Raw genomic sequence first — 57,671 nt, 5'->3', positions numbered from 1 at the left:
CCAACCCGACCGTCCCCGGGTCACTCGACCGGCCCAACGAGGGCGACGGCAGCAACTTCGACTCGCTCGGCATCTTCCAGCAGCGGCCCAGTCAGGGCTGGGGCTCGGTGGCGCAGCTGATGACGCCGCGCTACGCGACGAAGGCGTTCTACCAGAAGCTGCTCACCATCGCCGACTGGGAGGAGAAGAGCCTCGGCGACGCGGCCCAGGCCGTACAGCGGTCGGCGCTGCCCGACGCGTACGCCGACCACGAGGACCGGGCGGTCAAGGTCGTCGATGCCCTGCTGTGAGCGGTAGCCGTACCGTGAACGGGTGTTCGGGAATCTGCTGGCCGGGCATCGGCGGCGCGTCAATCTGACCCAGGAGGCGCTGGCCGAACGGGCCGGGCTGAGCGTGCGCAGCCTTCGCGACCTGGAGAGCGGCCGGGTCGCGCGGCCCCGGCCGTCCACCCTCGACCTGCTCGCCGGCGCGCTCGGGCTGTCCGCCGGAGAGCGCGAGCGGTTCGTGGAGGCCGCCCGCCCACCGGCCGGGAGCCCACGGCAGCTGCCGCTCGGGGTGCCCGGGTTCTCCGGCCGCGACGCCGAGCTCGCGACCCTCGACGCGCTGCCGGACGGGCCGTCGACGGTGACCATCGTCGGGCCGGCCGGCGTCGGCAAGACGGCGCTGGCCGTGCACTGGGCGCACCGGGTCGCCGGACGGTTCCCGGACGGTCAGCTCTACGCCGACCTGCGCGGATTCGGCCCGGCCCCGGCGGTCAGCGACCCGGCCGACGTGCTGCGCGGCTTCCTGGAGGCGCTCGGGGTGCCGCCGGCCCGGGTCCCGGACGGCGTCGACACCCGGTCCGGGCTGCTGCGCGGGCTGCTCAGCGACCGGCGGATGCTCGTGGTGCTCGACAACGCCCGCGACGACGAGCAGGTCCGGCCGCTGCTGCCCGGCGCGGGCGCCAGCGTCGTCGTGGTGACCAGCCGGGACCGGCTCGCCGGGTTGTTCGCCTCGGCCGGCGCCCGGCCGCTGCGGCTCGACGTGCTCACCGACGGCGAGGCGCGGGCGCTGCTCGCCGCCCGGGTCGGCGCGGACCGGCTGGCCGGCGATCCGGCGGCGGCCACCGCGATCGTCACGGCCACCGCCGGGCTGCCACTGGCGCTGACCATGGTCGCCGCCCGGGTCGCGTTCCACCCCGGCTTCCCCCTCGCGACGTTCGCTGACGACCTGGGCGTGACGAGCGACCTGCGGCGGGTCCTCTCCTGGTCGTACGGCGCGCTGGCCCCACCCGCGGCCGAGCTGTTCGGCCTGCTCGGACTGCATCCGGGGCCGGAGGTGACAGTCCCGGCGGCGGCCGCCCTCACCGGCCGGCCGGTCCAGGACACCGCGCACGGCCTGGCCGAACTGGCCCGGCTGCACCTGCTGATCGAACAACGGCCGGGCCGGTTCCTGCTGCACGATCTGGTGCACGACTACGCCGCCGCGGTCGCCCGGCCGGACCGGGCGGCCCAGCACCGCCTCTACACACACCTGCTGGCCGAGGCGGGTGGCGCCGCCTCGGCCGTACAGCCGCAATGGTTGTCGCCTCTGCCGGAGACCCCCGTCGTGCCGTCCCCGGAAGTGGCTCGCGAGTTCTTCGCGGCCGAGCAGGAGGTGCTCGCCGCCGCGGTCCGCCAGGCCGCCGCCGACGGCTTCGACGCCTACGCCTGGCGGCTGGCCTGGTGTCTGGCCGCCTGGTTCGCGCCGAGCGGCCGGTGGCCGGACAACGAGGCCGTGCAGCGGATCGCCCTCGACGCGGCCCGCCGCTGCGACGACCCCCTCGCCGTCGCGACGGCCTGCCGGATGCTGGGCCGCGCCGAGACCCGGCTCGGCCGCCTGGCGGCAGCCGAGGAGCACCTGACCGAGGCCCACGACGTCTACCGTGACCTCACCGACCCGGCGGGTCAGGCTCAAACCCTGCACAACCTGGCTGAGGTACGGCAGATGGCCGGCCGTTTCGACGAAGCGGTGGCCGCCACCGCCGACGCCGTCCGCCTGTACCGTGACGCCGGGCACCGGGACGGCGAAGCCCGTTCCCTGAACGCGCAGGGGTGGCTGCTCGCGCAGGCCGGCCGGAACCTGGAGGCGATCGACTGCTGCACGGTCGCGCTGGCGATCCAGCGGGAACGCGGCGATCTCAACGGTCAGGCGGCCACCCTGGACAGCCTCGCCTACGCGTACCACCGGGAGGGCCGTCCGCAGCCGGCGATCGCCGCGGCTTCGGAGGCGATCCGGCTGTTCCGGGAGTCCGGCGACCGTTTCCACGAGGCGGAGACGTGGGGGCGGCTCGGCGACACCCACCAGGCGGCAGGTGACGACCAGGCGGCGGTACGGGCGTGGCGCACCGCGATCCGGATCTTCGACGACCTGAACCAGAGCGGTCACGCCGACGAACTGCGGCTCAGGACGGATACGCGTAGCCCTTGATCCACTGGGCGTCCCAGCGCCCGTTGTCGTAGCGTTCGCGGTGGTACCAGGCGTTGTCGGTGCCCTTGCAGTTGATCGTGAGGCCCCAGTCGTTCACCCAGAACCTGATCTCGATGCCCGGGTCGGGTTTGCAGGTGCCGCCCATGTTCTGCCACCCGGAGACCGTCGTCGCGCTCGACCACCTGGTGTACACGTTCCGGTCCGGGCCGACGACGAACACCTGCGGATACGTGTCGGGCTTGGGCCAGTAGGCGTCGGAGTCGCAGAAGAACACGCCGTCCCAGTTCGAGTAGGAGCAGTAGCCGGACGCCCCGGACTGGATCGTGCCCGGGAAGCGCGACACGGCGGCGGCGGGCCCGGCCGCGGTGGCGACCACCGCGGCCGACGCCGTGACCACGACCGCGGCCCGGCGGAGAAGACGCTGCATGTCAGTCATGCCGTCCATCCTCGACAGACGCGCCTCCGCCCACCAGGCAGTTGAGCGGCAGTTTGCCCACCCGGCCCGGCCCACCCGGACCCGGCCAAGCCGGGGCCGGCCGGCCCGGCCGAGACCGCCAGCCGTCGCTCACCACTGGAAAACCAGCCGCAATACCGCGCTCAGCGACGGCCGGGACCGCGAGCCGTCGCTGAACACCGGAATGCGCACGCCAATACCGCGCTCAGCGACGGCCGGCGGTGTGGGTTTTCAGGCGGTCGGGTGCCAGTTGCCGGGCTCGTGCGGCCGGTGGAACCCGAAGCGGCGAAAGGTCCCCGGAGGAACGAGGCGGCGGGGCCGGAGGTTTGCCCGGCGCCGCCGATTGACTGTGGATGGTGCCCGACTCTCGAAAGACCACTGACTGGTGGTAGTCGCGATGTGACCGAACGGGCCAACCATTCTGAGCTGCTGTTTCGTTTAAATGATCTTGAAGTTCAGCAACCTGGATCCGTTTTGACGCGAAGGAGAATGATGTCCCACCCCGGCCAGCCGTTCGACCCCAACGGTTCCGTCCCGCAGCCGCCGCCGGGCTGGTCACCGCCACCGCCCGGATATCAGCCGCCACCGCCCGGCTACCAGCCTCCGCCGCCTGGGTACCAGCCCCCACCGGACGGCTACCAGCCGCCGGCCGGCTACCCGCCGCCCGGGGTGCCCGGCCAGCCGATCGCCCCCGCCTACGGGGGCTACCCGCCGCCGGTGCTGACGCCACCGAAAAAGAAGAAGGGCGGAAAGATCCTGCTCGCGGTCGTGGGCGGGTTCGCCGGCCTCTGCGTGATCGGCGCGCTGGCCTCGGCCGGCGACGACGACACCACAAAGGACACCGCAGCCGCAGCCGTGACGACCACGGTGACCACCGAGCCCGCCAAGGCCGAGGCGACCACCGAGCCCACCAAGACCGAGCCGGCAGCTGAGCCCACCACGACGCAGCCTGCCAAGAAGCTGACCGTCTCGCAGGAGAACGCCGTCGAGAAGGCGGAGAGCTACCTGGCGTTCTCCGCGTTCTCCCGGACCGGGCTGATCAAGCAGCTCAAGTTCGAGGGCTTCAACACCGCGGACGCCACCTTCGGGGTCGACGCGCAGAAGGCGAACTGGAACGAACAGGCCGCCAAGAAGGCCGCCGAGTACCTGGAGTTCACCTCGTTCTCCCGGTCCGGCCTGATCAAGCAGCTCAAGTTCGAGGGTTTCACCACCGCGCAGGCCACCTACGGCGTCAAGAAGGCCGGCCTGTAACCCGCGGTCGGTTCACCGGACGACGGGCAGCGGTGGCAGGGCCGCACGGTCCAGCCACACCGTGAACAGGTCGTCGAGCGACTCGTTCGAATACCGGGCGGCGTGCTCGCGGAACTCGGCGGTCGTCACCGTCCGGTGCCGGTGTTCGGCCACCCACGAGCGCAGCAGGGCGAAGAACGGCTGCTCACCGATCTTCGCCCGCAGCGCGTGCAGAACCAGCGCGCCCCGCTTGTAGACCAGCGGGTCGAACATCCGCGCCACCCCGGGGTCGCCGATGATCACGTCGGCCGGGCGGGCCGCGAGCCAGGCGTGCCACTGCGCCGAGTGGGCGTTCGTCGACGGGCCGCCGGACGCGCCCGACCACAGCCATTCGGCGTACGTGGCGAAGCCCTCGTTGAGCCAGATGTGCCGCCAGTCGGCGACGGTGAGACTGTTGCCGAACCACTGATGGGCCAGCTCGTGCACGACCAGCCGCTCGTGGGTGCGCCGCCCGTCGAGGTGGTTGCGCCCGAAGACGGCCATCCCCTGCGCCTCGATCGGGTCGTCCAGCTCGTCGTCGGTGATCACCACGACGTACTCCTTGAACGGGTACGGCCCGAACAGCCGCTGCAACGCCGTCATGATCTCGCCGTGCCGGCCGAAGTCGCGCTGGAAGTCACTGCGCATCCGCGGGGCGATCGCGGCCCGCTGCGGCACTCCCCCGGACGCCAGCTCGACCATCTCGTAGCGGCCGATCTGAATGCTCATCAGGTACGGGGCGGTCGGCTCCTCCCGCTCATAGACCCAGGTGGTGGTGCCCGATCCACGACGGCGGGCCACCAGGTCACCGGTGACCAGCACGGTGTACGCCGACGCCGCGGTGAACGTGATCAGGAACGGCGCCTTGTCGTCGGGCCGGTCGTTGCACGGGAACCAGGACGGCGCCCCGTTCGGCTGGCTCGCTACCAGAACCCCGTCGCTCAACTCGTCCCAGCCGATGTCACCCCACCGTCCGGCGATCGGGGCCGGGCGTCCCGCGTACCGGATCTCGGTCTTGAACGTCGCCCCGTACCCGATCGGCCGCTCGGGTTTGATCCGCAGTTTGCCGCCGCGGTGCTCGAACTTGGCCGGCCGCCCGTCCACCCGCACGTCGCGGACCTGGAGGCGGGCCAGGTCGAGACTGAACCGGGACAGCGGCTGCACGGCACGCGCGGTGACGATCGCCCGGCCGGTGAGCCGGTTCTGCACCACCTTGTAATCGAGGTCGAGGTGGTAGTGCAGCACCCGGAACCCGCCGTTGCCGCTCTCCGGCAGGTACGGGTCGGTGGACCGTTCGGCGCCCGGTGACGGGCTGAGCGGGATGCCGGGTGGGGTCATACCCGGCGAGCGGCCGGCGCCGGCCAGGTCGCGACCGGGTTGCCGAGCCAGCGGCTGTCGTCGGGCACGGCGTCACCGCGGGTGACGAGCGAGCCGGGACCGACGGTGGTCCGGGCGCCGATGCTCGCGCCGGGCAGCACGATCCCGTGCGGGCCGAGGGTGGCGCCCGCGCCCAGGGTGACCTCATCCATGCTCATGATCCGATCATGGAACAGGTGGGTCTGTACAACACACCCCCGGTTGACGGTTGCCCCATCACCGAGACGGACGAGATCGAACTCGGGCAGCCAGAGGGTTTCCAGCCACACCCCACGTCCGATCTTCACACCGAGCGTGCGCAGCCACACGTTCAGCAACGGAGTCCCGGCGGCCAGGCGGAACAGCCACGGCCCGGCCAGCACCTCGACGAACGTGTCGGCCAGCTCGTTGCGCCACACGAACGACGTCCACAGCGCCCGCTCGCTCACCCGGAACCGGCCGACCAGCAGCCATTTCGCGGCGGTCGCGAGCAGCGCGCCGGTGACCGCGGCGGCGAACAGCACCGGCCCGGCGGCGGCCAGGGCGGCCCACCCACCGAAGGTCTGCCAGATCAGGGTCAGCGCGGTCAGCACCAGCACCGCCAGCGCACCGGCCAGGACGACCGGGACGACCCGGCACAATTCGACCAGAGCCCGGGCCACCTTGAGGCGCGCCGGCGGGTCGAAGGTGCGGCCGGTGTCGGCGGACTCCACGATCCGGCGCAGCGGCATCGGCGGCGCGCCCAGCCAGGACGAGCCCTTCTTGGCCTTGTGCGGCGCCGACGACAGCACCCCGACCAGGCCGCGTTTCGGCACCGACCGGCCGGGCGCGGCCATCCCCGAATTACCGAGGAAGGCCTGCTTGCCGATCCGGGCCGGGGCCACCCGCAGCCAGCCCTGGTCGAGCTCGTAGGTGGCGACCATGGTGTCGTCGGCCAGGAACGCGTGATCGTCGACGGTCGTCATCGCCGGGACCGCGAGCACCGTGGAGATCTCCGTGCCGCGGCCGACCTTCGCGCCGAGCATCCGCAGCCACACCGGCGTGAACAGGCTGGAGTAGATCGGGAACAGCGCGACCCGGGCCATCGCCATCAGATGCTCGGTCGTCCACACCTGCCACGCCACCCGCCCGCGGACGGGGTGGAAACCGGTCCGCAGACCGACACCGAGCAGCCTGACGAAGATCAACACCAGCAGGGCATAACCGATCTGGTACGCGACAGCCGCCGCCGGAACCGCAAGCAGCACGGCCGGCAGTGTCAGTCCGCCGGCGAGCGCCCAGCCGAGGATCGCCAGGGCCGGCAGCGCGGCGGCCACCGGGAGCAGGGCCAGCAGTTGCGCGGTCAGGCTGTAGGCGACCACCCACGAGCGGCCACTGAGCCGGGACCGGGCCGGGCGGCGCTCGGGCCACGTGGTGGCGCCCTTGCCGGTGACCGGAACAGCGGGTGAGCCGGCCCAGCGCTGGTTGGCCGGAACCGTGCCGGTGACCGTCGACCCGGCCGAGATCTTGGCGCCCTTGCCGATCCGGGCGCCGGGCATCAGGGTGCTGCGCGCGCCGACCCGGCCACCGGCCCCGACACGTACCGAACCGACCCGGACCACGTCACCGTCGACCCAGTAGCCGGACAGGTCGACCTCCGGCTCGATCGCCGCGCCACGGCCGAGTTTGAGCAGGCCGGTGACCGGCGGAGCGGAGTGCAGGTCGACGTCACGGCCGAGCCGGGCGCCGAGCAGTTTCGCGTAGGTGGTCATCCAGCCCGCCCCGCCGATGCCGGTCGCCCCGGTCAGCTCGGCGAACCGCTCGGCCGCCCACAACCGCAGGTGCACACCACCGCCACGCGGATAGCGGCCGGGGCCGACGCCACGCAGCAGCAGCCGGGCCGCGCCAGCCGCCAGCACGATCCGGCCGGGTGGGCTGAACAGGGCGAGCCAGGACGCGCCGATCCACCACCAGGAGACCGTCGGCGCCAGCGCCACCACCTTGCCCAGGGCGGCCAGGACGGTCAGCCAGCGCAGCCCGACCAGCGCCAGCATCGGCAGCATCAGCAGGAACTGGAGAAACCCGGCGCGGCGCGGCGTGGGCCGTACCTCCCGCCGGGTCGTCGTCTCGGTGGTGAGGCCGCCGAGCACCGTCGCCATGTCGGACAGCCGCGGGTTCTGATAGACGTCGGCCACCGACACCTGCGGATGCGCCTGACGGATCCAGGCCACCAGCTGCGCCGCGTTCAGGCTGCTGCCGCCGCTGCTGAAGAAGTCGGCGCCCGGATCGGACGGACGGACGCCGAGGATCTGCTCCCAGCCGCCGGCCAGCCAGTCCTCGGCCGCGGTGAGCTCACCGGCGCCGGGCGCGACGATCGCGAGCGGCCAGGGCAGGGCGGCCCGGTCGACCTTGCCGGACGTACGGGTCGGCAGCGCGTCGACGACCGCAAGCAGCGGGACGAGCGCGGCCGGCAACTGCTCACGGATCCGCGCGGTGGCCGCCGCCATGTCGAAGTCCTCGGCGTCATGCGGCACCAGATAGCCGACCAGCAGCTGATTGCCGGCGGTGGTGCGCTTGATCGCGGCGGCCGCGCCGGCCACTCCGGGCAGCGCCTGGAGGGCGGCGTCGACCTCGCCCAGCTCGATCCGGCGGCCACCGAGTTTGACCTGCTCGTCGCCGCGCCCGAGGAACAGCAGCCCCTCCGGTTCGGCGCGGACGATGTCGCCGCTGCGGTAGGCGCGCGCCCAGTCGAGGGCGGGCAGCGGCGCGAACTTCTCGGCGTCCTTGGCCGCGTCCAGGTAGCGGGCCAGGCCGACACCGCCGATGACCAGCTCACCCGTCTCGCCCATGGCGACCGGCTCGCCGGTGGCGTCGACCACGGCGAGTTCCCAGCCGGCCAGCGGCAGGCCGATCCGCACCGGGCCCTCGCCGGTCATCCGGGCGGCGCAGGCCACCACGGTCGCCTCGGTCGGGCCGTACGTGTTCCACACCTCACGGCCCTCGACGGCCAGACGCTCGGCCAGCTCGGGCGGGCACGCCTCGCCACCGAAGATCAGCAGCCGGACGTTCTCGAGGGCCTCGGCCGGCCACAGCGCGGCCAGCGTCGGCACGGTCGAGACCACGGTGATACGCCGGTCGGCCAGCCACGGACCCAGGTCGACACCCGAGCGGACCAGTGACCGGGCCGCCGGGACCAGGCAGGCGCCGTGCCGCCAGGCGAGCCACATCTCCTCGCAGGACGCGTCGAAAGCCACCGACAGGCCGGCCAGCACCCGGTCGGCCGGGCCGAGCGGTTCGACGTCGTCGGCGAGGAACAGCTGCGCCTCGGCGTCCACGAACGCGGCGGCGGCGCCGTGCGGCACCGCCACCCCCTTCGGGGTGCCGGTCGACCCCGACGTGAAGATGATCCAGGCATCGTCGGCCGGTCCCGGTTGTCCGGTTTTTCCTTCGGGGGTACGGCGTACGCCTTCCGGGGCGCCGTTTTCGCCGTCCGGGGCATTGCTTTCGCCGTCCGGTGCATTACGTACCGAAACGCTCAATCCATCCCCGAGGACGGCGGTCACGCCCGCCTCGGCGAAGACCAGCTCGGCCCGCTCGTCAGGGTCGTCGGCGTCGACCGGCACATAGGCCGCACCGGCGGCCAGCACGCCGAGGATCGCCAGGTACAGCTCGGCCGTGCCGGACGAGATCCGGATGCCCACCCGGTCGCCGACGCCGATCCCGTACCCGCTCAGGGTCTGCCGCAGGATGTCGACCTCGGCGGCGAGCTGCCGGTAGGTCAGGGTGGTGTCGCCGGTGTCGAGCGCCGGAGCGTCCGGATGGGCCGCGACTGTCGCGTCGAGGACGTCGATCAGGGTGCGGCGGATCGGCACCGAGTGGGACCGGAACACCGCCGGCGCCTCGGCCGTGAACTCCAGGTCGGGCAGCTCGATCAGTCGCAGATCGGTCGTCACGGTCACCTAGCGCGCTCCATTCCCCACCCTGGTTCTCCGTCGCATCGTGCGCCGGTTCGCCGTCGTGAACGGCTTCGGTCCGCCGTCACGGTCCGCCGGTTCGCTCTCGCGTTCCGCGGCAACATTCGAAACTACGGGTGGCGAACGGGAAATAACGGCCGAATGACCCGGACGTGTTGACTGACACACCGAATACCATCCGAACGGTCAGTCGGCCTGCACCCGGTTGCGGCCCCCGCGCTTGGCCTCGTAGAGGCGCTGGTCGGCCCGGCTCAACGCGTCCGAAAGCGCCCCCGGGCCGGCGACCTCGGCCAGCCCGAAGCTGATCGTCACCGACAAACCGGGCTCGATCGACTCCCACGGATACGCCGCCACACTCGCCCGCAGCAGCTCGCACTGGGCCCGGCCGTCCTCGGCGCCGGAACCGTGCAGAGCGATCAGGAACTCCTCACCACCGAACCGGGCCACCATGTCGGCATCCCCGATCCCGTCGAGCAGGATCGACGCGATCCGCCGCAACACCTCGTCACCGACGAAATGCCCGAACCTGTCGTTCACCTGCTTGAACAGGTCGACATCGGCCACCGCCACACAGACCGGGCCACCCGCCGCGACGATCTTCGGCAGCCGCTCGTCGGCCGACCGCCGGTTCGGCAGCCCGGTCAGCGAGTCCTCGGTCGCCTGCCGCCTGTGCAGTTCCGCCTCCAGGCGGGCGTTCTCCGCCTCCAGACGCACGTTGTCCAACTCGAAGTGGTGCGCCGCCATCCGGGCCCGGGCCGCGGCCACCTGGTTGTGCAGCTCCCGTTCGAGGTCGTGGAACTCGCGGTAGTAGGTCAGCGCCGCCAGATAGTCGCCGATCAGCTCATGGGCCCCGGACAACTCCCGGAAGATCTCCATCGCCATCGGTTTCTCGCCCGCCTGATTGGCCCGCTCCAGAGCCAGCAGCAACCCTTCGATGGCCTCGGCGTGGTCACCGCGCATCAGCCGCACCCGGGCCTGATGCTGCAACGCCCCCGACTCCACCGTGTGATAGCCGGCCCGGACCGCGATCAGCCGGGACTCCTCGATCAGGCCGGCCGCGGCATCCAGATCGCCGGCCAGCGCCAGCAGCATCCCGTAGTTGTCGAGGCTGATCGCCTCCCGGAACGGGTGCCGGGCCTCCCGGGCCAGCCGCAGCGCCTCGGCCACGTGACCCAGCGCCTCGGCCAGCATGCGTTCGGCAGCCTCCGCCTGGCCGCGGCCACGGAGCCGGGCCACCTCGTACACCGCGTTGTCGCTGACGTTGTTGAGAATGCAGAACCTGGCCTCGGCGTCCATCCCGTCGACCATGCTCAGCGCCAGCGTCAGATACTCGGTGCTCAGCTCGTGGTCGCCCATGGCGCCGTGCACCACACCGGTCCGGTTGTGCACCCAATAGAGCAGGTCACGGTCGCCCAGCTCCTGCGCGATGTCGCGGGCCGACGCCAGCACACCGAGTGCCTCGTCGTGCATGCCGAGCTCCAGCAACGGAATGGCCTGGAGGGTGAGCACCTCGCAGAGCCCGACGGTGTCGCCGAGGCCCTCCAGCAGCATGACCGCGCGCCGGCAGGCGGCGATCGCCTCCTCCTGACCGCCGATCCGCATGAGCTGGTTGGCCAGCGAACGCAGGGCGGCGGCCTCACCAGCGTCGTCCTCGGTCGTGGCGGCCAGGTCGGCGGCCGCGCGGGCCAGCTCGCACCCGGCCCGGTAGTCACCGGACAGACGCTTCTGTTCGGCCTGCTCCAGCAGGGCGTCAACCGTCATGGCGCCGCTGTCGGCTGCGTACACGGTGGTCAAGCCGTCCTCCCTCAGCGCCGGGACCGAGCGGCCACCGATCAGGCACGAGAAATGCATCGACCCGACCGCCCCGATCATGAGGAGTTGAGGCCGTTCAGGATATGTCATGGACGTCGATCCGGCCGCCACGCCATCATCAGGCGGTGACCGGCACCGATCGTGACCTGTTCGCCTCGTTCGCGCCGTTCTCGCCGGACGAACGCTCGCTGCTGCGCTGGGTGGCCCCGCAACTGGACGCCGCCCTGATCGAGGAGATCGCCGCGGCCGACTACGGCTTCGACATCCCCGGTTACCGGGAGGGTCTGCTCGAACTGGTGCACAGCCCATGGCTGCCCGACGTGCTGATCCAGGACACCGCCGAGGTGCTGGCCCTGACCAGGTGGACCGACCCGGACTCGCCCCGCGACCACCTGAAGCGGCTGTTCGCGTGCACGCTGCTGGTCCGCGCGACGACCGCCGGCGCCAACCCGGTCGATTCACTGGCCCGGTTGGTCGACTCGGCCTGGGCACTGGGCGAACCGGCCCGGTCGGCCGCGGTCCCGTTCCTGGCGTGGTGCCGGCTGAACCTGCCCGGCGACTGGCCCGGCGACCCGACCGCCCCGATGTTCCTGACCCTGGCGGTGCTGCTGCTCGCCCCGGAGTCACCGGCTGCTCCGGCCCTGGCGGCGCTGCTGACCCGGGAGCTGGAGGCGGTGCTGGCCGATCCCGCCCTGCCGTGGCGACGCCGGCCCCGTTCGCCGCTCTACGTCCGGCGTGACAGCGACTCGTCGGAGACCCGGCGGCTGTGGCCCGCCCTGGTGACCCGCTGTCTCCTCGACAATCCGGCGATCACCGACCCCCGGCTGACCACCCTGGCCGTGACGCTCACCGGTCCCTGATCGGTTCGATCATCAGGCCATCCCGCTCGTCGTCCCAGGCCACCGCACTGATCCGCCAGCCGGCCGACGTCCGGACGAATTGCAGGGTCTTCATGCCCCGCCCGGTGAAGCTCGCCTCGTCCTGCACGCCGGCCTTGGCATAGACACTGAACCGCTGCGCGATGTCACCGAAGATCTCGGTGCGCCCCGACTCCTCCCATTCACGGAAGTCGGTCAGCGTCCCGTTGGTGAGCAACTCCCGCCGGGGTGCGATGAAACCGTCCACCCCGTAGACGACCGGCTCACCACCACACGTGCGGACGATCACCGCCTCGGGCAGAAACAGCTGCCGGAGTCCGTCGAGCCGAGCGGCGCACTCCGTACCCGAGGTGAAGGCGGCGAAGAACGTCCGCACGATGTCCGCGATCGCGGCCTCGTCCTCCTCGATCGTCACGACGCCACCGTAGCCCGCACCGATCAGCCCGGACTCGAGTACCAGATGCCTATCGACTTTTCGCTGGTAGTGGCGAACCTCTTGCCGTCCGGGTTGAACGCCACCGCGTTCACCGGGCCCTCGGGGCCTCCGAAGAAGGTACGGGAAGCACCGCTGGCCACATCCCAGACGCGTACCGTCCCGTCTTCGCTGCCGGTGACGAGGTATCGCCCGTCCGGGCTGTACGCCACCGCCGTCACCGGGCCTTCGTGGCCGGAGAGGACGCGGGCCTCTGCGGTGGCCAGGTCCCAGACTCGAATCGTTTTGTCACCGCTGCCGGTGGCGAGGTACCGCCCGTCCGGGCTGTACGCCACCGCTCGCACCGAACCCGTGTGGCCGGAGAAGGTACGGAACTCACCGCCGGTCATATCCCAGACCCGTGACGTCCCGTCGTCGCTGGCAGTGGCGAGGTACCGCCCGTCCGGGCTGTACGCCACCGCTCGCACCGAACCCGTGTGGCCGGTGAGGGTGCGGGACTCGCCGCCGGCCAGGTCCCAGACGCGGACCGTGTTGTCGGCGTTGCCGGTGGCAAGGTTCCGCCCGTCCGGGCTGAACGTCACCGCGTTCACTGAACCCGTGTAGCCGGTGAGAGTGCGTGGCTCTCCGCTGGCCAGATCCCAGACGCGTACCGCATCGTCACCGTGACTGCCGGTGGCGAGGTGTTTGCCGTCGGGGCTGTACGCCACCGCGAGGATGCGGGTGTCGGCTCCTTCGAGGTAGCGGAACTCCCTGCTCTCCGAGTCGTGGACGCTCAGCGTCCCGTCGCCGGCGCTGAAGGCGAGGTACTTTCCTTCCGGGCTCCACGCCAGCGCACAGATCTCGGCATTGTCCGAATCGATGCCCCGGAAGCTCGTCCAGTCCGGTATACCGGCGACGCCGGCACTGGGACTCGCTCCGGCGCTGGGGGTGTTCTCCCGGTTCGCCTGCTGTGCCGCGATCCCGCCGGCGATCACGACGGCGATGACCAGTATCGCCGCGATGGCAAGACGCCGCCGGGTCCGCGGCGCCTCCTCCACTGGTGACGGCGCCTCCGTGGCCGAGGTAACCGGAGCAGCACCGGTGTCGATAGTGTCCGCGGAGGCATGCTCCTGCTTTTGCACGACCTGTTCGGGAATCTCCGGCAGGGTGCTCTCCGGGGGTTCCGTCACAGTGTCAGCGGGCGCCGGTTCGGGTTCAGTAGGTGTGAGCGGCGGCTGCGCCGAGGGCTCGTCCTCGGCCGGGGCGGCCCGAGTGGGCGGCGGCTGCACCGGGAGCTGGAATTCGGTCGGGGCGGCCAGTGTGGGCGGCGGTGCGATGACGGTTGCGGGTAGACCGTCGGGGCTGTCGGCTTCGTCGCGGCGTGATGCCGCCGGCCTCCGGCGCTGGGCACGGCCGGTCGTCGGCCCGGCCGAACCGGCGCCCTGGCCACCGTCGGTCCCGGCGACCTTCGCCAGTAGCGGGGTGGCCTGTTCGGCGGTCAGCCGCAACTCGGGATCCTTGAGCAGCAGTCCTTTGAGCACCGGCCAGAGCAGGCCGGCGTGCGCGGGTGTCGCCGGCTCGACGGCCAGCACGGCAGCGACGGTGGCCTGGGTGTCCTCTCGTTGGAACGGTGACTGGCCGGTGACCGCCGTGTAGAGGGTGACGCCCAATGCCCACAGGTCACTGGCCGCGCCCGCCGGACGGCCGTTGATGCGTTCCGGGGCCAGGTAGGCCGGTGAGCCGAGGAGTTGCCCGGTCGCGGTGAGCGCAGTCCGGTCGTCGATCACCGCGATCCCGAAGTCGGTCAGCACGACCCGGCCGCTGTCCTCCAGCATGATGTTCGCCGGTTTCACATCCCGATGGATGATCCCGGCCCGGTGCGCGGCCTGCAGCGCCTCGACCACCGGAAGGCCGATCTGCGCGGTCCGCTGTTCGGTCAACAGACCGTGCTCAGCGATCGCCTGGGCCATTGACCGGCCGCTGACCAGCTCCATCACCAGCCACGGACGGCCCCGATCGGTGACCACGTCATGCACCGTGACCACACCTGGATGCCGCAACCGGGCAGCGGCCTGCGCCTCCCGCAACGCCCGGCGCACCATCGGATCGTCCAGGTCGTCCAGCTCGTCGGCGCCGGCGATCCAGATCTGCTTGACCGCCACCTCCCGATCGAGCAGCTCGTCGTACGCCTGCCAGACCGCGCCCATCCCGCCCCGGCCGACCGCCCGCACCAGCCGATAACGACCCGCGACCACCCTCGCCGCACCCGCAGTCATAGCCGCAGACATTACTGTGGCTGCGCTTTCGGCGAATCCCGCTTCCGCTGGACCCACTAGCCCGGTCGGGTGATCTCTGACTGGTTCGTACGGCTGCCTGCGCCGGATCGTCGAATCGGTCTCGCCGAACACCTGGGTATCGACAGAAGTCAGCACACAACGTATCGTGCACGCTCGATGGGAGCGCTCCCATTAGCCACCGCTCCTACGTCCCCGGGGGTGCTTCATGCGCCGTGCCTTCTACGCCCTGCTCACCGGCGGAATCCTGCTCGCCGCCTCGGCCTGCGGCACCGCCCCGGGCAGCCCCGGCGCCAACACGACGGCAGGTGCGGCGCCCTCCATCCCGCCGGCCGGTCCGGCCTGCGAGGCGCTGGCCAAGGTCTACGACCAGAACATGGGGCCGTACGCCCAGGCGCTCACCACCCTGGCCACCGACCCCAAGACGATCGCCCAGGCGCAGCAGTCGCTCGCCGCGTTCGCCACCGCCGTGCAGGAGGCGACCAAGGGCAGCGCCGACACCGAACTTGAGGCCGCCGGCAAACAGGCCGCCAAGCAGATGCACGCCAAGTCGACCGACGCCAAGTTCTTCGCCACGATCAAGTCAACCGACGACGTGACCAAGGCGATCGGCCCGACCCTGACCGAGTGGCTCGGCCCGGTCCAGCGCCGCTGCGCCTGAACCCGCCCACCGCGTCTCCCCAAAGCGCCGGCAACACCCGCCCAGCCGTCGCCCAGCACGGCAAAGCCGCCCACATTCCAGCGCTCAGCGACGGCTGGCGGCCCCAGCCGTCGCTGAGCGCGGTAAAACCGCCCACATTCCAGCGCTGAGCGACGGCTGGGATGGTCGGCCGTAGCTCAGCACGGCAAAACCGCCCACAATCCAACGCTCAACGACAGCTGGCGGCCCCAGCCGTCGCTGAGCGCGGTAAAACCGCCCACATTCCAGCGCTCAGCGACGGCTGGCGGTATGGGGGCTGTCCAGGCTGCGGAGGATCACGCGTGGCTGGGCGTGACCGCTGCCTCGGGGCGCGCGAGACAGCGGTGGGAGCCAGCCGGGCATGATCGGCGACGGCGCTGGGGGCGGGCGGTCACGGTGGTCCGGCCGTCAGCGCAGGTGCGGGTGGGTGGCGGTTATCGGGCGGCGGCGCCTCGGAGGACCGCGTCGACCAGGTTCTCGGCGAACTGGTCCTCCGGGACTGTGGTCAGGCGCAGCATCGACTGCATCATGCCGGGGGCGGACAGCATCAGCTGGGTCAGCTCCACGTCGAGGTCGGGGCGCAGCTCGCCGGTGGCGATGCCGCGCCGGAGCACCTGCCGGGTCACCTCGCGGCGGGGCTCGACGAAAGCGTGGTACATCCGGGCGAGTTCGGTGTCCCGGTACAGGTCGGGGAGCAGGCAGGCGGTGACCTTGCTGTAGCGCTGGGCGCGCGGGGTCCGGTTCGCCTTGATCAGGGCGATCAGGTCGTCGCGGACCGAGATGCCGGCCGGCTCGGGCAGGGGGCCCTTCATCGACCGGACCGCGTCGATCAGCAGGGCGTCCTTGTTGGGCCACCGGCGGTAGATGGTCGCCTTGCCGACGCCGGCTTTGGCGGCCACCGCCTCGATCGAGATCGCCGCCGCGCTCTGCCCGTCGCTCAGCAACCCCAGCACCGCGTCGAGGATGGTCTCGTCGGCCTGGGCGTTGCGCGGCCGGCCAGGAGCCTTACGCTCCTGGCCGGCTGCCGTGCTGCTGCTCATGTGGTTCATTGTTACCGCTGGGTTTACGCGCCGGCCAGTTCCAGGCCCGGTTCCTGCGTGGCAACCGGGGCCGGGCCCGCGGAAGGCCGCTTGCCGGGCAGCCAGAGCACCGCCACCAGGACGCCGAGCAGGGCGAATACGGTCGAGCCGACCGAGGCGTAGTGCATCGCCGTGACGAACGCCGCATTGGCGCCGTCGAGCAGTGCGGGCGCGGCCGGGCCGGCCTGACCGGCGACCGCGTAGGCGCCAGCGATGGATTCGTGGGCCAGGTCGGAGGCGGCTTCCGGGAGTCCGGCTGGTGCGTTCAGGTGACTGCGGTAGACCGAGGAGACGACCGCGCCGAGGACCGCGACACCGAGTGCCCCGCCCAGCTGGCGGATGGTGTTGCTGACGGCCGAGCCGACGCCGGCCTTCTCCCGGGGCAGGCTGGCCATGATCGCCTCGGTGGCCGGCGGCATCACGTTGGCCATGCCGACGCCCTGGACGAAGAACGCCAGCGCGACCAGCGCGATCGGGGTGTCCACGTCGATGAACAGCCAGAGCGCGAGGGCGGCCGAGACCAGCAGCAGGCCGACGGTGCTGACCGCCTTGGGGCCGAACCGCTTGACCATCGAGGAGCTGGCCGGGGCGAAGATGATCTGGCCGATCGCGAACGGGACGAACAGCGCGCCCGAGGCGAGCGGACCGTACCCGCGGACCATCTGCAGGTAGAACGCGCCGAAGAACATCGAGCCCATGGCCGCGAAGAAGACCAGGCCGATGATGCCGGTGGAGGCGGAGAACTGCCGGTTGGTGAACAGGCGCACGTCCAGCGACGGGAATGTGATCCGGCGCTCGTAGAGCACGAACCCGATCATGACGAGCACGCCGACGGTGAGGGTGGACCAGGCCTCGGTCGCGCCGAAGCCGTCCTCGCCGCCCTTGATCACGCCGTAGGTGATCAGGGTCAGGCCGATGATCGAGAGGAGCACGCCGAGCACGTCGATGCGGCCCGGCTTCGGGTCACGCGACTCCGGCACGAGGATGGCCACCAGGGCCACGCCGATGATCACGATCGGCACGTTGATCAGGAAGACCGAACCCCACCAGAAGTGCTCCAGCAGCACGCCGCCGAGCACCGGCCCGACCGCGACGGCCAGGCCGACCGCGCCGGCCCAGACACCGATGGCGCGCGGGCGCTCCCGCGGGTCGAAGACGTTGGCGATGATCGACAGGGTGGCCGGCATGACGGCGGCGGCGCCGAGACCCATCAGGGCGCGGGCCGCGATCAGCTGGTCCGGCGACGATGCGTAGGCGGAGATCAGCGAGGCGATTCCGAAGACGATCAGGCCGACGGTCAGACTGAGGCGCCGACCGAGACGATCGGCCAGGATGCCGGCGGTGAAGAGCAGACCGGCGAAGACGAGGGTGTACGAGTTGATCGCCCACTCAAGCTCACTCTGGGTGGCGCCGAGTCCGCGGTCCGGGTCGGCGATCGTGCGCATCGCCACGTTGAGCACCGTGTTGTCGAGCACGACCACCAGCAGGCTGATGACGAGCACGCCGAGGATCGCCCAGCGCCGGGGGTGCCCGGTCTGGGGTTGAACTTGGGTATCCATGTGCGGGTGCCCCCGAAACCTTTTCGAAACGGAACCGTTCCGTTTCATAAGGGAACCTAGCCCTCCTCCGGCAATAACGGAACGCCCTCGTATCGAAAGTGTCCCCGGTCACGTCCGGGAATACCGGCCACCGCGCGCGACGTCGAGCAGGTCATGACGGCGGTGGTGGTCATCGGGGCGGGACAGTCGGGTCTCTCGGCGGGATATCACCTGCAAAGACGTGGTTACACCAGTGCGCTCGACGACCCGGACGACCCGCGTGGCTTCGTCGTCCTGGACGCCGGACAGGCCCCCGGCGGCGCGTGGCGCCACCGCTGGGAGTCGCTGCGGATGGCCACCGTCAACGGGATCTTCGACCTGCCCCGCTTCCCGAAACCACCGCTCGACCCGGCCGAACCCAGCCGGACAGCGGTGCCACGCTACTTCGCCGACTTCGAACACGCGACCGGATTACCCATTCTGCGACCGGTGCGCGCTCTGGCCGTACGACGAAAGGGTCTTGATCTGTCGGTCGAGACCGACCGTGGGACCTGGACCACGCAGGCGGTCATCAATGCGACCGGGACCTGGGACAACCCGGTGCGGCCGCGCTATCCGGGCCAGGAGACGTTCGCCGGCATCCAGATGCACACGCGCGACTACGTGTCGGCGCAGCAGTTCGCCGGCCGCCGGGTCGCGGTGGTCGGCGGCGGGATCTCCGCGCTGCAGCAGCTGGAGGAGATCTCCCGGGTCGCGACCGTGCACTGGTACACCCGGCGGGAACCGGTCTTCCGGACCGACGGGTTCGAACCCGAGGTCGCCGGGCGGGAGACGATCGCCAAGGTCGTCGCCGACGTCGAGGCGGGGCGGCCGACCGGCAGCGTGGTCTCCTACACCGGGCTGGCCTGGACGCCCTACGCGCTGGCCGCGAAACAGCGCGGCGCCCTCGAACGGCGGCCGATGTTCACCACCATCGAGCCGTACGGGGTACGCGAGGCCGACGGCTCGTTCACCTCGGTCGACGCGATCCTCTGGGCCACCGGCTTCAAAGCGGCGCTGAGCCATCTCGACCCACTCGGGCTCCGCAACGAGCACGGCGGCATCCGGATGATCGGGACACAGGTGGCCGGCGAGCCCCGCGTACATCTGATCGGTTTCGGACCCTCGCAGTCGACGGTCGGCGCCAACCGCGCCGGGCGCGAGGCCGTCAACGCGATCGCCGCCCGGCAGGCGGCCGCCGATCCCGCGGTGGTCCGATCCGGCAGCCGGTGATCCCTCAAGCCGGACCGCTGACTGCCGATGGCCGGACATGAGTGATGCCGGGGCCTTGGGACTGCTGTCGCCGTTCGTCGGCGGGACCTACTACGGCAGTCTGGTCGGTGGCGTCGCCGCCGGGGCCGAACTCTACGGCCGGCCGCTCGTCGCGATCCAGACCCTGGACGCGGCGGCCGACCTGGCGGTGACCGGCGGTGACCAGGCGTTCGACACGGCGGTCGCCTGGGATCACGTGAGTGGTTTCGTCGTCCTCGCCGACGCCGTCCACCCGGACTATCTGGCCCGGCTGGCACAGGCCGGCAAGCCGGTGGTGCTGGTCGGCCACACCGTCGCCGGCCTCGACCGGCCGGCCGTGCTGCCCGACAACGGCGCCGGCATCCGGGCCGTGGTCACCCACCTGGTCCGGGAACACGGGTGCCGGCGCATCGCCTTCACCGGGCACCTCGCCGCGAGCGACATCCGGGAACGCTACGAGGCGTATCTGGAGGCGCTGGCCGAGCACGGCCTGAAGCCGGGAATCCTGCTGCCGGCCGAGAACAACGTGGAGAGCGGCATCGTCTGGGACGCCGACGACCTGCTGCGGCACGGCCGGCCCGACGCTCTCATCGCGGCGACCGACCGCAACGCCATCGCCGCCCTGGAGGTGCTCGCCGCCGCCGGCCTGAACTGCCCGGACGACATCCTGGTGACCGGCTTCGACGACATCGACGAGGCGAGCCTGCTGAGCGCCGAACTGGCGAGTGTCAGCCAGCCGCTGGACGCGATGGGGCGGCGTGCGGTCGATCTGCTGATCCGGCAGATCGACGGCGCGGACGAGCCGCCGGTCGCGCACCTGCTGCCCACCCGGTTCGTCGCGCGCAGCTCCTGCGGGTGCACGACGTTCGCCGAGCAGCTTCCGGAGCTCGGCGTGGACGACGGGCTCAAGCGCCTGGCGATCCGCCTGGCCGGGGTCCTGCCGGCGGTCAAGCCCGGGCGGACCGTCCAGGTGGCCGACCGGGCCGCCCGGGTGACCGCCGACGCGCTGCTCGCCGCGACGGCCGGGGACACCTCCCGGATCGGGGACGCGGTGGAGGAACTGCATCCGCTGCTGGCCGGCAGCCCGGATCCGGACGCGCTGCGGGTGATCTGCCGGGCGGTCCAGGAGTACGCGGCCGCGGTGCCCACCGCCGACGTGCCCGCGGCGAACCGGGTCGGGTACGGCGTACAGGCGGTGATGTTGTCCCTCGGGCGGGCCCGCCGGCGCGCCCAGCTCGGCGACAAGCTGCACCTGCGTTCGCTGATCAGCGTCAACTACACCCTCAACCGGGCCCTGCTGCACCGCCGTGACGTCGAGCCGCAGGACCCGTCGTGGCTGCGGATGACGCCCGCGACGGCGGGTTCGATCGCGCTGCGCCGGCCCAACGGCACCCTGGTCCGGACGCCGGGCTGGCGCCGCCGCCCCGGCCCGGCGATCCCGGCCGGGATGACCACCGTCGCGTCGTTCCCGCCGGCCGAACTGCTGGACGCCGCCGGCCCCGGGGAGACGGTGTTCGTGGTGAAGGCGAAGGTCGGCGAAAGCGATCACGGCTGGCTGGCCCTGGTCGACACGGTGGAGAACCGGGTCGACGACGGCCGGGAGATGGTCAACCAGTGCGCAGCGCTGCTGACCATCGCCCTGGATCTGCGCACCCAGGAGCAGGAGCTGATGCGGGAGGCCAAGTCGGACCGGCTCACCGGCCTTCCCAATCGGTCCTCGTTCACGGCGTCGCTGGACGCCGCGATCACCCGCCGCCGGGTGGAGAAACGGCCGTCGGTCGTGCTCTTCCTCGACCTCGACGGGTTCAAACAGGTCAACGACTCGTTCGGGCACCACATCGGTGACCATCTGCTGGTCTGCGTGGCCGAACGGCTGCGGCACTGCCTGCGCCGCGAGGACGTGGTCGGGCGGTTCGGTGGCGACGAGTTCCTGGTCCTGCTCGACGACGTCGGGCCGGGCGAGGAACTGGACCGGCTGCTCGAACGCATCACCCAGGCGATCTGCGACCCGTACCGGCTCGGCGAGCACACCGTCCACGTCGGGGTGAGCGTCGGAACCGCCGAATGCGTCGGCGGCACGACCGCGGATCAGCTGCTCCAGGACGCCGACCGCTCGATGTACCGGGCCAAGGCGGCCCGCCGGGTCATCGCCTCGGCAGCCTGACCGCCCGCACGGTGACCGCGCCGGCGCCGAGCAGGAGCAGCCCGAGCCAGGCGGTGCCCGGGCCGGTGACCGGCAGGTCCTGACGCTTGCCGGTGACCCGGACCGTGCTGACGCCGACGATCGGGTCCAGGCCGTCGGCGGAGACGGTGATCGTCACCTTTCCGGTGGCGCCCGGCTCGGCTGTCCGGGCCGCCGACACGTCCACCGGCAGGTACAGCTCGACGGTCTCGCCCTCGAACGTCAGGCCGCGCGGGTCGGTGCACGTCACCCGGGTCGACGACGGTGTGGCGCAGTCGCCGCCGCCCTGCTCGGCCGGGGTGATCCGGACTCCGGCCAGCCCGGTCAGCTGGTAGGCGACCTCGACTCCGGTCAGGGTCGACTCGGTGGTGGACCACAGGCTGGGCCCGAGCGGATCGATCGAGCTGCCGCCGACGGGCACCTCGATGTCCGGGAAGGCGGCCGACACCGGGCCGGCCCCGGCATGAACCGGCCCGGCCCCGGTGACCAGAAGGACTCCCGCCGCCACCAGAACGCATCCAAACCGCATCTGCGCAGCTTAACCAGGGTTCGGCGGCCTCCTGAAGGGACACGCTGGCACTTCATCGGCTCAGAGCAGGCAGGCGACCGTACGATGGCCGTCCGGCTCTTCGACCACACCGTGGGTGATGCCGGTGAAGCCCGGCCACCGGTGGGCCAGGACCTGCTCGTGGCGCAGGAACCGCACGATCGACGAGCTGATCCGCTCCCCCGGGACAAGCAAGGGAATGCCCGGCGGGTACGGCGTGAGCAGCACCGCCGTGGTCCGCCCGGCCAGTTTCTCGACCGGCACGTGCTCCACCCGCCCGGCCGCCATGGCGGTCCACGCCTCCCCCGGCAGCGTCACCTGCTCGACCGGTTCGGTGTAGACCGCCGTGGTGAGCTCGGCCAGATCAGCGTCGCGGTACGTGCCGTGCAGGGCCTCGCAGAGCTCACGCAGCCCGCGGCCCGCGTACTCCGGGAAGGCGGCCGCGAGCTCGGGCATCAGCCTGTCGATCGCCGCGTTGCCGTCGTAGGCGCTCTTGAACCGGTGCAGCTCGGCGACCAGCGAGTTCCACCGGCCCTTGGTGATCCCGATGGTGAACAGCACGAACAGCGAGTAGAGCCCGGTCTTCTCCACCACCACCCCGTGCTCGGCCAGGTAGCGGGCCAGCACCACCCCGGGCACGGTCGGCGCGCCCGGCCCGCTGAACTCCCCGTCCACCGAGAGGCCGGGCGTGGTCAGGGTGACCTTGATCGGGTCGAGCATGGTGAACCCGTCGTCGACCCGGTCGAAGCCGTGCCACCCGGCATCCGCGGTCAGCTCCCACTCGGCTCGCTCGGCCAGCCCGGTCCGCGGCGGGGTGTCCGGCCCCCACACCCCGAACCACCAGTCGTTCGTCTTCGCGCACTCCGCGCCGACCCGGATCACGGTGCGCCGGAACTCCATCGCCTCGGTGATCGTCTCCTCGACCAGGGCCGGCCCACGCTTGCCGGCCATCATCTCGGCCGACACGTCACAGCTGGCGATGATCGCGTACTGCGGGCTGGTCGAGGTGTGCATCCGGTACGCCTGCGCGAACACCCGCTCGTCGAAGTGCCCGCCGGTGGTGTCCTGGACCAGGATCTGCGACGCCTGGGACAGCCCGGCCAGCAGCTTGTGGGTGGACTGGGTGGCGTAGACGACGGTCCGGCCGGTGCGCTCCCGGTTGTTGGCGACCCCGTGCATGCCCTCGTACAGCTGGTGGAACGACGCGTGCGGCAGCCACGCCTCGTCGAAGTGCAGCGCGTCGACCACCCCATCCAGCGTCCGTTTCAGCTCGTCGGCGCGGTAGATGATGCCGTCGTAGGTGGACTGGGTCAGCGTCAGCAGCCGGATCGGCCGGCTCTTGTCGGTGATCAGCGGGCTGGCCTCGATCTTCTCCTGCAACGACGCCGCGGTGAACTCGCTGCGCGGGATCGGCCCGATGATCCCGGCCTTGTTGCGGGTCGGCATCAGGTAGATCGGGACCGCCCCGGTCAGGATGATCGCGTGCAGCACCGACTTGTGGCAGTTGCGGTCCACCGCCACGATGTCGCCCGGCCCGACCAGCGAGTTCCACACGATCTTGTTGGACGTCGAGGTGCCGTTCGTGACGAAGAACAGGTGATCGGCACGGAACGTCTTGGCGGCCAAGCGCTCACTGTCGGCGATCGGCCCGCTGTGGTCGAGCAGCTGGCCCAGGTCCTCGACCGCGTTGCAGACGTCGGCGCGCAGCAGGTTCTCGCCGAAGAACTCGTGGAACAGGGTGCCGACCGGGCTCTTCAGGAACGCCGTCCCACCGGAGTGGCCGGGGCAGTGCCAGGAATACGCGCCGTCGTTCGCGTACCGCATCAGGGCTTCGAAAAACGGCGGCGCCAGCCGCCCCAGATAGTGGGTCACCTCCCGGTGGATCTTGCGGGCCAGAAAATCAGGCGTGTCCTCGTACGCGTTGACGACCCCGTCGATCCTGGACAGCACCGCCGACGGGATCATCCGGGCCGTCAGCTGCTCGCCGAAGAGCAGGATCGGCACCCGGTCGTTGTGCGCCCGCAGCGCCTGCACGAACCCGTCCAGCGCCGGATCGCCCGCGTGCGGCGTGTAGAGGACCGCCGAACTCGACCGGGCCACGTTCGCCAGCATCCCGTGCCGGTCGGTGTCGTGGTCGTCGCCCAGCCGCCTGATCTCCAGCCCGGCCCGCACCAGGGCGGCCTCCAGCATCTCCAGCGGCCGCCGCAGACCGGCCACCCCCTGTTCCGACGTGACGATCGTGACCGGAAACGACACCGTGCAACGCCCTCTCGCCGCGGGAACTCGCCCCGACCGTAACCAGCCGGACCGGCCGCAAGCCGGCGAAACCCGGAACCGGATCGCACTCCGCAACGGCCTCGCAGCGGCAACCGGCCCGAACCCCGCCGCCCGCACGCTGAGGGCATGACAGCGAAGGTGGGACGACCACGGGCGGCCTGGCCACTGCTCTGCGTGCTCCTGATCGTCGCCTACCTGGCCGCCGTCCTGCTCCTGCCGGACGACGGCGCCTGGACCGTCCTCGCCCGCGGCAGCGTCGTCACCCTCGCCTCGCTGGTCGCCGGCGCCGCCTGCCTGGTGGCCGCCCGCCAGGCGCGGGGCACCGACCGGTGGGGCTGGAACCTGCTCGGCGCGGGCCTGTTCTCGACGACCGCGGGCAACGCCCTCTGGCTCTGGCACGCGTCGACCTCCCCGGCCGGACCGCCGTTCCCCGCACTGTCGGACGTCCTGGTCATCGCCATGGTGCCGCTGTCACTGGCCGGCGCGGCGGCGCTCGGCGGGCTGGGCACCGCCGGGATCCGCGTCGTCCTGGACGGGCTGATGGTCAGCGGGTCGCTGCTCTTTCTCAGCTGGTGCACCCTGCTCGGCCGGCTCGTGCAGGACAGCACCCCGTCCCTGCTCCAGACGATCTTCATCTTCGCCTCGCCGATCGGTGACGTCGCCCTGGCGAGCATGGCGTTCATCCTGCTCGCCCGCACCGAGCGGCAGCGCCGGTCGGTCTTCGCGCTGGTCGGCTCGGGCATGCTGGCCGTGGCGGTCGCCGAGAGCGGCTTCGCGTACATGATGCAGATCGGCGCCTACAGTGCCGGCAACCTGGCGATGAACGGCTGGATCGTCGGGTTCCTGCTGATCGGCACCGGCGCGCTGCGCTCCCGCCGGGCCGGCGGCGCCCGGTCGCACGGTGACAGCGCCGCCTCCCGCGCCCTCTACGCCCTGCCCTATCTGCCACTGCTCGTCGCCCTGGTCGCGGGCGTGTTCGTCGACCTGTCCGAGGGCGGGATCGGCACGTTCGCCTACCTGCTGACGCTGGTCATCGTGGTGCTGGTGGTGGCACGGCAGCTCGTGGCCCTGCGCGACATCGTGTCGCTGACCCGCGAACTGCGGGCGGCGCTCGGCAAGGTGCGGCACCTGGCCACGCACGATCCGCTGACCGGGCTGCCGAACCGGGCCCTGCTGCACAGCCGTATCGAGGAGACACCGGCGCCGGCGCTGCTCTACATCGACCTGGACGGGTTCAAGCAGGTCAACGACACCCTCGGCCACGCGGCAGGCGACAAGCTCCTGGTCGCGGTGGCCGACCGGCTGCGCACCTGCGTCCGCTCGACCGACACGGTCGCACGTCTGGGCGGTGACGAGTTCGCCATCCTGACCGGCGGCGCCGAACCGGTCCTCACCGGCCTCGCGGACCGGGTGGTTCGGGTCCTCGGCGAGCCGTTCGACATCGACGGTGCACCGGTGCGGGTAGGCGCCAGCGTCGGCCTCGCCTGGCACCGCGACGGTGAACACCTCGCCGTCGACGAACTGCTGCGCCGCGCCGACCGGGCCATGTACGTGGCCAAGAGCCAGGGCAAGCACCAGTACATCTGTTTCGAGCCGGCGCTCACCTGAGCGGGGCCCGCACACCCCCGGACAGTGGGGAGTCGTGCAGCTCGAGCGTGGTCAGCACGGTCTTCTTCGGGACGTCGAAGACCAGCTTGCCGGTCACCTTCTCGCCCGGGGCCAGCTTCTGCACGAACGCCTCGACACCGCGGTTGGCGTACAGGCCGGCCAGCTCGTCGCTGTCGTAGGCGGTCTCCGACCCGTCGTACGCGGTCTGGGCCTGGCCGACGAAGTACTTCGAGTCGTCGCCGAAGTTACGCACCGTCAGGCTGATCACGCAGAACCGGCCCACGGCGGTGCGTTTGAGGTGTTCCAGACCGACCGTCGTCTTCGAGCAGTCCACCCGGGTGACGGTGAACTCGAACTGGCCGTCGCGCACCGGGTCGCCGAAGGCCGGGCCGGTCTTCTTCGGCGACGGGCTGGTGGCGGCGTTCCGGGGCGCCACCGCGGGGGCCGTCCCGGCGGCTTCCCCGGCCACCGGCACACCGCTGCTGAACTGCTGGGCGGCGATCCCGGCGGCGAACAGGGCCACCACCGCGACGATCGACACCAGGATCGCGACGGACACCTTGGCCGGGGAGACCGGCCGGGTGGCCCGTTCCTGACGGCGGCGCTGCTGACGAAGGTCGTGCGACATCTGACCACTCCACGGGGCCGGCCTGGTTCACTCCCCTCACTGTCAGCTACTTCGCCATACTGAACCAGTAATCCGGAATGATCAGCATTATTCTTCGCCCGAAAGGACAAGTCCGGCACCCAAGGACCGCCAGCCGTCGCCCAGCGACGGAATGGCAGCGCCATGACCATGCTGAGCGACGGCTGACGGTCTCGGCGACCAGTCACCCGCCGCGACGGCCCCGCCAGCCGTCGCCCAGCGCCGGAAAAGCGTCGCTATAGCGACGCTGAGCGACGGCTCACGGTCTCGGTTACGGCCAGCGGGCTGGGCGGGTCATCGGGTTTCGGCGGCTGCTGGGGTTGCGGTGAGGAAGCGGGGGCGGTAGGTGCCGTTCGGGAGTGCGGCGCGGACCGCGACCCGGACCCGGGTCAGGTCGGCCACGTGCAGCAGCACGCACAGCACCGGGCGGGCGGCCGCGCCGAGGGCGCCGGCGGCGTTCGCGGCGGTCACCGCCGGATGCGGTTCGCCGGTGGTCAGCAACCGGCCGAAACCGGCCAGGTCACCGGCGCGGAGAGCGTCGGCGGCCCGGGCCACGGTGCCGGCCGCGACGACCGGGCGCCGGGTCGTCACCGCGGCCGGGTCGCCCGGCTCGACGACGAGCAGCCGCAGACCGGCCGCCGCCAGGTCACAGGGCAGGTGTTCCACGGTGGCGTCGGCCCGGCGCAGGATCGCCTCCCCGGCCCGAGCGGTCAACGCGGCCAGCTCGGCGGCGTCGGCGGCCACCCGGGTCGTCCCGGACAGGTGGTAGAGCTCGGTGAACGCGCGGATCGTGGCCGCCGCCGTGCCCGCCGCCGTCGGGATCGACAACGACTCCGGCAGCCCGGTGTGCACGACCAGGGTGGCGCCGCCGATCCGGAAACCCGCGTTCCGCAGCCGGACCGCGGCCCGGATCGCCGGGCGGGCCCAGTTCGGCGCGGTGCCGGCCGTCCACTCGTCCGGGCCCAGCCGCACCCCCTCGGCGGGCCGGTTGCGGGAGCGCAGCTCCAGGACGCCGTCGTCACGGGCGGTGCCGGCCACCACGGCCCCCCACGGGACCGCCACCGCCAGGTCGGCGACCGGGTCGGCGAGCAGCCGCAGCCCGCCCGGCGCCGCGCTCACCACCTGCGGCTGGCTGCCGAACATCCGCAGGAACGTGTACGGCACCATCCGCACCTCGGCCGGGGCGTCGACCCGGGACATCACGCCGGTCATCAGGCCTCCGGCTTTCGGGCCAGCACCCGGTAGCAGTTGCCGCCGTCGGTGCGGGCGATGACCGCGCCGAGCACCTGGTCCAGGAGGTTGCCGCCGACCAGCAGCGGGACCGCGGCCACGAACGCCGTCTGCCGCAACAGCCGCCGGCCGCGGGTGCCGGGCGCCGGCGCCCAGGGCCGGTCCGGGTCGGGGACCAGGCTGTTCACCCACAGCAGCACGGCGCCGGCGAAGTCACACGGCTGGTGGGCACGGCCCAGTTCCACGGCCACCGGCTGGAGGCCCCGGTCGATCAGGGCGGCCGTCAGATTCCGTACCGGAAGAAGGTTGAGGTGTTCGGGTTGGAAGTAGGGAACCCAGTAGCCGCGCAGCAGGCGGGCCAGTCTGGTCGCCGGGTTCGGCACCTCGATCAGCAGGTGGCCGCCGGGTGCGACGACCTGGGCGGCGGCGTCCAGCTCGGCGCGCGGGTCGCGGGTGTGCTCCAGGTAGTGGTGCATGCTGACCACGTCGTAGCCACCCTCGAGCTTCTCGGCGAGGTCCGGGAACAGGCCCCGGTAGCCGGTGGACACCCAGCCGCGGCGCTGCGCGTCGTCGATCGAGTCGGAGATGTCCAGGCCGTCGAACACGGTGTCCGGGAAGACCTTCTGGGCGTACGTGCAGAAGTGCCCGTGCCCGGTGCCGACGTCCAGCCAGTTCGCCGGACTGGTGTGCCGGCCCACCAGGTCGGCGCGGCCCACGTAGGACGCCACCGACAGCCCGAACGCGTGCTCGGTGCTGTCCTCGCCGAGCCGGTCGTAGACGTCGCGGTAGTAGAACTCCAGGCCGTCGATGCTCAGCCGCGGGTTCTGGAAGACGTGCGCGCAGTCGTTGCACTCCACCAGCGTGAACCGGCCCGGTTTGCCCTGCACCCGGTCGCGGGTGTGCACCCGGACGGTCAGGCGGCGGCCGGAGCACCACGGGCAGTCCTCGCGGGGCGCCTCGAAGAACCGGTCGGTGCCGCCGGTCAGGTCCACCGCGTACTCCCGGCGGGCCTGTTCGCGCAGTTCCTCGCGGTCTCGGTCATACCGTGACCGCCAGGTTCCGCGGACCGTGCGCAGCCAGCGCCACGGTTCGATCAGCAGGCGCAGCCAGGCGGCGCGGTGCCGGTCGGCGGGCCGCATCGGCGTCCCGGCCAGGGTGAGGTACGGCTGGAGGCTGTACCCCACGAGCGCGGCCGCGCCCCACACCGGGTTCACTGCCACGGCCGCCGCCAGCAGCAGGTATCCGACGAGCCCGCCGGTCAGCGACATCGCCACGATCGTGCCGGCCGCGCGCATCCTGGCCTTGCCGGTCGCCGGATCGGCCGGCACCGCCCGCAGGCCGGGCACGACGACCAGGTCGGCGCCGGTCGGGGCGTACTTCTTGAGCCGGGCGGTCAGCCGGATCATCTCGGCCGGATCGAGGCCGGCGCCTGGGGTGACCGCGGCCCGGTCGGCGAGGCCGGCGCCTGGGGTGACCGCGGCCCGGTCGGCGAGCTCGGCCGCCACCAGCAGCGCGTGTCCGGCGCCTCGCCCGACCGCCATCCGGTCGGCGCGGTAGGTGCCCGGGTCGACCTCGCGGGCCAGCGCGACCGTCGCGGCGACCGGCAGATCGGCCGGGACCAGGTCGAGCGCGGCCAGATGGTTGGCGCGGGCGTAGGCGACGGCCGCCTGCCGGGTGGCCGCGTCGACCTCCACCCCGGCCGCGGTGAACAGCAGGAATCCGCCCGGATCGGGGTCGGTGGCCGGCGGCAGCACCGGCAGCGCGGCCAGCCGGCCGCGGGCCCGCAGCGCGCTCAGAACCAGGACCAGGACGATCAGGACGGCGGGCAGCACGCTCATGCGAGTTTCTCCAGGTGGTCGGCGGCCGCCGGGGCTCCGCCCGCGGCGAGGAAGGAATCCCGCACCCGGCGGGCGGCGGCGCGATAGGCCGGTTCGGACAACACCGAGACCAATGCGGTACGCAACTCGTCCGGCCCGCTGCGGGCGAAGCGGACACGCACTCCCGCCCCGGCCGCGGTCACCTGGCCGGCGATGACCGGCTGGTCGTCCCGGATCGGCGCGACGACCAGCGGCAGGCCGTGCGCGAGCGCCTCGCACACGGTGTTGTGCCCGGCGTGGCAGATCACCGCGTCCACGTGCGGCAGCAGGTCGAGCTGCGGCAGGAAGGGCCGGGCCAGCACGTACGGCGGCGGGTCGGGCAGCATGCCGGCCGGCGCGGCGACGATCAGCTGGACGCCGAGGGGTTCGGCGGCGCGCACCACGGCGTCGAAGAACCGGGCGCCGCCGTCGCCGTTGACCGTGCCCAGCGACACCAGCACCCGGCGCTTCCCCTGGTCGAGGGCGGGCCAGGGGAAGTCCGTGTCGTCCGGGCGGGCGGTGAGCGCCGGCCCGACGAACGCATAGTGCCCGGGAAACGCCCGGTCGCCGCCGAGCAGCGCCGGTGAGGTGAAAGCCAGCACCAGGTCGTCGGAGAACCGCAGGTCGGTCGACTCGGGGACGCCCGCGTCCCGGCACAGCGCGGCCATCCGCTCCCGGATCCAGTCGTCGACCTTCGGCATGGCCGCGTACGGGTCGGTGAACTCGCCGGACGTGGTCGCGCTGGTCGCCCAGGGCAGCCCGCGCCGCCGGGCGACCAGTGCCCCGGCGAGGGCCTGCTGGTCGGCGACGATCACGTCCGGCCGGAACGCGTCGGCGGCCGCCTCCACGCCGGGCCGGGAGGCGTACGCCAGCGGGACGATGAACTCCTCCCACAGGAACTTGAGCGCCCCCGCCCCGCGCAGCCCGAGCCGCCGCTCGTGGGAGTCGCGCAGCGCCGCGTCGAGCGCCGGGTCACCGGCGTCGTGGATCTCGTCGCCCAGCCCGGCCAGCGCCTGCGCGCGGCCCGCCCAGGCGACCCGGTGGCCGCGGGTGGTCAGCTCCCGGGCGACGGCGACGGCCGGGTTGATGTGCCCGGTCAGCGGCGGGACGACGAACAGGAAGCGGCTCATGACGCCGCCGTGTGCCGGTGCAGCCAGTCCAGGACGAGAGTGCGGACCAGCGGCGTCGCCTCCCGCAGCACGGTGTGCGCCTGGTCCGGGATCATGTGCAGGGTGCAGTCGGGCAGCAGCCCGGCCAGTTGCCGGCCGGCGGCCGCCAGATCCGAGTGCACCCCGTAGACGGCCAGCACCGGGCAGCGGATCGCGGCGAGCTCCGGGCCGTGCAGGGGCGGGGTGGCGGCCACGTCGTCGATGAGCGTGGTGCCGTTGAGCAGTTCCCCGGCCAGGCGGGCGGCCCGGGCGAGTTTCCGGTCGCCGAGTTTGCTCAGCTGGTCGGCGAGGTCGTCGTGGGCCAGGCCGAGCGCGGTGACGGTCAGGGTGTTGCTCATGTGCTCGGTCCAGTCGCCGGCGCCGTCGCCGACGGTGTGCGCCTCGATCACCACCAGCCCGGCCACGTCGTGCGGGTGGCGCAGCGCGAACCGCAGGGCCACCACCCCGCCGAAACTGTTGCCGACCAGGAACACCGGCTGCTGCACGCCGAGTTCGGTGAGCAGGGCGGCCAGGTCGTCGACGGCGTCGTCCACGGTGTACCCGGCCGGTGGCCGCTGCGACCGGCCGTGGCCGCGCAGGTCGTACATGATCGTCTCGGCGCCGGTTCCGGCGACCGGCCCGGCCAGGGTGTAGTAGAAGCTGGACAGGTTGTCCAGGATCAGTCCGTGCAGGAACACCACCACCGGCCGGTCGGCCGGGGCGCCCTCCGGCGGGCTGATCCGCTGGACGTGGAAACGCACGTCACGGGCGACGACATCGACCATGGCCGGGCCTCACACCGTCGCCGATTCGGCGAGACGATCGGAGATGTACGCCAGCAGCCGCCCCACCGTCAGCGACATGATCTCGTCGAGTTCCATGCCGGCGATGAACCCGGGGAAGTCGACCCGCTCGCCGTACCGTTCCCGCAGGATCTCGCCGAGGGCCACGAACTCGATGCTCTCCAGCGCCAGGTCGTCGTCGAACCGGGTGTCCGGGGTGATGTCGACGGCGAGCAGCACGTCGTCGCCCATCACCTCGGCGAGGTCCGCCCGCAAGTGGTCGAGAAGCTGGCTGGTGTCGGGCGCGGTCACGCGGTACCTCCTGTGCTCGGTGGTGCGGTGGTCCAGGCGACGACATGGGAGCCGTCCAGGATCCGGTGGCGGACCGGCCACCTCTGGCCGTCGACGGTGACGACGCAGCCGGTGGTGTCCAGGTCGGTGACCGCGAACCGGCGGGGCCGGCCGCCGAGCCCGGTGCCGGCGGCCTTGGCGACGGCCTCCTTCGCGGTCCACAGCCGGATCAGCAGTTCCGGCCGGTCCGCCGGGCCGGCGCCCTCGATCAGGGCGGTCTCCGCGGCGGTCAGCGCCACGTCGGCGATCGGGCGGTCGGCGATCGGTTCGATGTCGATGCCGACCGGTCCGTGTTCGGCGGCGATGCCCACGGCCAGCCGGCCGGTGTGGGCGAGCGACACGTGGAAGTGCTCGCCGGCCGGGCCGCGGGCCCACGGGCGGCCGTCGGCGTCGTTGCCGACCCGGATCTGGCACGGGAACAGGGCGCCGGGGGCTCGGCGCCACAGCAGCTCGCGGACGGCGTCCTTGACCGCCACCCGGCCGAGCAGCCAGTCACGCTGGGCGATCGGGGAACGGTCGGCGTAGTCGGCGCGTTCGGCGGCCACCAGGTAGCGGCGCATCACCAGTTCCCGGGTGGCGGTGTCCGGCCAGCGTTCCCGGACCAGGCACCAGCCGTCCGGCTGCGGTTCGGCGGCACCGGTCTCGCCGGGATGCTGTTTGAGCTGCCACATGCGTTCGTCGGTGGAGAACCGGTGGGTGGCCCAGTCGGTGATGGTGATCCGCGTCCGGCCGTCGCCGTCCACCAGCTCGGCGTCGGCTCGCATCCGGTCGGCGGTCAGCTCGGTGATCCGGGCGGTGCAGCGCAGCCGCTCGCCGGGGCGCGGGGGCGGGCCGAACCAGCGGACCGCGCCGATGCCGATCGGGAACACCACCTGGTCGGCCTCGGCGCTGACCTGCATCCAGTGGCCGATCAGCTGCCCTGCCGCGTCGAGCAGGGCGCCGGGGGCGGGCAGGGCGGTCAACTCGCCCCGGATGCCGTCGGCGGCGACCGTGTCGAGGCTGGTGATGCCGGCGTAGGCGGGGCCGTGGAACATCCAGCCGTCGGCGTAGAGCCTGGTGGCGTCGATGGGGGCCGGGTGTTCGTCGCGTAGCGGGGTGGTGTCCGGCGGCGGGGCGGGTGGCGGGGCGGGGGCCAGCAGTACGGTGCTTGACGCGTACCCGTCGATGGTGACCTTGATCTTGGTCTTGTCGGTGTCGTCGGTCCTGATGGTGGCGGTGACCGGCGGGGCGACCGCCAGCCAGCGGCGGACGCGGACCTGTTCCAGTCCGACGACGGTGAGTCCCGGGGAGGCCGTGCGGGCGGCGTCGGCCATCAGTTCCAGGAGGCCGGTGAGCGGGACCACCGGGAATCGGTCGGCCGGGTCGGGCCAGCCTTCGGCCTGCGGAATCAGGCTGTGATCGGTCAGCCAAGGCATGGCGTCCAGCGAGCATTCCACGGTGCTGGTCGTGATCGTCGGCTCGGCGGGCTGCGGCGCGGCCCGTCCTCCCGCCGATCCTCCCGTGGCCCTTCCCGCCGATCCTTCCGCCGGGCTTCCCGTCGGGCGGGTCTGTGGTGCGGTCAGCCAGGCTTCGGAGATCGTCTGGGCCGCCGCGGCGGTGTCGGTCAGCGTCGCGGCCAGCGCGGCGAGCACCGGATGATCGGTCGCGGACAGGGCCGGGAGCGGCGTCGCGGCGACCGGTTCCGGGATCAGCGGCGGCACCGTTCCGGCCAGGCGCACCGGCGGCGCGCCCAGCGCCAGCCGGACCGGAGCGCCGGTCCTCGCCTGCTTCGCCTTCTTCGCCGTGGGCAGCCGGTCCCATCTCGGCGAACGGCCCTCCACCCACAGGGCGGCGGCCACCCGGCGCAGCTGCGCGAGGCCACCGCGCGCCGGAACGTGCGCGGCGATCGACAGGTGCTCGCGACGGCCGAGGGTGTCGCCGACGAAACCGGTCAGGCTGCCCGGTCCGACCTGGACGAAACCGCGGACGCCGGTGTCGTGCAGGCGTTCCAGCAGTTGCCGGAACCGGACCGGCTCCAGCAGGTGACGGACGAGCAGCTCACGGACGTCGGCCGGACCGGCCGGATAGGGCTCCAGGGTGGTCGCCGACCAGACCGGGGTGTGCGGCGGATCCAGCGGCAGCACCTCGAACGACGCTCGGACCTCGGCCAGGTAGGGCGTCGCCATCGGGGTGTGGAACCCGGACCGGAACGCCAGCACCTCACCGGGCACCCCGGCCGCCCGCAACCGGTCGAGGCCGGCCCGGATCGCCGCCGGTGGGCCGCACAGCACCGACTGGTGCGGGCAGTTGTCGTGCGAGACGACCACGTCGGGCTCCGCGACCAGGGCGAGTGCCCGGTCGGCGGCGCACCCGACGGCGGCGTAGTCGACCTCCGGGATCGCGACGGTGCCCGGCCGCAGTGAGTCCACGAACCGGTCGACGGCTTCAGCCCGGTAGCTGCCGGCCGCCACCATCGCGGTCCACTCCCCCAGGCTGTGGCCGGCCATCAGGTCCGGGGTCACGCCCAGGTCGCCCAGCGCCTCGGCCAGGAACCGGCCGACCGCGACCACGTCGGCGCCCCGCGAGTGCAACTCGGTGCCGCCGGTCAGACGTGGAACCGACCGGCTGAAATGTCCGGCGACGTCGTCGATCCGGGGTGCGAACTCCGGTTCGAAGCCGGGAAACAGGAACGCCAGCGTGCCGGGGGCGGTGAGCAGGGGTTCCGTCGTGAACCAGATGTCCTCCCGGCCGCGCCAGGGGCGTCCGCGTTCGACGACCTTGCGGGCCAGGGCTAGGCGGCGGGGTGTCGGCGCGACGATCGCCAGGCGGCATGGTCCGGCCCCGGGCGTCGCCGCGCCCGCGTCGGCCCCGGCCGTCTGCTCGGCCCCGGCCGTCGCCGCGAGTGCCAGCAGCCTGTCATCCGGAGCCGCGAGTTGAGCGGCGAGCGCGTCACGGTTGTCCGCGGCGAGGAGTAAAACCGGCTCAGCGACGGCTAGCCGTCGCTGAGCCAGGTTATCCGTACCGCTTGAGGTGTCTGAGGTCCGGCTAGCCGGACATTCCTCCAGCACGATGTGAGCGTTGATGCCGCCGAAACCGAACGCGTTCACCCCGGCCCGGCGCGGCCCGTCCGACTCCCACGGCTCGGCCGACGTCACCGGGCGGCAGCGGGTCGCCGCGAGCCCCGGATGCGGTTCGTCGACGTGCAGGGTCGGCGGCAGGACACCGTGATGGACGGCGAGCGCCGCCTTGATCAGCCCGGCCATCCCGGCCGCCGGCATGGCGTGCCCGATCATCGACTTGACCGTGCCCAGCCCGATCGCCGGCCCGTCCCCGCCGAACACCCGGGCCAGCGTGGCCAGTTCGGCGGCGTCCCCGACCGGTGTCGCGGTGCCGTGCGCCTCCACCAGACCGAGCGCATCCGGGGCCGCCGGATCCAGCCCGGCCGCCGCCCACGCCCGCTCGACGGCCAGCACCTGACCGTCCGGGCTGGGGCTGACCAGGCTGGACGCCCGCCCGTCACTGGCCACCCCGACCCCGCGGACCACCGCGTAGATCCGGTCCCCGGCCGCGACCGCGTCGGCGTGCCGTTTGAGCACCACCACCCCGGTGCCCTCGGCCATCAGGGTGCCGTCGGCGCGCCTGTCGAACGGCCGGATCCGCTCGCTCGGGCTGAGCGCCCGCAACTGGGTGAACACACTCCACAGCGTCGGGTCGTGGCAGACGTGCACCGCGCCGGCGAGGACGGCGTCGCAGCGGCCGGTCGCCAGCTCGCGGACTGCGGCGTCGACCGCGAGCAGCCCGGACGCACAGGCCGCGTCGACGGTGTAGGACGGCCCGCGCAGGTCGAACCGGTTGGCGACGCGGGCCGCCGCGAAGTTCGGCACCAGCCCGATCGACGCGTCCGGGCTCTCCGGCCCGAGCGCGGCCAGGAACTGCTCCCGCACCCCGTCGAGCTGGCCCGCGGACAGTCCGGGGACGAGCTCGCGCAGCGTGGACAGCAGTTGGGTGACCGTGCGTACCCGCTGGTCGAGCCGGGCCATGCCCGGGGTCAGATAGCCGCCCCGGCCGATGATGACACCGATCCGGGACCGGTCCGGCAGCGCGTCCACACCGCCGGCGTCCTCGATCGCCTCGGCCGCCGCCCGCAGGGTGAGCAACTGGTCCGGGTCGGTGCCGGCGACCGCGGCCGGCATGATCCCGAACCGGGTCGGGTCGAACGACGCGACCTCGTCGACGAACCCGCCCCGCCGGCAGTAGAACCGGTCCGCGACCGGCGGCCGGTGATAGGCCCGCGGGTCGTAGAAGGTCGCCGGATCCCACCGGGAGACCGGAACCTCGCCTGTCGCGTCGACGCCGGCCACGATGTTGCGCCAGAACTGCTGGGTGTCGGCCGCGCCGGGAAAGACCGCGCCCATCCCGACGATCGCGACCGCGCTCACTCGAACGTCTCCAGCGGCGCGTTCAGGAACCCGACCTGGCACCTGTCCGCCGGTCCCCACGCCAGTTCGGCCAGCAGCGCCGCCACCCCACCGGCCGGGTCGATCATGCCGACGCCGCGGCGGGCGTACTCCCGGGCCAGCTCCGGGGTGACCATGCCGCCCGCCTGCGGCGCCCACGGTCCCCAGTCGACCGACAGGACCCGGCGGGCGACCCGGCCGTGCCGCCAGGTGCGGGCCAGCGTGTCCAGGGCGTCGTTGGCGGCCGCGTAGTCGACCTGGCCACGGTTGCCGAACACGCCCGACACGCTGCCGAACACCACCAGGTGCGCGAGGTCCGGCGGCGCGGCGGCGACCAGCGCCCGGGCGCCGTCGACCTTGGTGCCGAAGACCCGCTCGAACGACTCCGGAGTCTTGTCGGCGATCAGTTTGTCCTCGCACAGGCCGGCGCCGTGCACGATCGTGTCGAGACGCCCGTGCCGGCCGCGGACGTCGTCGACGAACCGCGCCACCGCCCCGGCGTCGCGCACGTCGAGGGCCGTGTAGCGCACCGACGCGGCGGTTCCGGCGAGCCGGTCGAGGGTCAGCCGGATCTCCCGTTCGGCGGCGAGACGGCGGGCGGCGGCGCCGATCTCGGCCGGGTCCCGCATCCCGCGTTCGACGAGGAGGCGACGCAGTCCGGGCTCACCGTCCGCGGCCATCACCAGCGGGTCCGGTCTTTCCAAACCGATGGCGGTACGGCCGACGAGCTCGACGTGACAACCTGAGGCGTCGGCGAGCGCTGTGGCAACCGCTGCGGTGATCCCACGGGCGCCGCCGGTGAGCAGCACCACCGACTCGGGCCCGAACCCGGCTGCCCGGCCGGCCGCGGCCACGTCGACCGGTTCGTCCACCGGTTCGCCGGTCACCCGCAGCGTGTTACGGGTGCCGTTGGTGTACCCGACGACGACCGGCCCGTCCGGCGTGCCGAGTTCGTCGACCAGATGCCGCGCGATCTTGCGGGGCGCCTCCTTGGGGTCGACGTCGACCGCCCGTACCAGAAGATCGGGGTATTCCCGGGCGACGGTCCGGATCAGCCCGCGCAGTCCCGCGCCGGGTGCCGGATCGGTTGCCGTGTCGCCGGCCCAGCCGTGCCCGAACGTCCCCGCCGACCCGGTGACCACGATCAGTGACCGCACCCCGCCGAGCACGGCCCGCCGCACGACGCGGAAGACCTCCGGCACGTCGGGCGCCGGCTCCGGCCCCAGCCCGGCCAGGTAGACGAGCCCGTCCGCGTCCGGCACGTCACCCGCGCCGTCGTGGACCTCGCCGGAAGCCCCGGCGTCGTCGAGCAGGTCGGCGAGCTCGAGGCCGATGCCGCGCCCGTCGGCGACGATCGCGATCCGGCGGCCGGCCAGCACGTCCGCCCGCCCTCCGGGCAGGTGCGCGATCGGTTCCACCCGCACACCGAACCGTTGCAGCATCCCCTCGTCACCCACGCGCCTTCCGGCGCCCACCGGACCGTCCTGCGGTATCGCCGGGCCAGACCGCGAGCCGTCGCTCACGCGCCTTTCGGCGCCTTCATAACCGTTGTGGCGTACGGCTGAGCCCGCCAGCCGTACGTCAGCATGGTCATCCGGGTGTGATTCGGTCGCTGAGCGACGGCTGACGGTCTTGACCGTGGCTGCCTCGATCCAGTCGGCGATGCCGCGGATGGTCTTGATCCGGGCCAGCTCCTCGACGACCGACTCGTCGATCTGACCGCCCACACCGCCGAACCCGAGGCGGTCGGCCAGCTCACCGATCAGCTCGGTCCGCTTGATCGAATCGACCGACAGGTCCGCCTCCAGATCCAGGGCCGGGTCGAGCATCTCCGGCGGGTAGCCGGTCCGCTCGCTCACGGTGGCCACCACCAGCGCGAGGATGTCGATCTGCGGGGCCGGCGCAGCCGCACCGGGCCGTGACTGCGCCTCGATCCAGTCGGCGATGCCGCGGATCGTCTTGATCCGGGCCAGTTCCTCGACGACCGACTCGTCGATCCGGCCGCCGACACCGCCGAACCCGAGCCGATCCGCCAGCTCACCGATCAGCTCGGTCCGCTTGATCGAATCGACCGACAGGTCCGCCTCCAGATCCAGCCCCGGATCGAGCATCTCCGGCGGATAACCGGTCCGCTCGCTCACCGTGGCCACCACCAGGGCGAGAACGTCCAGTTGCTCAGGGGCCGCGGCCGGGACCGCGGGAGGCGGACCGGCGACGGGCACCGGAACGCCGGAGAGCGGCGCGGCCGGCGGCGAGGTGAGCGGCACGGCGGGCGGCGCTGTCGGCGGGGCGCCCAGGTAGCCGAGCATCACCTCGCGCTGGGTGGCGACCAGTTCCCGGGTGCTGCGCAGGAACTCCATCACGGCCGCGTCCCGTTCGGCGGCCGGGGCGGTCACCGGCGCCGGGGCCGGCACGCCGGCCACGACCTCGGCCGGCCGCAGCCCACCGGGCAGTGACTGTCCGTCGGCGGTACGGACGAGATGCCCGTCGACGGTCCAGCCGGGGCGGGCCGGCACCGCGTCGACCGAGACGACGGCGGCGTCACGGCCGGCGAACAGCGCTTCCGGATCGACCGCGACACCGGTGACCGCGAGTTCGGCCAGTACCCGCAACAGCCGGGGCAGGCCCGCGTCACCGTCCCGGTCGAGGGCCACGGCGACGTACGGCCGGTCGCCGAGGATGCTCCGGGCCAGTCGGGTGAGCACGTCACCGGGGCCGGCTTCGACGAAGGTGCGGGCGCCGGCGGCGTACATCGCCTCGATCTGCTCGGTGAAGCGGACCGGGTCGGCGATCTGGCGGGCCAGCAGCGCACGGATCCGGCCGGGCTGCTCCGGGTAGGGCGCGGCCTCGGTGTTGCTCCACACTTCGACGGACGGGGCGGCTACCTGGCGTTCGGCGAGTTCGGCCCCGAAGGTGACGGCGCCGGCGGCGACCACCGGGCTGTGGAACGCGCACGCCACCGGCAGCCGTTTCGCGCCGATCCGCAGTGCGGCCAGGGTTTCGAGGGCGGCCTCGATCGCCGGGGTCGGTCCGGAGATCACGGTCTGGGCGGGCGCGTTGTGGTTGGCGAGCACGACGTCCGGGTGGGCGGTGAGAACCTCGCGGACCCGGTCGGCCGGGGCGGAGACGGCGGCCATCGCGCCGGGGTCGTCGCCGGCCGCGCCGAGGATCGCCGCGGCCCGCGCGGAGCTGAGCCCGACCAGGTCGGCCGGGTCGAGGGCGCCGGCCGCGGTCAGCGCCACGACTTCGCCGTAGCTGTGCCCGGCGAGCTGATCGGGGCGTACCCCGAGCGAGGTGAGCAGCCGGTACGCGGCCAGGTCGGCGATGCCGAGGGCGGGCTGCGCGACCCGGGTGTCGGCGAGCGCGGCCCGCTGGGCCCGTTCGGCAGCCGTGTCGAAGGCGGCGGGCGGGAACATGACGTCGGCGTACCGGGCGGCGGGCCCGTCGATCGCCGCCCGCAGTCGCGGGAACGCCACGAACAGGTCGGCCAGCATCCCGGGCCGCTGGCTGCCCTGGCCGGGGAAGAGGAAGGCGACCCGGCCCGGCCCGGTTCCGGCGTTCACGAAGACGCCGCGGCTCGGGTCGGCGGTGCAGTCCCGGGCCGGCGCCAGGGCCGTGGTGAGCCCGTCCAGGTCGTGGGCCACGATCGCGATCTGGACCGGCAGGCCCGGATCGGCGCCGGCGGCCAGCGTCCACGCCAGATCACGCAGCCGCCACGGCCGGCCGGCCGCATCGTTGGCGCTGATCAGGGCGGTCAGCCGGTCGAGGTGCCGGAGGGCCGCCGCCCGGTCCGCGCCGCGCAGGAGGAACAGTTCGGCAGGCCATTCGTCGAGGCCGTGTGCGGGTTCGCCACCGCCGTCGTAACCGGCGACCACGGCGTGGAAGTTGGTGCCGCCGAACCCGAACGCGCTGACCCCGGCGATCCGCTCGGCCGGCGGGCGGGCCCACGGCCGGGCGGTCCGGTCGAACCCGAACGGGCTGGTCGCGCTGTCCCAGTACGGGTTCGGCGCACCCAGGTGCAGGGTCGGCGGCCGGACCCCGGTGTGCACCGCGTACGCGGCCTTGATCAGCCCGGCCAGCCCGGCGGCGCATTTGGTGTGCCCGACCTGCGACTTGACCGAGCCCAGCGCGGTGCTTCCGGGCGCCGCCCCGGCTTCGGTGAACGCCTCGGTGAGCACGGCCAGCTCGGTACGGTCCCCGACGACCGTGCCGGTGCCGTGTGCTTCGACGAGTCCCACGTCGGCGATCGACAGCCCGGCCCGGGTGTAGGCCCGGTCGAGGGCGAGGCGCTGTCCCTGCGGCCGGGGCGCGGTCAGCCCGAGCGACCGGCCGTCGCTGGACCCGGCGACGGCTTTGATCACCGCGTACACCCGGTCGCCGTCCCGTTCGGCGTCGGCCAGCCGTTTCAGGGCCACACAGGCGACGCCCTCGCCGAGCGCGATCCCGTCGGCCTCGGCGTCGAACGTGGCGCACCGCCCCGACGGCGACAGCGCCCGGACGGCGGCGAACATCAGGTAGTCGTAGATGCCGTTGTGCAGGTCGGCGGCGCCGCACAGGACCAGGTCACTGGTGCCGGCGGTCAGCTCCTTGCAGGCCAGGTCGAGGGCGGCGAGCGACGCGGCACAGGCGGCGTCGACGGTGTAGTTGACGCCACCGAGGTCGAGGCGGTTGGCGATCCGCCCGGCGATCACGTTGGACAGCACACCGGGAAACGAGTCCTCGGTGACCGTCGGCAGGTGCGCGTCGAGCTCCGGCGGCAGGTCGCCGAGGTAGCCGGGCAGCAGCGCCCGGAACCCGTAGGCGGTGGCCAGGTCGTGGCCGGCTTCGGCACCGAAGATGACCGAGGCTCGATCGCGGGCGAACGGCCGGTCGGCGTATCCGGCGTCGGCCAGAGCACGGGCGGCGACTTCCAGGGCCAGCAGTTGTACGGGTTCGATGCTCGCGAGACTGGCCGGCGGGATCCCGTACCCCAGCGCATCGAATTTGATCTCCGGAAGGAACCCGCCCCACTTGGACGGTGTCGCGTCGCGCCGGGGCCGCCGGTAGGCGCCGGGGTCGAAGTAGCGGCCGACGTCCCAGCGCCCGGCCGGGATCTCGGTGACCGCGTCCAGGCCGGTGACCGTGTTGTGCCAGAAGGCGGTGAGATCCTCGGCTTCCGGCAACACGCAGGCCATGCCGACTATGGCGATGTCGAGCGGCTCGGGTTCACGCACGACCGCCGGAGCGGGCGCGAAGTCCGCCGCCCGCCGGGCGAGCAGGGCGTCGGCGCCGTCGGTGACCTGCCGGTGCAGTTCCGCGATCGTGGTGGTGGCCGACCGCAGGGTGGCCACGTCGCCGATCATGTACATGCCGTCGCGTCGCTGGGTGTCGCCGTCGACCTCGCGGAGTTCACCGTCCTGGCGGCGCAGGCCCTTGCTGGCCACCCGCAGCCGGCCCAGGTTCAGCCGTTCCAGCTCGGCCCAGCTGTCCTGCACGCTCGCCCCGGTCTCGGCGAGCCGCTGCCGGGCCAGGGCGAACGTCTCGACATACCCGGTGCGGGCGCAGCGGGTGGCGTGCCCGGGTGAGGTCTCCAGCAGCACCGTCGCAGCGGTCTCCACGGCCACCCGCTGGAACGCCGGGACGATCGCGCCGCCGCTGACCGCCTCCTCGGTGAACAGGTAGGCGGTCCCCATCAGCACGCCGATCTGCGCGCCGCGGGCGACGAGCGGGGCGGCGAGCGCGGCCACCATCGCCGAGGAACGTTCGTCGTGGATGCCACCGGCGAACAGCACCCGGACATCGCTGAGGTCGTCGTCGAAGGCGAGCAGCCGGTCGACCTGGCTCTGCCACAACGGGAAACTGGCGCGCGGCCCGACGTGGCCGCCGCATTCGGAGCCCTCGAAGACGAACCGGCGCGCCCCCTGGCCGAGGAACCGGTCGAGCAGGCCCGGTGACGGCACATGCAGGAACGTGGTGATCCCGGCGGCGTCGAGCGGCGCGGCCTGGTCCGGCCGCCCACCGGCGATGATCGCGTACGGCGGGCGCACCGCCAGCACCGCGTCGAGCTGGGCGGATCGCACCTCGGGCGGCGAGAAGCCGAGCAGCCCGACACCCCACGGGCGGTCGCCGACGAGTTCGGCGGCGCCTGCCAGCAGTCGTGCGGTCTGTTCGCCGTCCATCAGAGCGAGCGCCAGGAACGGCAGCCCGCCGCCCTCGGCCACCGCGGCGGCGAAGGCGGCCTGGTCGCTGACCCGGGTCATCGGCCCCTGCACGACGAGCCGGCTGCGCCCGGAGGCGGTCCTCGCCGCCGCGGTCACGCCCTCGACCGCCGCGTCGCTGATCGCGCGGACCACGGCCGCCGCGGACCGGTGGCGCTCGGCGAGCGGCCGGGCGAACGCGGCCTCGGCGCCGATCGGCAGCAGCTGCCGGTGCAGGTCACGGAGGCCGAGGTGGGCCGGAACACCGCCCGGCCCGGCGGCCAGCGCGGCGATCGGCAGGTCGGGGCGGGTGTAGACGCGGTGCCCGTCGACCACGACCGTCTCGGTGCCGTCCATCGCCCGGATCGCGGACGCCACCCGGTGCGGCAGGCTGACCTCGGCGACCAGGGCGAGCTGGCCGTCGAGGACCACTCCGGCGCCGCCACCGGCGAGGACCCCCGCGGCGGTGTGCGGGCCGATCCCGCCGGCCACCCAGACCGGGGTGCCCGGCAGTGCCGCCGTCAGCGTCTGGAACAGCACGAACGCGGTGAGCGACCCGATCCGGCCGCCGGCCTCGCTGCCCCGGGCGACCAGTCCGGCCGCGCCGGCGGCGAGCGCCGCGCGGGCCTCCTGCTCGGACACGACCTGGACCAGCACCGGACGATCACTGGCGGTCGGCGCCCAGGCCGGGAGCAGGTCGAGCGCGGGGGCGTCGACGACGATCGCGCGCACCTCGTCCGGCAGGTCGGCCGGGTCCAGAGGGCAGCCGGGGGCCGGGCGGACCGCGAATCCGCCGGGTGCCCGGCGGGCCGTCTCGGCGAGGGCCTGCCGGGTCTCGGCCAGTCGGTGGCCGAGGTCGAGGACACCGAGCCCGCCACCGCGGGCGACGGCGGCCACGAGGCCGGGGTTGGGTTCTCCGGTGGGGCACAGACCCATCACGAGATTGCGGGGTACGGCTGACATCGTCGGCCCTTTCCGTCACGCAGAGGTGATCCGCACGGTCACGCGCAGGCTCGAAGAATTTCGCCGGTTTGACCTGCTTCGCGTGCTTCCGAAGCTAACAGCGATCGATGGCTTTGGATACATACCGTCCCGAGAAGGAAACGTCATTCCATCGAAGGATGTCAATAGAGAATCTTGAATTCACCGAGCGTACGGGGCATGTCCATGCGCGACTGGCCACCTTTGGCGGAGCAGATTCAATCGACGGACATCGATAGTTGACGTCCGTCAGGCTCTCGCAGCCAATGTCAGCGTTGGCTCACCGCGCTGTTAACATTCAGTGAACCCGACTCGAGCACCGCCCGGCTCATCGGCGCGATCAACTCGACGAACCGGGCACACCCGCCGGCGCCGAGCACCGCATAGGCGGGAGCGGCCAGCCGGTCGGTCGCCGCCTCGATCCACTCCCGCTGCGCCCGCCCCCGATCGGTCAGCGCCGGCTCGTCACCGTCGATCAGCCCACGCTCGCGCAACCTATCTGTCGCGGCGGCCCACTGCTCGTCGCTCCAGCCCCGGCTGCGCTGCACGAACCCACGTGGCACCTCACCCGACGTGACGTGCAGGACCAGTGCCTCCAGCCCGGTCAGCCCGGCCAGCAGCAGCGCGGCGACATGCCCGTCGCCGCGGAACTCACGCAGCACCGTCTGCGCCTGCCAGAGGATCAGGTGCGGCGCCTGCGGCCAGGGCAGCGCGGCGTGCGCGGCGAACAGGGCGCGCCCCTCCGGACGGCCGGCCACCGACTCGGCGGCGCGCCGGGCCAGCTCGGCGGCCTCGCACATCCCGGCCGACCCGATCGCGTCGCCGAGCACCCGGGTCAGCGCGGCGTCGGCGGCGTCCAGCCGGGCCGCCAGCACCGCCGCCGGCGTCGCGTGCTCCCATGCGGACGGCAACGCGCGGGCGACCAGCTCCGGGTTGAAGTTGAAGAAGGCGGCCGTCACCGCACCCGGCCCGACCGGCCCCATGGCCGCCGCCCGCGACGCGAAGTACCCGGCTCGGGGATCGATGCCCAGGGCCGCGTAGCGCTGATGGGCCTCGGGCGCGAAATAGATCAGCCCGTGCAGCGCCTCGGCCGACCGCCACGTCCGGCGCACCAGCCCCGGATCGAGCACGGACGGCTCCAGCCAGGGGACATCCACCGAACCCGACATAGCGCCACCTTCATCGACGACGTTACCGACGGGTAGCCTCGCATACCGGGCGGCGGCCTGTCACGACCACGTTCACCATGGGCGACAATCTTGCGACCATTCCCGGTCAGCGGGTGGCCGCGACGGACGTCGAAGTTCGGCCACGTTGGGTACCGGCGCCGCGGCTCCGGGCTCACCGGGCAGCGTCACCGGTGGGTCGAGCGGCCCGGCGCGGCGCCACCGCGCCGGGCGTTTCTCAGGGTTCGTCCGCTTCAGACCTGCAACGGCGGGCGTTTCTCGGGGCTCGTCCGCTTCAGACCCGCCACGGCGGGCGTTGCTCGGGGTTCGCCCGCTTCAGACCCGCCACGGCGGGCGTTGCTCGGGGCTCGTCCGCTTCAGGCCCGCCACGGCGGGCGTTTCTCAGGACAGGAAGCTGCCGTACGGGCCGGCCAGGATCGCGTTCTTCTGCGCCTGACTGAAGTGGGTGTTCGGGTAGGAGTAGAACGACGCGGACATCGGGGTGCCGTCGGTCGAGGTGGAGTCGGGCAGCCCGAAGGCGTGGCCGAGTTCGTGGACCATTCCGCCGTACCAGCGGTTCATCGGTCCGTTGACCCCGGCCGCGCCGTCCGCGTCGTGGCCACTGAGCACCACCCAGCCCGGGCTCGCGCCGCCGCCGGACTGGTTGGTCTCCTCGGCGCTGATCAGGCCCACACACAGCCACCTGCTGTCCGGGTTGCTGATCGCGAACCGGCGCATCAGCTCCTGGTGCATGTTGCCGACCACACACCAGTAGTGGTCGCTGCCGGTGCAGTTGTTGGTGATGTACCAGTTCCGGTCGTGTTCGCCGTTGACCACCTCGACGACCGTGTTGTTGAGCGCGAACGTCCGGCCGAGCTCCTGCCGGTAGTAGCTCTGGGCCTCCCGCACCACCGCCGCGATGCCGTCGGGGTAGCGCTGGTCGTACGAGACATCGGTCGGTTTGAGCCAGAACACCCGGACGGTCCTGGGGGCGGCGGAGCCGGAGGGTTGCGGTGACGGACTGCCGCCGGTCGGCGACGAGGTCGGGGTGACCCCGCCGGTGCAGGCGACACCGTTCAGGGCGAACGCGGTGGGAACGGGGTTGCTGCCGGTCCACGATCCGTTGAACCCGAACGACGTGCTCCCGCCGGTGGCGAGACTGCCGTTGTAGGAGACGTTGACCGCGGTCACGGCCGCGCCGCTCTGGCTGACCGTGGCGTTCCACGCCTGGGTGACGGTCTGGCCCGCGCCGTACGACCAGCGCAGCGTCCATCCGGTGATCGGGTCCCCGAGGTTGGTGACGGCGACACTGGCGCCGAAACCGCCCTGCCACTGGGAGCTGATCGTGTAGTCGACCCGGCAGCCGGCTGCCGCGGCACTGGCCCCCTGTGCCGCGACGACCGTCGCGGCGGCGAGGACGGCCGCGCCGGCGATCACCGGCAGGGTACGGGCTCGTCGAGCACTCAATTGAGACATGCCTATCAAGGTGCGCGCCGAAAACGTTTTCGGCAAGCACGCATAAGCCCTTACTTAAACTCGCTAAGTTTCTGCCCGCGCGCCGTTGACCAGCGCAGGACACCGGCTTACCGTGACATCGGCCACAGTCGATAGAGGCAGGAGCAGTCCATGAGGAGCCGCATCGTCGTTCTTCTGGCGGCGCTGGTCAGCGCGCTGGCCGCCACCGCGCCGGCCACGGCGGCCCCACCACCGCCCGACGACCCGGCCGCCACCGCCCTGGCCGCCACTGTCCCGGCCACGGCGGCCCTGCCACCGCCCACCGGCCCAGCTTCCACCGTCCCGGCCACGGCGGCCCTGTCACCGTCCGACGGCGCGGCCGCCACCGCCCTGGCCACGGCGGCCTCGCCGTCGTCCGGCGGGTTCGTCGTCCGCGACGGGCACCGGCTCCTCCTCGACGGAAGGACGTTCCGCTTCGGCGGCACCAACAACTACTACCTGTTCTACAAGAGCCGGGCGATGGTCGACGACGTGCTCGACGACGCCGCGGCGGCCGACTTCACCGTGCTGCGCACCTGGGCGTTCGGCCTGATCGGCAACGCCGACGGCAGCAACTCGGTGGCGCCCGCCCCAGACGGCGTCTACTTCCAGTACTGGGACGGCACGAAACCCGCCTTCAACGACGGCCCGGACGGCCTGGAACGGCTCGACTACGTCATCGCCGCGGCGCGACAGCGCGGGATCAAACTGGTGCTGCCGCTGACCAACAACTGGTCCGATTTCGGCGGGATCGATCAGTACGTACGGTGGCGCGGCGGTGCCTACCACGACGAGTTCTACACCGACCCGGTCATCAAGGGCTGGTACAAGGACTGGATCAACCATGTACTGAATCGAGTCAACACAGTCAACGGCATCAAGTACATGGACGACCCGACCATCATGACGTGGGAACTCGGCAACGAGCCCCGCTGCAAGGGATCGGGCGTCTATCCGCAGAGCTCGTCCTGCACCACGCAGACAGTCACCGCCTGGGCCGACGAGATGTCCCGGCACATCAAGTCACTCGACGCGAAACACCTGGTCAGCGTCGGCGACGAGGGCTTCTTCTGCGATGGTCCGGACGCGCCGGACTGGATCGACAACTGCGGCGAAGGGGTGGACAGCATCGCCCTGACCAAGCTGCCGGCCATCGACGTGATGTCCTACCACCTGTATCCGGACGGCTGGGGCAACCGCACCCCGCAGTGGGCGTCGAACTACATCACCCGCCACAACGAGGCCGCGAAGCAGCTCGGCAAGGCCGTCATGCTGGGCGAGTTCGGGTGGAAGAACAAGAACACCCGCAACCCGGTCTACCAGCAATGGCTGAACGACTTCGCCCGTACCGGAGGAAATGGCTTCCTGTATTGGATCCTCTCCGGATCCCAGGACGACGGCTCGCTGTATCCGGACTACGACGGCTTCACCGTCTACTGCCCGAGCCCGGTCTGCACCACGATCAGCAACGCCAGTGACGAGATCGCGTTCGGACAGCGGTCACGACCGCCGGTCGCCGACCACGACACCGCGGTGACCGAATTCGACACCGCCGTGACGTTGCAGCCGACCGCCAACGACATCGGCTATCGCAGCCCGGTCCAGACCGCGAGCGTCGACCTCGACCCGGTCACGCCGCAGCGGCAACGGACCCTCACGGTCGCCGGTGGCACCTTCACGATCACCGCCGCCGGAGCGCTGACCTTCACACCGAACAGCGGTTTCGTCGGGAAGGCGGCCGCCTCCTACACGGTTCGCGATCAGGCCGGGCGGCTGTCGAACACGGCCACCGTGACGATCACCGTGAAACCGGACCCGGCGGCGGTGGCGGTGCTCGCCTCGTTCGAGACCGGCACCGAGGGCTGGGCGTCGGCATCGTGGCAGCCCAACGGCGGAGCCGTGGCACAGACGACGGACTTCGCCACCCACGGCACACACGGCCTGCGGGTCGACGCGGCCGACGGCGGCTGGTTCGGCGTCACCTTCCCGGAGCCGATCGACCTGTCCACGCGCAGCGCCCTGAAGTACGACCTGCGAACCAGCCCGTCCGCCGGCACCAACGCGGCGATCGCGGTGCAGACCGGTTCCGGGTTCGCCTGGTGCCAGTCCAACTTCACCTGGATCAACCAGGACACCACCACCACGGCCACCATCGACCTGCTGTCCGCGATGTCCTGCGACAGCACCGCCCTGGCCGACGTCCGGGTCCTGTGGATCTACATCAACCCGGGCACCGTGCACCTCGACAACATCCGAGCCGAGTAACCGAACCGACAGTGCCCCCACCGTTCGAGGCGGGGGCACTGTCATGTCCCGATCAATGGCTGGCGGCTTTCCGGCGCGGCGAACATCACCGGAACGCGGTCGGCTCGGGGCCGCGCGAAGACGGGAGCACACGTTGGCGTTGTGCGTGCTCCGATCATCGCCAGGGCATGGATGAACGCCCACGATCAGCCGAACGCGTGCGCCCGTCCCCGCTGCAACGACGACGAAATCCCACGGTCCGCGACTGTGTGCGCTGATCAACGTTGCCGACTCGCAACTCGCGCAACAGCGGGCCCTCGCGCAACAGATCACCGGCCCCACCGGCCGTCGCCCAGCCAGGTAGAGCCGATTGGCATTCCGCTGGTGGGGCAACGGCCGGGGTCTCAGCCGTCGCCCAACACGGAAACACCCCTCACATTCCCGTGCTGAGCGACGGCCCGCGGTCTCAGCCGTCGCCCAACAGGGCAAACTGCTCGGCTCGGGCTGGGATCCGCACGGGCTGGCCGCCGCCGAGCTCAACGGCGAGTACACCGAGGCCGACAAGGCCGCTTTCCAATCGGCGACGGCCGGGCCGGCCTGAGGCCTCGTAGAGAAGGCTGGACCAACCCTCAGGTCGGGGCGCGGTACGCCGATGACGGCGGCCGTGCCCCGGCCCAGTAACCGCGTATACCGCCGTCTCGCCTGCACAGCCGTGGCCGCCACAGCCGTCGCGCTGGCGTTCCAGGCGGGCCGGCGCACCCGCCCCGGGCAGCCTCCGGCGCCCGAACCGCCACCGGCAGCGGTGACGGACGAGTCGCCGGCACCTCGCCGTCGCCCCTGGCGGCGCGTACTGCTGGCCGTCTCCGTTCTGGTCGTCACGGGCGGCACCGTCGCTGTCGTGGCCGACGAGCTCGATGGATACGCCTGTCTGTCCAGCCCGGAGATCGCCCCGGACACAGCGCCCACCGACGTGGCCGGGATGAGACGGGTGCCGCGGCTCGAGAGTCTGCCCAGCCGCGGGCCACGGATCGCGGTCGGCGAGGTCGCCGAGGTCCGCGACCCCTCCACCTACGAAGTGACGCGCGAGGTCTCGGTGTGGGGCACGAACGACGTGGAGCCGGGCACGAATCTGCAGCCGTCAGCCGGACGGCGACTCGTGTCGGTGAAGGTGCGGGAGCACAACGTCAGCGACCGAGGCGGGTACGTGCTGACCGTGAACCACAGGGTCTGGCTGTGCGATGAGGACGGCACCTGGTACGAAAACGATGCCAAGCTGACCAAGGCTCTGACCGGCGACGCGATGGGCATCGACGAGGGTATGCAGCTCGATCACCGGGTGGTGTTCCAGATCTACGAGCACTCACAACCTCATCTGGTCCGCGTGGCTCACGTCTCCGGGTGGAGGGCGTCAGGTGACTGGAAGGTGGGCTGACCGGCTCGTCAGCCCAGGACGCAGCGGTTGCGGCCGCCGTCCTTGGCCTCGTAGAGCAGCTTGTCGGCGGCGCCGAGGACCCGCCGCTGGGTGTCGCCCGGGGTGGATTCGGTGGCGCCGACGCTCACCGTCACCGGCAGGTTGCCGGTCAGCGGCTGCCACGGGTGGTCCTGGACCGAGGCGCGGAAACGTTCCAGCAGCGTGGTCGCCTCCTCAGCGTCACAGCCGGGCAGGACCAGCAGGAACTCCTCGCCGCCGAGGCGGGCCGCGAACGCCGAGCCGGACGGCCGGGAGCGGGACGCCTCGATCAGCAGGTCGGCCAGTTCGACCAGGACCCGGTCGCCGATCTCGTGGGAGCAGATGTCGTTGACCCGCTTGAAGTGGTCCAGGTCGACCAGGGCGACCGTCACCGGGCCGGTGGCGAGCAGGCCGGGCAGGGTCTCGTCGACGTAGCGGCGGTTCGGCAGGCCGGTCAGCGGGTCGCGGCGGGCCTGCTCGCGGAAACGTTCGGCCTCGCGGCGGGCCTCGGCGGTCTCGAAGACGGCGTGCCGGGCCCGGGCCTGCGCGTCGCGCTGCTGTGAGTGGAGTTCCCGCTCGGCCTCGTGGAACCGTTTGTAGACGGTGAACGCCCGGCCGGTGTCGCCGGACGCCGCGTGTAGTTCGGCCTGTTCCTGGAGGACGCGGACGCCGACTCCGGCGAGCTCGCGGTCGTCGCAGAGGGCGGCACACCGGTCCAGGCTGTCCTGGGCGGCGCCGGTGTCACCGAGGTGGCGCTGGGCGATCGCCAGGGTCAGCAGGTATTCGGCCAGGCCGTCAGCGTCGTCGGGGCCGGCCACCTCGTACGCCTCGACGTTGCCCTGCGCGATCTCGGCCGCCTCGGCATAGCGGCCGCGACCGACCTGGATCATCGCCATCGTGTCGAGGGCGTCGGCGGACAGCTCCCCGCCGGCGGTCTCGGTCACCGTGCGCAGGCGTTGCACCGCCGTCCAGGCGCGTTCGTGGTCGCCGGACAGGTGTTCGGCGTAGGCGAGATTGTTGAGCACCACCAGGTGCAGGTCGACGTCCTCGGCGGCGACGGCGACCTGCTCGGCGTGGCCGTACCGGGTACGGGCCGCCTCGATCGAGCCGCCCTGTGCGAGGACGTCGGCCAGCCGCAGCAGGATCACGCCGCGGGCGCGGGGGGACGCGTCGTCGTCGAGGGCCTCCACCGCGCGGACCGCGTGTTCCAGCCCGGCGGCGATGTCACCGAGGTTGTCGTGGACTATCGACAGCTGCTGGTGGCTGCGGGCCAGCAGCGGGCGGTGCCGGTGCTGCTGGGCCCACGCGTTGACCTCGGAGCAGATGGCGGTGGCCGGGGCCAGCTCGCCGGAGCGGCGGCGCATGTTGGCCTCCAGCAGGCGGGCCCACAGATACAGCGCGTGTTCGCCACGGGCGCGGGCCTCGGCGGCGAGCTCGGCGGAGCGGGCCAGCACGTGGGCGCCGTCGATACCGAACCGGAACTCCAGCGATTGGATCTCGGCGGCGAGTGCGGCGATGGCGGCGGTGGTGGTGGCGGCGGTGGTGGCTGGGGAGCGGGCAGGCCGGGAGGCGGCGGCCGCGGTTCGCGCCGCGGACGGGATCGAGCCGGTGCTCAAAGATCCGCTCACCTGCCCATTATCGGCAGCCCGAGAGGGAAGCCAAGGACTTCAACCTGGGTAACCGCTCAGAAACATTGACCGAACTAGTTGGACACAGTTACCGTCACCGCCGAGAGAGCGCTCTCACGCTCTCGCCGAAGGCATCTCCCGCCGAAGGCAGACCCCCATCGGAGGCATCCCCATGCGATTGGCACGTTCGGCAGCCGCGCTCGTGGTCGCGGTCAGCTCGGGCATCCTGGCCGTCACCCTGTCCGGCAGCGCCGACGCCGCGACGATCGGCGCCGGCAGCTACACCGAGACCCTCCCAGCCGGCGCAAAACTGCCCACCGGCTGCGGATCGGTGTCGACCAACCCGCGGGAGAACGTCACCGCGAACGCGCCCGCGGGCGCCGTGCCGACCAACGACTGGTGGTCGTCGCTGCTGTTCAAGAAGGGCGACGACTGCGCCTTCTCCCAGCCGCTCTACGCGCACCCGCTCGCCTACCGGCCGGTCGCCGGCGGGCTCGGGTTCTCCTACGAGCAGACGCCGGCGATCAGCGGCAGCGCAACCGGCCTCGGCGAGTACCACTACCCGTACGCGCAGAAGCTGGTTGTCGGGGTTGCGGGTTTGAATGCGCCGAAGGCGCTGGTCGACGGCTGGACCGACTGGACCGTGACGCCGTCGTGGAGTGACGGCACCCGCACGCTGAAGGCGACCATCGGCCACGGGCTGCCGCTGACGTACTTCCAGGCCACCGGCGGCGACGCGTTGATCACCGTGACCGGCCCGCCGACCGCCTGGTCGAACAGCGGCAACCGGCTCGGCTTCTCGATCGCCGGGCAGGACTACGTGGCGTGGGGCCCGGCCGGGTCGACGTGGACGGCGAGCGGCAACACGTTCCGTTCGACGCTGGCCGGCAAGGGCTACTTCACCGTCGGCGTGCTGCCGACGACGACCGCGAACACCACCGCGGAGAAGGTCGCGCTGGCCGACTCGTGGAACGCCTACGCGCACAACCACGTCACCGGGACGCGTGTCTCCTACAGCTACAGCCAGGCCACCGGCACGGTCGACACGACCTACGCCTTCACCACGACCGCCCGCGAGGGCAGCGGCACGGGCACGGTCATCGCGCTCTACCCACATCAGTGGCGATACCTCACCGGATCAACACCTTCGACGCAGACGTACGTGTCCCCGCGCGGCCGTATGAAGATCGTGACCGGCACGCAGTTCCGCACGTCGATGAAGTACACCGGGGTGCTGCCGGAGATCCCGGCCGTCGCCGACAGCAGCGGCGCCGACCTGACCACGGTCACCAACTACCTGAACGCCGAACTGGGCAACCCGGCCGACTTCCGCGGCGACGACACCTACTGGACCGGCAAGGGCCTGGGCCGGGCCGCGCGGATCGCGGAGATCGCCGACCAGCTCAACCTGACCGGCGTCCGGGACGCGGCGCTCAACGTGATCAAGACACGGATCACCGACTGGTTCACCGCGTCGTCCGGCAAGACCGCACGGCTGTTCTACTACGACCGCAACTGGGGCACGCTCATCGGCTACCCGGCGTCCTACGCCTCCGACGAGGACCTCAACGACCATCACTTCCACTACGGCTACTTCGTGGCGGCCGCGGCGACCCTCGCCAAGTTCGACCCGAACTGGGCGACCACCGGCCAGTACGGCGGCATGGTCGACCTGCTGATCCGCGACGCCAACAACTACGACCGTGGTGACACGCGGTTCCCGTACCTCCGTGATTTCGACATCTATGCCGGTCATGACTGGGCGTCCGGGCATGGCGCCTTCGGCGCGGGCAACAACCAGGAGTCGTCGTCGGAGGGGCAGAACTTCTCCAACGCGCTCATCCAGTGGGGTCAGGCCACCGGCAACAGCACGATCCGCGACGCCGGGATCTGGCTGCACACCACGCAGGCCGCGGCGATCAACGAGTACTGGTTCGACGTCACCGGCGAGAACTTCCCCACCCAGTGGGGGCACAACTACGCGGCCATCGTGTGGGGTTCGGGTGGCGCCTACGCCACCTGGTTCAGCGGTGAGCACGCGCTGGTCGTGGGCATCAACATGCTGCCGATGACCGGTGGGCAGCTCTACCTGGGCGACTACCCGGAGTCGGTGCGCAACACCTACGCCGAGCTGGTACGCAACAACGGCGGCGAACCACAGCAGTGGCGCGACATGCACTGGCAGTTCCTGGCGCTCGGCGACGGTGACTCCGCGTTGTCGAAATTCCGGGCCAGTGGCGGCAACTACACCTCCGAGGAGGGTGAGAGCAAAGCCCACACGTTCCACTGGATCCGCAACATCGCGGCACTCGGCACGATCGACAAGACCGTCACCGCGAACCATCCGCTGGCCAAGGTGTTCACCAAGAACGGCGTGAAGACGTACGTGGCCTCGAACATCACCAACAGCGCGCTCAACGTGACGTTCTCCGACGGGCGGACGATGAGCGTCGCGGCCGGCAAGACCGCCACCGTCGGCGGGCTGACCTGGAGCGGCGGCAACGCCAACGGCGGCGGCGTGGTCAACCCGTCACCCTCCCCCACCTGCACTCTCCTCTCCCAGGGCCGGCCGGCCATCGCCTCGTCGACCGAGAGCGCCGACTTCCCGGCGGCCAACGCGGTCGACGGCAACGCGGCGACCCGCTGGTCGAGCGCCTTCGCCGACCCGCAGTGGCTGCAGGTCGACCTCGGTTCGGCACAGTCGCTGAGCCGGGCCGAACTGGTCTGGGAGGCTGCCTACGGCACCGCCTACACCATCCAGACGTCGGCCGACGGCAGCTCCTGGACCACCGCCGCGACGGTCACCAACGGTGACGGCGGGACCGATACGGTCACCCTTTCCGGGAGCGGGCGTTACATCAGGGTCAACGGCACTTCCCGCGGTACGCCGTACGGCTACTCGTTGTTCGAATTCCGCGTCTACGGCGGCTGCTGAACCTCGCCGGTGGGGCTCTCAGCGCTCTTGAGGCGGTGAGAGCCCCACCGGTGGTCAGCCCTCTCGCCGATCGACGGCCACCAGGGAACCGCTCTCCATCGCCACCCACACCTCGGTGCCGGAGACGCAGAGACCATGCGGCTCCCGGCCGGGCAGCGGGCGGAGCGTGACGTCACCCTTGGTCGTGACGTAGGCCAGCTGACCGGAGCCCCACAACGTCACCCAGCAGCCGCCGTCGGGATCCGCGGCCACGGCATGCGGCCGGCACCCGGGATCGTCGAAGGTGATCTGCTCGACCGCCCCGGACGGGTCGACAAGCCCGACGCAGCCCCCGGCGATGTCCGCATACCAGACCCCGTCCGGCGAGGCGGCGACACCGACAGGCGCCGCCGGAGCCCGGCCACCGGGCAGTTCCACCACCTCGACGACGCCGCCGGTGATCCGGGCGAGGGCGCCGGCGCCGTTGAGCGCGGCCCAGGCCGTGCCGTCGGTGGCGACGGTGATCATCGCGGCCCGCGCGTCGGCGACCGGCAGGTCGATCATGGTCAACTCGCCGGTGCCGGTGATCCGGCCGATCCGGTTCAGCCCGGGTGCGGTGAACCAGACTCCCCCGTCGCCGGCAGCCGCGATGCCGTAGGGCGCCGACCCGGCCGGAACGTCAATCACCGTGTGCCCGCCGCCGGCGTCCCATCGGCTCAGCCGGTCGTCGGAACGGGTGCACCACAGCGCGCCGTCGGGGGTGACGGCCAGCAACATCGGGCGGCCGTCCAGCGGTTCGTGCCTGATCTCCCCGTCCAGCCTCCGGGCGATTCCCGGCGGATCCAGGATCGTCGCGCACAGAACAACGCTGGCGTCCGCAGCGACGGCATAGGGCGCCCAGCCCTCCGGAAGGTTCACTTCGCGGTAGGTGTTCATCGTCGCCTCCTCAGTTCCATCACTAACGCTATATCTGTAGCATTTACCACATGGAGTCGATCCCGCAAGCACCTCCGGGAGCCACCCGTCCCGGCGGCCGAACCGCACGCACCCGCGGACAGGTCCTCGAAGCCGTGGCCTCCCTGCTGTTGGAGGGCGGTTTCGACGCGGTGACGATGGACGCGGTGGCCGCCCGCTCAGGGATCCACCGCACGACGATCTACCGCCGTTGGCGCGACCCGGGAGCCCTGCTGGCCGACTCGTTCGAGGCCGCCCGCGAACAGCCATGGCAGCCCCCGGACACCGGCTCCCTACTGGGCGACCTGACCGAGATCAACCACCAGATAGTCACCGCGCTGACCGCCGAGCCATCGATCACACAGGCCCTGATCACGGCGTCGTTCCGCTCACCAGCGGCAGCCGAGGCGCTAAAACACTTCTGGGACGACCGTTTCACCAGCGCAGCAGTGGTGGTGAAACGTGCCGCCCCCGACGCCGACCCGCGAACCATCCTGATCGCCGCATGCGCCCCGATCTTCTACGAACTGGCCCTGATGCGCTCCCCCGCCACCCCGGACATGGCCGCGCGATACGCCAGGTCAGCAACCGCCGCAGCCACCACCTGACCCACCCGAGCCTCGCCAGCCAAGGATCGCGTGACCACGCAAACAAACCGACCGCGATCATCATCGGAGTCGGCGGGGTTCTGCGCGGCGAGGCAGCCTTATCCGGGCCGTGTGCTGTCGAGTGGGACGGTGATCGATGGCGGCAGACCGTACAGGCCCGGGTTCGGGACGGTGGCTTCGTCGATGGTTGTCGGGTCAAGGCTCCAGCGAGCCGCCATCGTGAGGATCTCGGATTCGTAGGGGACCGTCGCGAACCACGCCTCCCAGTCGCCGTCCGACCACTCGTCGCTCGTCTCGTCGGAATTGCGAGTACCGAGGTTCAGCTCGACCTCGTCAGGGGTCGGGGCGCCGATGAACAGCGCCACCTCACCTTCGGAGAAGCAGTAGGCCCGGGACAGGTGACCGCCGTCGGCACGTGCCCATCCGTACTGGCTGACGACACGGTCGCTGGTGAAGAACTGCACCTCACCCAACCGGCGGCTCAGCTCGGTGAGCCAGCCCGGGAACTGCGGCATCGAGGCGTCGAAGCCGACCGGCAGGTGGATCCGGCTGTGGGCGAAGGTCCAGCCGGACACCGGTCCCGCGGCGAAGACGCCATGTTTGTATGCGCGACCGGTTCCGGTCTCCCAGTCGACGGCCTCCCGGTTGTGCAACTCCAGCGCGTCGGCCACCTCTACCGGCGCCCGGTCCCGCACGGCCAGCCACGACGTTTTGTAACCGAATCCCACGCCGCCATGATCGCAGAGACCAGCTTCGCCACTGTGCCGGTTGACGTGCTGGTAGGGGATCCGTTCGCGATCGAGGATGACGCGGCCCTGATCGGTTGCAGCCGCCCAGGCCCGACTGAAACGACCTGTCTGTACTATAGTCCTAGTACACCGAGACAGGGGAAGGGTGGTCGATGCCGCGTGTTCGCGTTCCGGCTGGACGCAAGGTCGGGAGTGCCGACCTATCTGCAACTCGTCGATCAGGTACGCCGTGGGCTGCTGCTCGGCTACCTGGTCGACGGTGACCGGCTGCCCACGGTTCGCGAGGTCGCCGCCGCCCTGGTGATCAATCCGAACACGGTCGCCAAGGCCTACCGGGATCTGGAGCGGGCCGGTCTCGCCGCCCCACGGGCCGGGCAGGGCACCTTCGTGGTCGGCAGCGTCGACCAGGTGCCGGCGGCCACCTACGTCAAGCTGTCGCACGGCCTGCGTGGCTGGCTGCGCACCGCCCACGATGCCGGCCTCGACCACGACCAGATCCGCGCCCTGGTCACCGCCACCCTCGACGACGACCAGGCACAGGCGGGCGCGGCATGACCGGCGAACCGGCCCTGCGCGCGACCGGGCTGGGCCGCCGATACCGCCGCAACTGGGCGCTGCGCGACTGCACCCTGGAGCTGCCGCAGGGCCGCATCATCGGCCTGGTCGGCGCGAACGGCGCGGGCAAGACCACCCTGCTGCACCTGACGATCGGCCTGCTGAAACCGACCGAGGGCACGGTGACGGTGTTCGGCCGGCCGGCGAGCGTGGCCCAGGTCGGGTTC

37 protein-coding genes and 1 pseudogene (2 of these 38 only partly in view) are annotated in these 57,671 nt (G+C 71.9%); 15 read left to right on the top strand and 23 right to left on the bottom strand.

Annotated features, from left to right (window positions below; all coding sequences use genetic code 11):
* Nucleotides 1–290, top strand: the 3' portion of a protein-coding gene (locus AB0E94_RS22275; RefSeq protein WP_360328967.1) for a hypothetical protein. The gene continues 358 nt to the left of window position 1, outside the view; only the last 290 of its 648 coding nucleotides appear in the window; its start codon lies beyond the left edge, outside the window; it ends in the stop codon at nt 288–290.
* A gap of 22 nt (nt 291–312) precedes the next feature.
* Nucleotides 313–2,448 carry a tetratricopeptide repeat protein gene (locus AB0E94_RS22270; RefSeq protein WP_360328965.1) on the top strand — a complete coding sequence of 712 codons (2,136 nt, stop codon included), beginning with the start codon at nt 313–315 and terminating at the stop codon, nt 2,446–2,448.
* On the opposite strand, the gene AB0E94_RS22265 is transcribed toward AB0E94_RS22270, so the two are convergent.
* Entirely contained in the window at nt 2,423–2,884 is a 462-nt protein-coding gene (locus AB0E94_RS22265; RefSeq protein WP_360328963.1) for a hypothetical protein, read from the bottom strand. The two genes, AB0E94_RS22270 and AB0E94_RS22265, sit on opposite strands and share 26 nt — an antisense overlap.
* A gap of 510 nt (nt 2,885–3,394) precedes the next feature.
* Between AB0E94_RS22265 and AB0E94_RS22260 the strand changes: the two genes are divergently transcribed.
* On the top strand, nt 3,395–4,153 hold the full coding sequence (locus AB0E94_RS22260; RefSeq protein WP_360328961.1) for an Ltp family lipoprotein: 759 nt from the start codon (nt 3,395–3,397) through the stop codon (nt 4,151–4,153).
* Between the two features lie 12 nt (nt 4,154–4,165).
* Here the strand turns inward: AB0E94_RS22260 and AB0E94_RS22255 are convergent, their stop codons facing one another.
* From AB0E94_RS22255 to AB0E94_RS22245, 3 genes are all read right to left on the bottom strand, one after another.
* Nucleotides 4,166–5,509: a M1 family metallopeptidase gene (locus tag AB0E94_RS22255; protein WP_360328959.1), complete on the bottom strand. Its 1,344-nt coding sequence runs from the start codon at nt 5,507–5,509 to the stop codon at nt 4,166–4,168.
* The gene (locus AB0E94_RS22250) at nt 5,506–9,459 is read right to left on the bottom strand and encodes a Pls/PosA family non-ribosomal peptide synthetase (RefSeq protein ID WP_360328981.1); all 3,954 of its coding nucleotides are present in this window, start codon (nt 9,457–9,459) and stop codon (nt 5,506–5,508) included. Before AB0E94_RS22250 ends, AB0E94_RS22255 begins: the two co-directional genes overlap by 4 nt.
* Before the next feature lie 207 nt (nt 9,460–9,666).
* Nucleotides 9,667–11,265: a GGDEF domain-containing protein gene (locus tag AB0E94_RS22245; RefSeq protein ID WP_360328979.1), complete on the bottom strand. Its 1,599-nt coding sequence runs from the start codon at nt 11,263–11,265 to the stop codon at nt 9,667–9,669.
* 152 nt (nt 11,266–11,417) lie between these two features.
* Between AB0E94_RS22245 and AB0E94_RS22240 the strand changes: the two genes are divergently transcribed.
* Entirely contained in the window at nt 11,418–12,152 is a 735-nt protein-coding gene (locus AB0E94_RS22240) for a hypothetical protein (RefSeq protein ID WP_360328958.1), read from the top strand.
* On the opposite strand, the gene AB0E94_RS22235 is transcribed toward AB0E94_RS22240, so the two are convergent.
* Together AB0E94_RS22235 and AB0E94_RS22230 are read right to left on the bottom strand one after the other, a co-directional pair.
* The gene (locus AB0E94_RS22235) at nt 12,139–12,585 is read right to left on the bottom strand and encodes a DUF4440 domain-containing protein (RefSeq protein WP_360328956.1); all 447 of its coding nucleotides are present in this window, start codon (nt 12,583–12,585) and stop codon (nt 12,139–12,141) included. The two genes, AB0E94_RS22240 and AB0E94_RS22235, sit on opposite strands and share 14 nt — an antisense overlap.
* A gap of 23 nt (nt 12,586–12,608) precedes the next feature.
* A complete protein-coding gene (locus AB0E94_RS22230) occupies nt 12,609–14,858 on the bottom strand; it encodes a protein kinase (protein ID WP_360328954.1) in 2,250 nt (749 codons plus the stop codon).
* Nucleotides 14,859–15,084: 226 nt separating this feature from the next.
* Between AB0E94_RS22230 and AB0E94_RS22225 the strand changes: the two genes are divergently transcribed.
* Nucleotides 15,085–15,537 carry a hypothetical protein gene (locus tag AB0E94_RS22225; protein WP_360328952.1) on the top strand — a complete coding sequence of 151 codons (453 nt, stop codon included), beginning with the start codon at nt 15,085–15,087 and terminating at the stop codon, nt 15,535–15,537.
* 452 nt (nt 15,538–15,989) lie between these two features.
* Here the strand turns inward: AB0E94_RS22225 and AB0E94_RS22220 are convergent, their stop codons facing one another.
* Nucleotides 15,990–16,595: a TetR/AcrR family transcriptional regulator gene (locus AB0E94_RS22220; protein ID WP_360328950.1), complete on the bottom strand. Its 606-nt coding sequence runs from the start codon at nt 16,593–16,595 to the stop codon at nt 15,990–15,992.
* 23 nt (nt 16,596–16,618) lie between these two features.
* On the bottom strand, nt 16,619–18,193 hold the full coding sequence (locus AB0E94_RS22215; RefSeq protein WP_360328948.1) for an MFS transporter: 1,575 nt from the start codon (nt 18,191–18,193) through the stop codon (nt 16,619–16,621).
* 153 nt (nt 18,194–18,346) lie between these two features.
* On the opposite strand from AB0E94_RS22215, the gene AB0E94_RS22210 reads away from it, so the two are divergent.
* Nucleotides 18,347–19,444 (top strand): NAD(P)/FAD-dependent oxidoreductase, encoded by a 1,098-nt coding sequence (locus tag AB0E94_RS22210; RefSeq protein WP_360328946.1) that lies wholly within the window; start codon nt 18,347–18,349, stop codon nt 19,442–19,444.
* A gap of 37 nt (nt 19,445–19,481) precedes the next feature.
* Entirely contained in the window at nt 19,482–21,626 is a 2,145-nt protein-coding gene (locus AB0E94_RS22205; protein WP_360328944.1) for a GGDEF domain-containing protein, read from the top strand.
* On the opposite strand, the gene AB0E94_RS22200 is transcribed toward AB0E94_RS22205, so the two are convergent.
* A complete protein-coding gene (locus AB0E94_RS22200; protein WP_360328942.1) occupies nt 21,607–22,173 on the bottom strand; it encodes a hypothetical protein in 567 nt (188 codons plus the stop codon). The two genes, AB0E94_RS22205 and AB0E94_RS22200, sit on opposite strands and share 20 nt — an antisense overlap.
* A 60-nt stretch (nt 22,174–22,233) precedes the next feature.
* On the bottom strand, nt 22,234–24,447 hold the full coding sequence (locus AB0E94_RS22195; protein WP_360328941.1) for an arginine/lysine/ornithine decarboxylase: 2,214 nt from the start codon (nt 24,445–24,447) through the stop codon (nt 22,234–22,236).
* Between the two features lie 147 nt (nt 24,448–24,594).
* On the opposite strand from AB0E94_RS22195, the gene AB0E94_RS22190 reads away from it, so the two are divergent.
* Nucleotides 24,595–26,076, top strand: a complete 1,482-nt coding sequence (locus AB0E94_RS22190; protein WP_360328939.1) for a GGDEF domain-containing protein — start codon at nt 24,595–24,597, stop codon at nt 26,074–26,076.
* Here the strand turns inward: AB0E94_RS22190 and AB0E94_RS22185 are convergent.
* The 10 genes and pseudogenes from AB0E94_RS22185 to AB0E94_RS22140 all read right to left on the bottom strand — a co-directional run.
* On the bottom strand, nt 26,069–26,704 hold the full coding sequence (locus tag AB0E94_RS22185; protein ID WP_360328937.1) for a DUF4352 domain-containing protein: 636 nt from the start codon (nt 26,702–26,704) through the stop codon (nt 26,069–26,071). The two genes, AB0E94_RS22190 and AB0E94_RS22185, sit on opposite strands and share 8 nt — an antisense overlap.
* 312 nt (nt 26,705–27,016) lie before the next feature.
* On the bottom strand, nt 27,017–27,934 hold the full coding sequence (locus tag AB0E94_RS22180) for a hypothetical protein (RefSeq protein WP_360328935.1): 918 nt from the start codon (nt 27,932–27,934) through the stop codon (nt 27,017–27,019).
* Nucleotides 27,934–29,790, bottom strand: a complete 1,857-nt coding sequence (locus tag AB0E94_RS22175) for a class I SAM-dependent methyltransferase (RefSeq protein ID WP_360328933.1) — start codon at nt 29,788–29,790, stop codon at nt 27,934–27,936. Before AB0E94_RS22175 ends, AB0E94_RS22180 begins: the two co-directional genes overlap by 1 nt.
* A complete protein-coding gene (locus AB0E94_RS22170; protein WP_360328931.1) occupies nt 29,787–30,938 on the bottom strand; it encodes a glycosyltransferase in 1,152 nt (383 codons plus the stop codon). The genes AB0E94_RS22175 and AB0E94_RS22170 overlap by 4 nt, the downstream gene beginning before the upstream one ends.
* The gene (locus tag AB0E94_RS22165; protein WP_360328929.1) at nt 30,935–31,741 is read right to left on the bottom strand and encodes an alpha/beta fold hydrolase; all 807 of its coding nucleotides are present in this window, start codon (nt 31,739–31,741) and stop codon (nt 30,935–30,937) included. Before AB0E94_RS22165 ends, AB0E94_RS22170 begins: the two co-directional genes overlap by 4 nt.
* 9 nt (nt 31,742–31,750) lie before the next feature.
* Nucleotides 31,751–32,050, bottom strand: a complete 300-nt coding sequence (locus AB0E94_RS22160; protein ID WP_360328927.1) for a hypothetical protein — start codon at nt 32,048–32,050, stop codon at nt 31,751–31,753.
* Nucleotides 32,047–36,507, bottom strand: a complete 4,461-nt coding sequence (locus AB0E94_RS22155; RefSeq protein ID WP_360328925.1) for a beta-ketoacyl synthase N-terminal-like domain-containing protein — start codon at nt 36,505–36,507, stop codon at nt 32,047–32,049. The genes AB0E94_RS22160 and AB0E94_RS22155 overlap by 4 nt, the downstream gene beginning before the upstream one ends.
* Nucleotides 36,504–43,664, bottom strand: coding sequence for an SDR family NAD(P)-dependent oxidoreductase (locus tag AB0E94_RS22150; RefSeq protein WP_360328924.1), 7,161 nt, complete (start codon nt 43,662–43,664; stop codon nt 36,504–36,506). Before AB0E94_RS22150 ends, AB0E94_RS22155 begins: the two co-directional genes overlap by 4 nt.
* 287 nt (nt 43,665–43,951) lie before the next feature.
* Nucleotides 43,952–44,851, bottom strand: a complete 900-nt coding sequence (locus tag AB0E94_RS22145; RefSeq protein WP_360328922.1) for a hypothetical protein — start codon at nt 44,849–44,851, stop codon at nt 43,952–43,954.
* 1,008 nt (nt 44,852–45,859) lie between these two features.
* Nucleotides 45,860–46,324 (bottom strand): annotated as a pseudogene (locus AB0E94_RS22140) (cellulose-binding domain-containing protein); the annotation flags it as partial.
* Nucleotides 46,325–46,474: 150 nt separating this feature from the next.
* Here AB0E94_RS22140 and AB0E94_RS22135 point away from each other — a divergent pair.
* The 3 genes from AB0E94_RS22135 (at nt 46,475) to AB0E94_RS22125 (ending at nt 50,018) form a co-directional block, all read left to right on the top strand.
* On the top strand, nt 46,475–48,607 hold the full coding sequence (locus tag AB0E94_RS22135; protein WP_360328920.1) for a cellulase family glycosylhydrolase: 2,133 nt from the start codon (nt 46,475–46,477) through the stop codon (nt 48,605–48,607).
* Between the two features lie 349 nt (nt 48,608–48,956).
* Nucleotides 48,957–49,187, top strand: a complete 231-nt coding sequence (locus AB0E94_RS22130) for a hypothetical protein (RefSeq protein ID WP_360328918.1) — start codon at nt 48,957–48,959, stop codon at nt 49,185–49,187.
* Between the two features lie 111 nt (nt 49,188–49,298).
* Nucleotides 49,299–50,018 (top strand): hypothetical protein, encoded by a 720-nt coding sequence (locus tag AB0E94_RS22125; protein ID WP_360328916.1) that lies wholly within the window; start codon nt 49,299–49,301, stop codon nt 50,016–50,018.
* An 8-nt stretch (nt 50,019–50,026) separates the two neighbouring features.
* Here AB0E94_RS22125 and AB0E94_RS22120 read toward each other — a convergent pair whose 3' ends face one another.
* Nucleotides 50,027–51,664, bottom strand: a complete 1,638-nt coding sequence (locus AB0E94_RS22120; protein ID WP_360328914.1) for a tetratricopeptide repeat-containing diguanylate cyclase — start codon at nt 51,662–51,664, stop codon at nt 50,027–50,029.
* 172 nt (nt 51,665–51,836) lie between these two features.
* On the opposite strand from AB0E94_RS22120, the gene AB0E94_RS22115 reads away from it, so the two are divergent.
* Entirely contained in the window at nt 51,837–54,599 is a 2,763-nt protein-coding gene (locus AB0E94_RS22115; protein WP_360328913.1) for a glycosyl hydrolase, read from the top strand.
* A 54-nt stretch (nt 54,600–54,653) separates the two neighbouring features.
* On the opposite strand, the gene AB0E94_RS22110 is transcribed toward AB0E94_RS22115, so the two are convergent.
* Nucleotides 54,654–55,514, bottom strand: coding sequence for a hydrolase (locus tag AB0E94_RS22110; RefSeq protein ID WP_360328911.1), 861 nt, complete (start codon nt 55,512–55,514; stop codon nt 54,654–54,656).
* 50 nt (nt 55,515–55,564) lie between these two features.
* Here AB0E94_RS22110 and AB0E94_RS22105 point away from each other — a divergent pair, with 50 nt between their 5' ends.
* Nucleotides 55,565–56,140, top strand: coding sequence for a TetR/AcrR family transcriptional regulator (locus AB0E94_RS22105; RefSeq protein ID WP_360328910.1), 576 nt, complete (start codon nt 55,565–55,567; stop codon nt 56,138–56,140).
* A gap of 98 nt (nt 56,141–56,238) precedes the next feature.
* Here the strand turns inward: AB0E94_RS22105 and AB0E94_RS22100 are convergent, their stop codons facing one another.
* Nucleotides 56,239–56,868: a hypothetical protein gene (locus AB0E94_RS22100; RefSeq protein WP_360328908.1), complete on the bottom strand. Its 630-nt coding sequence runs from the start codon at nt 56,866–56,868 to the stop codon at nt 56,239–56,241.
* Nucleotides 56,869–57,048: 180 nt separating this feature from the next.
* On the opposite strand from AB0E94_RS22100, the gene AB0E94_RS22095 reads away from it, so the two are divergent.
* Nucleotides 57,049–57,444 carry a GntR family transcriptional regulator gene (locus AB0E94_RS22095; protein ID WP_360328907.1) on the top strand — a complete coding sequence of 132 codons (396 nt, stop codon included), beginning with the start codon at nt 57,049–57,051 and terminating at the stop codon, nt 57,442–57,444.
* On the top strand, nt 57,441–57,671 hold the beginning of the coding sequence (locus AB0E94_RS22090; RefSeq protein WP_360328905.1) for an ABC transporter ATP-binding protein. It continues 603 nt past the right edge of the window; 231 of the gene's 834 nt are visible here — the first part of the coding sequence; it begins with the start codon at nt 57,441–57,443; its stop codon lies beyond the right edge, outside the window. Before AB0E94_RS22095 ends, AB0E94_RS22090 begins: the two co-directional genes overlap by 4 nt.

Source organism: Actinoplanes sp. NPDC026670 (genome assembly GCF_040638175.1).
Classification (GTDB): Bacteria; Actinomycetota; Actinomycetes; order Mycobacteriales; family Micromonosporaceae; genus Actinoplanes.
Note: the sequence above shows the minus strand (reverse complement) of the source record. Positions and strands in the feature narration are given on the sequence as shown.

What these genes read in the sequence shown, in the direction of transcription:
- AB0E94_RS22265 (WP_360328963.1), bottom strand. Translation starts at nt 2,884, where the DNA reads ATGACTGACATGCAGCGTCTTCTCCGCCGGGCCGCGGTCGTGGTCACG.
- AB0E94_RS22260 (WP_360328961.1), top strand. Translation starts at nt 3,395, where the DNA reads ATGTCCCACCCCGGCCAGCCGTTCGACCCCAACGGTTCCGTCCCGCAG.
- AB0E94_RS22255 (WP_360328959.1), bottom strand. Translation starts at nt 5,509, where the DNA reads ATGACCCCACCCGGCATCCCGCTCAGCCCGTCACCGGGCGCCGAACGG.
- AB0E94_RS22230 (WP_360328954.1), bottom strand. Translation starts at nt 14,858, where the DNA reads ATGACTGCGGGTGCGGCGAGGGTGGTCGCGGGTCGTTATCGGCTGGTG.
- AB0E94_RS22225 (WP_360328952.1), top strand. Translation starts at nt 15,085, where the DNA reads ATGCGCCGTGCCTTCTACGCCCTGCTCACCGGCGGAATCCTGCTCGCC.
- AB0E94_RS22220 (WP_360328950.1), bottom strand. Translation starts at nt 16,595, where the DNA reads ATGAGCAGCAGCACGGCAGCCGGCCAGGAGCGTAAGGCTCCTGGCCGG.
- AB0E94_RS22215 (WP_360328948.1), bottom strand. Translation starts at nt 18,193, where the DNA reads ATGGATACCCAAGTTCAACCCCAGACCGGGCACCCCCGGCGCTGGGCG.
- AB0E94_RS22210 (WP_360328946.1), top strand. Translation starts at nt 18,347, where the DNA reads ATGACGGCGGTGGTGGTCATCGGGGCGGGACAGTCGGGTCTCTCGGCG.
- AB0E94_RS22205 (WP_360328944.1), top strand. Translation starts at nt 19,482, where the DNA reads ATGAGTGATGCCGGGGCCTTGGGACTGCTGTCGCCGTTCGTCGGCGGG.
- AB0E94_RS22200 (WP_360328942.1), bottom strand. Translation starts at nt 22,173, where the DNA reads ATGCGGTTTGGATGCGTTCTGGTGGCGGCGGGAGTCCTTCTGGTCACC.
- AB0E94_RS22190 (WP_360328939.1), top strand. Translation starts at nt 24,595, where the DNA reads ATGACAGCGAAGGTGGGACGACCACGGGCGGCCTGGCCACTGCTCTGC.
- AB0E94_RS22185 (WP_360328937.1), bottom strand. Translation starts at nt 26,704, where the DNA reads ATGTCGCACGACCTTCGTCAGCAGCGCCGCCGTCAGGAACGGGCCACC.
- AB0E94_RS22180 (WP_360328935.1), bottom strand. Translation starts at nt 27,934, where the DNA reads ATGACCGGCGTGATGTCCCGGGTCGACGCCCCGGCCGAGGTGCGGATG.
- AB0E94_RS22175 (WP_360328933.1), bottom strand. Translation starts at nt 29,790, where the DNA reads ATGAGCGTGCTGCCCGCCGTCCTGATCGTCCTGGTCCTGGTTCTGAGC.
- AB0E94_RS22170 (WP_360328931.1), bottom strand. Translation starts at nt 30,938, where the DNA reads ATGAGCCGCTTCCTGTTCGTCGTCCCGCCGCTGACCGGGCACATCAAC.
- AB0E94_RS22165 (WP_360328929.1), bottom strand. Translation starts at nt 31,741, where the DNA reads ATGGTCGATGTCGTCGCCCGTGACGTGCGTTTCCACGTCCAGCGGATC.
- AB0E94_RS22150 (WP_360328924.1), bottom strand. Translation starts at nt 43,664, where the DNA reads ATGTCAGCCGTACCCCGCAATCTCGTGATGGGTCTGTGCCCCACCGGA.
- AB0E94_RS22145 (WP_360328922.1), bottom strand. Translation starts at nt 44,851, where the DNA reads ATGTCGGGTTCGGTGGATGTCCCCTGGCTGGAGCCGTCCGTGCTCGAT.
- AB0E94_RS22135 (WP_360328920.1), top strand. Translation starts at nt 46,475, where the DNA reads ATGAGGAGCCGCATCGTCGTTCTTCTGGCGGCGCTGGTCAGCGCGCTG.
- AB0E94_RS22115 (WP_360328913.1), top strand. Translation starts at nt 51,837, where the DNA reads ATGCGATTGGCACGTTCGGCAGCCGCGCTCGTGGTCGCGGTCAGCTCG.
- AB0E94_RS22110 (WP_360328911.1), bottom strand. Translation starts at nt 55,514, where the DNA reads ATGAACACCTACCGCGAAGTGAACCTTCCGGAGGGCTGGGCGCCCTAT.
- AB0E94_RS22105 (WP_360328910.1), top strand. Translation starts at nt 55,565, where the DNA reads ATGGAGTCGATCCCGCAAGCACCTCCGGGAGCCACCCGTCCCGGCGGC.